The 57671-nt window shown below is 67.1% G+C and carries 44 protein-coding genes and 3 pseudogenes (2 of these 47 cut by a window edge); 21 read left to right on the top strand and 26 right to left on the bottom strand.

Annotated elements, in window-relative coordinates; translation table 11 throughout:
- The 4 genes from cbiE to I2456_RS15060 form a co-directional block, all read left to right on the top strand.
- A protein-coding gene (gene cbiE, locus I2456_RS15075; protein ID WP_085072897.1) for a precorrin-6y C5,15-methyltransferase (decarboxylating) subunit CbiE crosses the window boundary here: on the top strand, nucleotides 1-1137 show its 3' portion. The gene continues 39 nt to the left of window position 1, outside the view; the window shows 1137 of its 1176 coding nt (coding positions 40-1176); the start codon falls outside the window, past its left edge; the stop codon is at nucleotides 1135-1137.
- Nucleotides 1134-1889, top strand: a complete 756-nt coding sequence (cobM, locus tag I2456_RS15070) for a precorrin-4 C(11)-methyltransferase (protein ID WP_085072898.1) — start codon at nucleotides 1134-1136, stop codon at nucleotides 1887-1889. The genes cbiE and cobM overlap by 4 nt, the downstream gene beginning before the upstream one ends.
- Nucleotides 1889-2614 (top strand): cobalt-precorrin-6A reductase, encoded by a 726-nt coding sequence (locus I2456_RS15065; protein ID WP_085072899.1) that lies wholly within the window; start codon nucleotides 1889-1891, stop codon nucleotides 2612-2614. The genes cobM and I2456_RS15065 overlap by 1 nt, the downstream gene beginning before the upstream one ends.
- Nucleotides 2615-2730: 116 nt before the next feature.
- Nucleotides 2731-3813 (top strand): IS110 family RNA-guided transposase, encoded by a 1083-nt coding sequence (locus I2456_RS15060; RefSeq protein ID WP_170291478.1) that lies wholly within the window; start codon nucleotides 2731-2733, stop codon nucleotides 3811-3813.
- 305 nt (nucleotides 3814-4118) lie between these two features.
- Here I2456_RS15060 and I2456_RS15055 read toward each other — a convergent pair whose 3' ends face one another.
- From I2456_RS15055 to I2456_RS28510, 4 genes and pseudogenes are all read right to left on the bottom strand, one after another.
- Entirely contained in the window at nucleotides 4119-5111 is a 993-nt protein-coding gene (locus I2456_RS15055; protein ID WP_186246634.1) for an IS481 family transposase, read from the bottom strand.
- Nucleotides 5112-5543: 432 nt separating this feature from the next.
- A complete protein-coding gene (locus I2456_RS15050; RefSeq protein ID WP_170291478.1) occupies nucleotides 5544-6626 on the bottom strand; it encodes an IS110 family RNA-guided transposase in 1083 nt (360 codons plus the stop codon).
- Nucleotides 6627-6742: 116 nt separating this feature from the next.
- Complete coding sequence (gene sigC / locus I2456_RS28515) at nucleotides 6743-7297, bottom strand: RNA polymerase sigma factor SigC (RefSeq protein WP_241007995.1); 555 nt, start codon at nucleotides 7295-7297, stop codon at nucleotides 6743-6745.
- Between the two features lie 207 nt (nucleotides 7298-7504).
- Nucleotides 7505-8083 (bottom strand): annotated as a pseudogene (locus tag I2456_RS28510) (DUF2275 domain-containing protein); the annotation flags it as partial.
- Between the two features lie 110 nt (nucleotides 8084-8193).
- Here I2456_RS28510 and I2456_RS15040 point away from each other — a divergent pair.
- On the top strand, nucleotides 8194-9726 hold the full coding sequence (locus tag I2456_RS15040) for a PPE family protein (protein WP_085074038.1): 1533 nt from the start codon (nucleotides 8194-8196) through the stop codon (nucleotides 9724-9726).
- Here the strand turns inward: I2456_RS15040 and I2456_RS15035 are convergent.
- The 3 genes from I2456_RS15035 to cobG are packed head-to-tail and all read right to left on the bottom strand — an operon-like array spanning nucleotide 9714 to nucleotide 12911.
- Complete coding sequence (locus tag I2456_RS15035) at nucleotides 9714-11186, bottom strand: precorrin-2 C(20)-methyltransferase (RefSeq protein ID WP_085074039.1); 1473 nt, start codon at nucleotides 11184-11186, stop codon at nucleotides 9714-9716. The genes I2456_RS15040 and I2456_RS15035 overlap by 13 nt on opposite strands.
- Nucleotides 11183-11809, bottom strand: coding sequence for a precorrin-8X methylmutase (locus I2456_RS15030; RefSeq protein WP_085074040.1), 627 nt, complete (start codon nucleotides 11807-11809; stop codon nucleotides 11183-11185). The genes I2456_RS15035 and I2456_RS15030 overlap by 4 nt, the downstream gene beginning before the upstream one ends.
- 4 nt (nucleotides 11810-11813) lie before the next feature.
- Entirely contained in the window at nucleotides 11814-12911 is a 1098-nt protein-coding gene (gene cobG, locus I2456_RS15025; RefSeq protein ID WP_085074041.1) for a precorrin-3B synthase, read from the bottom strand.
- A 29-nt stretch (nucleotides 12912-12940) separates the two neighbouring features.
- On the opposite strand from cobG, the gene I2456_RS15020 reads away from it, so the two are divergent.
- The 6 genes from I2456_RS15020 (at nucleotide 12941) to I2456_RS14995 (ending at nucleotide 18867) form a co-directional block, all read left to right on the top strand.
- Nucleotides 12941-13615, top strand: a complete 675-nt coding sequence (locus I2456_RS15020; protein ID WP_085074043.1) for an alpha/beta hydrolase — start codon at nucleotides 12941-12943, stop codon at nucleotides 13613-13615.
- Nucleotides 13616-13667: 52 nt separating this feature from the next.
- Complete coding sequence (locus I2456_RS15015) at nucleotides 13668-15125, top strand: flavin-containing monooxygenase (protein WP_085074042.1); 1458 nt, start codon at nucleotides 13668-13670, stop codon at nucleotides 15123-15125.
- A 67-nt stretch (nucleotides 15126-15192) separates the two neighbouring features.
- Nucleotides 15193-15987 (top strand): ABC transporter permease, encoded by a 795-nt coding sequence (locus I2456_RS15010; RefSeq protein WP_174814200.1) that lies wholly within the window; start codon nucleotides 15193-15195, stop codon nucleotides 15985-15987.
- A gap of 10 nt (nucleotides 15988-15997) precedes the next feature.
- Nucleotides 15998-16753 carry an ABC transporter ATP-binding protein gene (locus I2456_RS15005; RefSeq protein ID WP_068032973.1) on the top strand — a complete coding sequence of 252 codons (756 nt, stop codon included), beginning with the start codon at nucleotides 15998-16000 and terminating at the stop codon, nucleotides 16751-16753.
- 2 nt (nucleotides 16754-16755) lie between these two features.
- Nucleotides 16756-17766, top strand: coding sequence for an ABC transporter substrate-binding protein (locus I2456_RS15000; protein ID WP_068165511.1), 1011 nt, complete (start codon nucleotides 16756-16758; stop codon nucleotides 17764-17766).
- A 6-nt stretch (nucleotides 17767-17772) separates the two neighbouring features.
- Entirely contained in the window at nucleotides 17773-18867 is a 1095-nt protein-coding gene (locus I2456_RS14995; RefSeq protein ID WP_068032977.1) for an LLM class flavin-dependent oxidoreductase, read from the top strand.
- Nucleotides 18868-19196: 329 nt separating this feature from the next.
- Here the strand turns inward: I2456_RS14995 and I2456_RS14990 are convergent, their stop codons facing one another.
- The 15 genes and pseudogenes from I2456_RS14990 to I2456_RS14925 all read right to left on the bottom strand — a co-directional run bounded on the left by I2456_RS14990 (nucleotide 19197) and on the right by I2456_RS14925 (nucleotide 31836).
- The gene (locus tag I2456_RS14990) at nucleotides 19197-19373 is read right to left on the bottom strand and encodes a hypothetical protein (protein ID WP_163703845.1); all 177 of its coding nucleotides are present in this window, start codon (nucleotides 19371-19373) and stop codon (nucleotides 19197-19199) included.
- Nucleotides 19374-19392: 19 nt separating this feature from the next.
- A complete protein-coding gene (locus tag I2456_RS14985) occupies nucleotides 19393-20529 on the bottom strand; it encodes a hypothetical protein (protein WP_139823051.1) in 1137 nt (378 codons plus the stop codon).
- Nucleotides 20530-21081: 552 nt separating this feature from the next.
- Complete coding sequence (locus I2456_RS14980) at nucleotides 21082-21555, bottom strand: phage protease (RefSeq protein WP_085073153.1); 474 nt, start codon at nucleotides 21553-21555, stop codon at nucleotides 21082-21084.
- 21 nt (nucleotides 21556-21576) lie between these two features.
- Complete coding sequence (locus I2456_RS14975) at nucleotides 21577-22461, bottom strand: major capsid protein (RefSeq protein WP_085073154.1); 885 nt, start codon at nucleotides 22459-22461, stop codon at nucleotides 21577-21579.
- A 20-nt stretch (nucleotides 22462-22481) separates the two neighbouring features.
- Complete coding sequence (locus I2456_RS14970) at nucleotides 22482-22862, bottom strand: capsid cement protein (protein WP_085073155.1); 381 nt, start codon at nucleotides 22860-22862, stop codon at nucleotides 22482-22484.
- A gap of 17 nt (nucleotides 22863-22879) precedes the next feature.
- Nucleotides 22880-23461 (bottom strand): hypothetical protein, encoded by a 582-nt coding sequence (locus I2456_RS14965; protein WP_241007717.1) that lies wholly within the window; start codon nucleotides 23459-23461, stop codon nucleotides 22880-22882.
- Nucleotides 23458-23916 (bottom strand): helix-turn-helix domain-containing protein, encoded by a 459-nt coding sequence (locus tag I2456_RS14960; protein WP_085073156.1) that lies wholly within the window; start codon nucleotides 23914-23916, stop codon nucleotides 23458-23460. Before I2456_RS14960 ends, I2456_RS14965 begins: the two co-directional genes overlap by 4 nt.
- Nucleotides 23913-24695: a hypothetical protein gene (locus I2456_RS14955; protein ID WP_085073157.1), complete on the bottom strand. Its 783-nt coding sequence runs from the start codon at nucleotides 24693-24695 to the stop codon at nucleotides 23913-23915. The genes I2456_RS14960 and I2456_RS14955 overlap by 4 nt, the downstream gene beginning before the upstream one ends.
- A gap of 187 nt (nucleotides 24696-24882) precedes the next feature.
- Nucleotides 24883-25215, bottom strand: a complete 333-nt coding sequence (locus I2456_RS14950; protein ID WP_139823052.1) for a hypothetical protein — start codon at nucleotides 25213-25215, stop codon at nucleotides 24883-24885.
- Nucleotides 25216-25344: 129 nt separating this feature from the next.
- On the bottom strand, nucleotides 25345-26646 hold the full coding sequence (locus I2456_RS28500) for a DNA primase family protein (RefSeq protein ID WP_169717183.1): 1302 nt from the start codon (nucleotides 26644-26646) through the stop codon (nucleotides 25345-25347).
- Nucleotides 26647-26832: 186 nt separating this feature from the next.
- Nucleotides 26833-27420, bottom strand: a pseudogene (locus tag I2456_RS28495) (AAA family ATPase); the annotation flags it as partial.
- A 473-nt stretch (nucleotides 27421-27893) separates the two neighbouring features.
- Nucleotides 27894-28250, bottom strand: coding sequence for a hypothetical protein (locus I2456_RS14940; protein ID WP_085073162.1), 357 nt, complete (start codon nucleotides 28248-28250; stop codon nucleotides 27894-27896).
- Nucleotides 28247-29614, bottom strand: a complete 1368-nt coding sequence (locus I2456_RS14935) for a recombinase family protein (RefSeq protein WP_241007848.1) — start codon at nucleotides 29612-29614, stop codon at nucleotides 28247-28249. Before I2456_RS14935 ends, I2456_RS14940 begins: the two co-directional genes overlap by 4 nt.
- Nucleotides 29520-30911, bottom strand: coding sequence for an HNH endonuclease signature motif containing protein (locus I2456_RS14930; RefSeq protein WP_241007716.1), 1392 nt, complete (start codon nucleotides 30909-30911; stop codon nucleotides 29520-29522). The genes I2456_RS14935 and I2456_RS14930 overlap by 95 nt, the downstream gene beginning before the upstream one ends.
- A 79-nt stretch (nucleotides 30912-30990) precedes the next feature.
- Complete coding sequence (locus I2456_RS14925) at nucleotides 30991-31836, bottom strand: helix-turn-helix transcriptional regulator (RefSeq protein ID WP_085072958.1); 846 nt, start codon at nucleotides 31834-31836, stop codon at nucleotides 30991-30993.
- A 120-nt stretch (nucleotides 31837-31956) separates the two neighbouring features.
- On the opposite strand from I2456_RS14925, the gene I2456_RS14920 reads away from it, so the two are divergent.
- A complete protein-coding gene (locus I2456_RS14920; RefSeq protein WP_085072959.1) occupies nucleotides 31957-32874 on the top strand; it encodes an SDR family NAD(P)-dependent oxidoreductase in 918 nt (305 codons plus the stop codon).
- A gap of 5 nt (nucleotides 32875-32879) precedes the next feature.
- On the opposite strand, the gene I2456_RS14915 is transcribed toward I2456_RS14920, so the two are convergent.
- Nucleotides 32880-33701 (bottom strand): SDR family oxidoreductase, encoded by an 822-nt coding sequence (locus tag I2456_RS14915; protein WP_371869928.1) that lies wholly within the window; start codon nucleotides 33699-33701, stop codon nucleotides 32880-32882.
- Between the two features lie 46 nt (nucleotides 33702-33747).
- Here I2456_RS14915 and cobN point away from each other — a divergent pair, with 46 nt between their 5' ends.
- Nucleotides 33748-37320, top strand: coding sequence for a cobaltochelatase subunit CobN (gene cobN / locus I2456_RS14910; protein WP_085072960.1), 3573 nt, complete (start codon nucleotides 33748-33750; stop codon nucleotides 37318-37320).
- 10 nt (nucleotides 37321-37330) lie between these two features.
- Nucleotides 37331-37726 carry a PPOX class F420-dependent oxidoreductase gene (locus I2456_RS14905; RefSeq protein WP_085072961.1) on the top strand — a complete coding sequence of 132 codons (396 nt, stop codon included), beginning with the start codon at nucleotides 37331-37333 and terminating at the stop codon, nucleotides 37724-37726.
- A 14-nt stretch (nucleotides 37727-37740) separates the two neighbouring features.
- Here the strand turns inward: I2456_RS14905 and I2456_RS14900 are convergent, their stop codons facing one another.
- Nucleotides 37741-38436, bottom strand: coding sequence for a dienelactone hydrolase family protein (locus I2456_RS14900; RefSeq protein ID WP_085072962.1), 696 nt, complete (start codon nucleotides 38434-38436; stop codon nucleotides 37741-37743).
- Nucleotides 38437-38508: 72 nt separating this feature from the next.
- On the opposite strand from I2456_RS14900, the gene I2456_RS14895 reads away from it, so the two are divergent.
- Nucleotides 38509-38991 (top strand): FxsA family protein, encoded by a 483-nt coding sequence (locus I2456_RS14895; RefSeq protein WP_085072963.1) that lies wholly within the window; start codon nucleotides 38509-38511, stop codon nucleotides 38989-38991.
- On the opposite strand, the gene I2456_RS28910 is transcribed toward I2456_RS14895, so the two are convergent.
- Entirely contained in the window at nucleotides 38988-39122 is a 135-nt protein-coding gene (locus I2456_RS28910) for a hypothetical protein (RefSeq protein WP_255322646.1), read from the bottom strand. The two genes, I2456_RS14895 and I2456_RS28910, sit on opposite strands and share 4 nt — an antisense overlap.
- Before the next feature lie 131 nt (nucleotides 39123-39253).
- On the opposite strand from I2456_RS28910, the gene I2456_RS14890 reads away from it, so the two are divergent.
- The 4 genes and pseudogenes from I2456_RS14890 (at nucleotide 39254) to lnt (ending at nucleotide 44563) form a co-directional block, all read left to right on the top strand.
- Nucleotides 39254-39967 (top strand): GAF and ANTAR domain-containing protein, encoded by a 714-nt coding sequence (locus I2456_RS14890; RefSeq protein ID WP_085072964.1) that lies wholly within the window; start codon nucleotides 39254-39256, stop codon nucleotides 39965-39967.
- A gap of 7 nt (nucleotides 39968-39974) precedes the next feature.
- Nucleotides 39975-40262 carry a hypothetical protein gene (locus I2456_RS14885; RefSeq protein ID WP_085072965.1) on the top strand — a complete coding sequence of 96 codons (288 nt, stop codon included), beginning with the start codon at nucleotides 39975-39977 and terminating at the stop codon, nucleotides 40260-40262.
- A 116-nt stretch (nucleotides 40263-40378) separates the two neighbouring features.
- On the top strand, nucleotides 40379-41911 hold the full coding sequence (locus tag I2456_RS14880) for an amidohydrolase (protein ID WP_085072969.1): 1533 nt from the start codon (nucleotides 40379-40381) through the stop codon (nucleotides 41909-41911).
- Nucleotides 41904-44563, top strand: a pseudogene (gene lnt / locus I2456_RS14875) (apolipoprotein N-acyltransferase). Before I2456_RS14880 ends, lnt begins: the two are co-directional and overlap by 8 nt.
- Here lnt and rbpA read toward each other — a convergent pair.
- The gene (rbpA, locus tag I2456_RS14870) at nucleotides 44520-44855 is read right to left on the bottom strand and encodes an RNA polymerase-binding protein RbpA (protein WP_068033001.1); all 336 of its coding nucleotides are present in this window, start codon (nucleotides 44853-44855) and stop codon (nucleotides 44520-44522) included. The pseudogene lnt and the gene rbpA overlap by 44 nt on opposite strands.
- A gap of 132 nt (nucleotides 44856-44987) precedes the next feature.
- Between rbpA and I2456_RS14865 the strand changes: the two genes are divergently transcribed.
- Together I2456_RS14865 and I2456_RS14860 are read left to right on the top strand one after the other, a co-directional pair.
- On the top strand, nucleotides 44988-45338 hold the full coding sequence (locus tag I2456_RS14865) for a hypothetical protein (RefSeq protein ID WP_082952312.1): 351 nt from the start codon (nucleotides 44988-44990) through the stop codon (nucleotides 45336-45338).
- Between the two features lie 251 nt (nucleotides 45339-45589).
- Nucleotides 45590-57671, top strand: partial view of a type I polyketide synthase gene (locus I2456_RS14860; RefSeq protein ID WP_186246548.1) — the 5' portion only. 338 nt of this gene lie beyond the right edge of the window; the window shows 12082 of its 12420 coding nt (coding positions 1-12082); the start codon lies at nucleotides 45590-45592; the stop codon falls past the right edge of the window.

Raw genomic sequence — 57671 nt, 5'->3', positions numbered from 1 at the left:
GGCATTTCCCCACCAGCCGCAGCCGAACTCCGCAGAGCCACAACTATTTTCGGATCCCGCAGGCAACTCGACCTGCTGGACGAATCGATTACCGCCCAACGTCGAACCTGGCCATCGCCACTGCTGCCCGCCCTCACAGATCTCCTGGGTGACACCGCCCACGACATTCATGTCGTAGCCAGCGGCGACCCGCTCCTGCACGGCATCGGCGGGACGCTGATCCGACTGTTCGGCGCCGACAAGGTCACCGTGTTACCGCACGTCTCATCGGTGGCCCTGGCGTGTGCCCGGATGGGCTGGAACGTGCAGGACACCGAAGTGATCAGCCTGGTGACCGCCCTACCGCGCACCGCAGTCCGACGGGGCGGCCAGGCCATCGTCTTATCCGGCGACCGGACCACACCCAAGGCGCTCGCGGTGATGCTCAACGCCCATGGCCGCGGCGATTCGGAGTTCACCGTCTGCGAACAACTCGGCGGCCCCGCCGAACGCTGTCGGCGCGGCACCGCGCATCAGTGGGCCACCGACGCTTACCTCGATATCGATGACCTCAACGTCATCGCCGTCCGCTACCTGCCTGACGAACGCATCTCGTCCCTGCCCGATGATGCATTCGTCCACGACGGGCAGATCACCAAACACGGCATCCGGGCCGTCACCATGGCCGCGCTCGGCCCTCGCCCAGGGCAGCGGCTATGGGATATCGGTGCGGGTTCGGGCAGCATCTCCGTCGAGTGGTGCCGCAGTTGGCGAGGGTGCACCGCGGTGGCGTTCGAACGTGACGAGCAACGTCGTCTCAACATCGGTCTCAACACCGCGGCCTTCGGCGTCAGCATCGAGTCCCGCGGGGCAGCGCCGGAAGCCTTCGACGGCGCGCTGCAGCCGTCCGCGATCTTCATCGGCGGTGGACTGACCCAGCCCGGGCTGCTCGACACCTGCCTTGACCACTTGCCCACCGACGGACGACTGGTCGCCAATGCGGTCACCGCTGAGTCCGAAGCGGTTGTGACGCAAGCATTCTCCCGATACGGCGGTGAACTGCGACGCTTTCAGCACTATCACGGCGAGCCGTTGGGCGGGTTCACCGGCTGGCGTCCGCAGTACCCGGTCACCCAATGGGCGGTGACCAAGCAATGACGGTGTACTTCATCGGCGCGGGCCCTGGCGCCGTCGATTTGATCACCGTCCGGGGCCAGCGGCTGCTCGAACGGTGCCCGGTGTGCTTGTATGCCGGCTCCATCATGCCCGAGGATCTGCTGGCCCATTGCCCACCCGACGCCAAAATCGTTGACACCGGCCCGCTTACACTCGAGCAGATCATCGAACACCTGGCCGACGCCGCCGCCGCCGGCCACGATGTCGCTCGCCTGCACTCGGGTGACCCGTCCCTGTACAGCGCGCTGGCCGAGCAGTGCCGCCGCCTGGACGCGCTGGGTATCGACTACGAAATCGTGCCGGGCGTACCTGCTTTCGCCGCGGCCGCGGCGTGCCTCAAACGCGAACTCACCGTGCCCGGGGTCGCCCAGACGGTCACGCTGACCAGGGTGGCGACCCTATCGACGGCCATGCCTGCCGGTGAGGACCTCACCACGCTTGCCCAGTCCGGAGGCACCCTGGTCCTGCACTTGTCCGCCGCGCAAATCGATACCATCGTCGCGCAACTGCAAGCGGCCGGCTATCACTCCGAAACACCCTGTGCCGTAGTCGCATTCGCTAGCTGGCCGCAGCAGACGGTGCTGCGCGGCGTCTTGTCCGGCATTGCCGAACAGATGCACCAGGCCAATATCACCAAAACCGCCGTCATCATCATCGGTGAGGTGCTGGCGGCCGAGGGCTTCACCGACAGCTACCTGTACTCGCAGGCGCGACGTGACCAGGGCCCACATTGATGCGGGTGCTGCTGCTCGGCGGCACCGCCGAAGGTCGCGCACTGGCAAGTGCTTTACAGCCACGCGTCGAGGTGATCAGCTCGCTGGCCGGACGCGTTCCCGACCCGGCGTTGCCGCCCGGGGCGGTGAGAGTAGGCGGATTCGGTGGTGTCGACGGCCTGCAGAACTGGCTGCGCGAGCACCGCATCGACGCCGTCGTCGACGCCACCCATCCCTTCGCGGCGACCATGACCGCGCACGCCGCCGAAGCCTGCGCCGAGTTGCAGCTGCCGCACCTGGTGCTGGCGCGCCCGGCCTGGGACCCCGGTGCCGCCATCGTGGTGTCTTCGGACACCGATGCGGCTGAACGCGTTGCACACCAAGGCTATTCGCGAGTATTCCTCACCACGGGCCGCTCGGCCGTCGCAGCCTACGCCGCAAGCGACGCGTGGTATCTGATCCGCGTGGTCACCGCGCTCGACACCGCCGCACTCCCGCGCCGCCACCAGGTGCTGCTCTCCCGCGGGCCGTACCACTACGACGACGAACTGCGCCTGCTCGAAAGCCACCGCATCGATGCCCTGATCACCAAGAACAGCGGTGGCGACATGACCCGCGCCAAACTCGACGCGGCCGCAGCGCTCGACATCCCGGTGCTGATGGTGGCGCGGCCGCCGTTGCGCGACGGGGTGACGACGGTCGGCACGGTCGAGGAGGCGCTCGCCTGGGTGACCGCGCTGGGCTAGACGGTATGGAGGCTGACTCGAGGCCGAAGGCCTCGGGCTGCAATCGGACGTGGGTTGCCGGTGTCGGGTGAACACTCGCACGGGTAGAGCCACAGTTGCAGATCAGGAGGCCTCCGGTGAGTTTCAACGGTACGAGTGTCGGGTTGGACGTGCACGCGCTTTCGGTGGTTGCTCATGCCGTCGATGAACAGACGGGTCGAGTCGAACGGGCGCGGTTGTGTCCTGATCACGGTGAGATCTTGGATTGGTTGCACCGGTTGCGAGGCCCGGTGCGAGTGGCCTATGAGGCCGGGCCAACGGGGTTTGGTCTGGCACGAGCTCTAGCGGATGCCCAGATCGACTGCGTGGTCGCCGCGCCATCGAAGCTGATCCGCCCGGCCGGGGATCGGGTCAAGACCGATGCTCGTGATGCTGCGCATCTGACCAGGTTGCTGCGGTTGGATGAGATCACTGCGGTTACGGTGCCCGACGTTGAGGTCGAGGCGGTGCGAGATTTGGTTCGTGCTCGCGAGGACGCCCGTGCGGATCTGATGCGTGTTCGGCACCGGTTGTCGAAGCTGTTGCTGCGCCAAGGCCGGGTCTACTCAGGTGGTCAGGCCTGGACCGGAGTGCACGAAACGTGGCTTAGGCGCCAACGATTCGACGATGTCCACACCGCGGCGGCGTTTGATCATCACTTTGACGCGGTGCTCACCGCTACCGCGGCCAGGAACCGTCTCGACGAGCAGATCGTCATGGTCGCGGCCTCACCGCGCTGGGCCGATCCGGTCAACCGGCTGGGCTGCCTACGCGGGATCTCGGCGTTGACTGGTCTGGCCTTAGCCGTAGAAATCGGGGACTGGACCCGATTCACCGGTGCCTCGATCGGCGCCTACGTCGGTCTGGTGCCCACCGAGTACTCCTCGGGGACTTCACGGGTCCAGGGTTCGATCACCAAGGCTGGCAACGCCCACGTCCGCAGACTGCTGATCGAATCGGCCTGGCACCACCGCGCCGGCTACCGCACCCCCGGTCCGACGATGCGGGCCCGATGGGCCAAGGTCGACCCAGCGCTCAAGGACCGCGGGCACGCCGGAAACCGCCGTTTACATCAGCAGTGGTGCCGGTTCAATGAGCGCAAGAAGCCCCACGTCGTGGCCAACGTCGCGGTCGCTCGTCAACTGGCCGGTTGGTGTTGGTCGCTGGCCACGCTGACATAAGCGCAGCCGCCCGAAGCTTGATCGGAGTCAGCCGGTCGGCGGTGAGGTAGGCGAACTGGACCTGCGTTACAGCTATGAGCAACAACAGCATTCGACCAATGCTGATGTGACGCCCGCCCCTAGAAAGCAGCCACCGTTCGCGCCGAACCATCGTCTTGCGGTACCCAACCCGCGTATATCAGTCTGACACCACCGTCGTTGACCAACGACCGCCGCGACGCCCGACTGACCCCGATCAAACGAAAGCCGCCCCGGCCCATACCGGGGCGGCTTTCACCTGCCTATTGACAAACAGTGCCTACATATCAGCTGTAGTGCTCAGGCAGGTTGGTCAACCGTGTGATGGGTGGGGTCTTGCCGATCGCGGAGTGTTGCCGGTGGTGATTGTAGGTGTGTAGCCACGCCGGTAGAGCTGAGCGGCGGGTGCGTTCGTTGGGGTAGTGACGGGCGAAGGCCCATTCGGCGGTCATGGTGCGGTGAAAGCGCTCGATTTTGCCGTTGGTCTGAGGCCGGTAGGGGCGGGTCCGTTTAGGCACGATGTGCAGCTCAGCACAGGCGTGGCGCCAGGCATGGGAGCGGTAGCACGAGCCATTGTCGGAGAGCACACGTTGCACCGTCACTCCGCGCACGGCGAACCAGCCCACAGCGCGGCGCAACACCGCGATCGCGGTGGCCGCAGTTTCGTCGTCGTGGATTTCGGCGTAGGCCACCCGCGAGTGGTCATCGATTACGGTGTGCACGAAGCCATGCCCCATCAATTCGTTGCGGTAACGACTGCGTTTGGTGTCGGGCATCGAACGTCGGTTCTGCCATCCTTGCGCTCGTCCCACAAATCGCCAGCCGCCGCCGTCGGGGATGTTGCCCAATTTCTTCACATCGACGTGGAGGAGCGCACCGGGGCGATCGTGTTCATAGCGACGAATGACCTCTCCAGTGCGAAGATCGATGTACGACAGGCGATTCAGTCGGCACCGCACCAGAACGGCGTGCACTGTGGAGGCCGGCATCGACAACCGCGACGCGATCGCCAGCGGTGAGAGGCGATGTCGCCACCGCAGCTCCACGATGCGGCGCACGACCGGCGGCGGTGTGCGGTTAGGGCTGTGATGGGGTCGGCTAGAGCGATCGGTCATCCCGGCCTCGCCCATCGCCGCATACCGCACCGCCCAACGTTTAGCGGTCGGCCACGACACATGGAAATGTTCAGCGGCCCGCACGATCGGCCATCCCTCATCAACGACACGACGAGCCAGCATCAACCGACCCCGAGGCGTCAAAACAGCGTTAGCGTGGACCACGAAGGTCTCCTGTTCGTTGTGGGTGCAGTGGTAGCAGCTCCACTCCACGACAGGAGACCTTCACCCATCAACGACCGCTACAGCGTGTCGTCACATCTCAACCAACGACCCTGGGCACTACAGCTGATATGTAGGCACTGTTTGTCAATAGGCAGGTGAAAGCCGCCCCGGTATGGGCCGGGGCGGCTTTCGTTTGATCGGGGTCAGTCGGGCGTCGCGGCGGTCGTTGGTCAACGACGGTGGTGTCAGACTGATATACGCGGGTTGGGTACCGCAAGACGATGGTTCGGCGCGAACGGTGGCTGCTTTCTAGGGGCGGGCGTCACATCAGCATTGGTCGAATGCTGTTGTTGCTCATAGCTGTAACGCAGGTCCAGTTCGCCTACCTCACCGCCGACCGGCTGACTCCGATCAAGCTTCGGGCGGCTGCGCTTATGTCAGCGTGGCCAGCGACCAACACCAACCGGCCAGTTGACGAGCGACCGCGACGTTGGCCACGACGTGGGGCTTCTTGCGCTCATTGAACCGGCACCACTGCTGATGTAAACGGCGGTTTCCGGCGTGCCCGCGGTCCTTGAGCGCTGGGTCGACCTTGGCCCATCGGGCCCGCATCGTCGGACCGGGGGTGCGGTAGCCGGCGCGGTGGTGCCAGGCCGATTCGATCAGCAGTCTGCGGACGTGGGCGTTGCCAGCCTTGGTGATCGAACCCTGGACCCGTGAAGTCCCCGAGGAGTACTCGGTGGGCACCAGACCGACGTAGGCGCCGATCGAGGCACCGGTGAATCGGGTCCAGTCCCCGATTTCTACGGCTAAGGCCAGACCAGTCAACGCCGAGATCCCGCGTAGGCAGCCCAGCCGGTTGACCGGATCGGCCCAGCGCGGTGAGGCCGCGACCATGACGATCTGCTCGTCGAGACGGTTCCTGGCCGCGGTAGCGGTGAGCACCGCGTCAAAGTGATGATCAAACGCCGCCGCGGTGTGGACATCGTCGAATCGTTGGCGCCTAAGCCACGTTTCGTGCACTCCGGTCCAGGCCTGACCACCTGAGTAGACCCGGCCTTGGCGCAGCAACAGCTTCGACAACCGGTGCCGAACACGCATCAGATCCGCACGGGCGTCCTCGCGAGCACGAACCAAATCTCGCACCGCCTCGACCTCAACGTCGGGCACCGTAACCGCAGTGATCTCATCCAACCGCAGCAACCTGGTCAGATGCGCAGCATCACGAGCATCGGTCTTGACCCGATCCCCGGCCGGGCGGATCAGCTTCGATGGCGCGGCGACCACGCAGTCGATCTGGGCATCCGCTAGAGCTCGTGCCAGACCAAACCCCGTTGGCCCGGCCTCATAGGCCACTCGCACCGGGCCTCGCAACCGGTGCAACCAATCCAAGATCTCACCGTGATCAGGACACAACCGCGCCCGTTCGACTCGACCCGTCTGTTCATCGACGGCATGAGCAACCACCGAAAGCGCGTGCACGTCCAACCCGACACTCGTACCGTTGAAACTCACCGGAGGCCTCCTGATCTGCAACTGTGGCTCTACCCGTGCGAGTGTTCACCCGACACCGGCAACCCACGTCCGATTGCAGCCCGAGGCCTTCGGCCTCGAGTCAGCCTCCATACCGTCTAGCCGGTCAGGTCGTCGCGGTCGGCGTCGGCCAGCAAGGCGTCGCGGGCGCGGGCGACGCGGGACCGAATGGTGCCCACCGGGCATCCGCACACCGCGGCCGCATCGGCGTAGGAGAGTCCGAGCAGCTGGGTGAGTAACAACGCTTCGCGCTGGTCGGCGGTGAGTTGCGCGATCATGGTGGTCACTTCGACAAGGTCTTCAAACCCACGTGAGTGCCGATCTCCGCCGAGCAACTGTTCGGGGTCGGCGCCATGCGCGGTCAGCGGCCGCGACTGGGCGTGGCGGAAGTGGTCGGCGACGACACAGCGGGCAATGGACAACAACCAGGTTCGGGCGGTGGAGCGGCCGGCGAACCGCGGTATGGCGCCGATCGCCCGCAGGAACGTCTCCTGAGTCAGGTCGTCGGCGCTGCCGGCGTCCGACAGGTACGTGACAAAGCGCCACACGTCTTGCTGAGTGGCCTTGATGAACGCCTCGAGCGCCTGAGCGTTCCCCTCTGCCGCCGCCAGGGCCAGCGCGGTAACGGCCTCGTCGTCGCTTGACGCGGTCATGGGCATCCACCTTAAACGGGCGGCCGCACCGGGGGTACGACGGGCCGTCGTAGAACGGTTGATGGGCCATAGATGCCCGCGGCGCCGCTCCGGCAAACTAGCCGCCGGCTCGCCGGGCGCGTCCGCTTCGGATTGCTCGGAACGCGACCGGCCCCGGCCGCGGTCTCGCGCTACCAGCAAAGCGAATACCATCCCGGCCAGCACCGGCACATGACTGGCGATGCGGGCGGCCGTCACCTCGCCGTTCCACGCGTCGTACGCCACATAAGCCACCAGCGCGAGCGAGTAGGCGCCGGCGATGGCGGCTACACCCGCCGCAGCGCCGGTCCAGATGCCGGCGGCAATCATGGCCAGCCCCAACGCCAACAGCCATGCGGTGGACTCGTGCAGCAAATGCGCGCCGGTCATCATTTCACCGTGCATGCCATGCATATGGTGCGGCATGATGCCGAAGTCGATGCCACTGATTTGGGCGGCGGCGATGGCGACCTGGAAGACGCCTACGGCGATCAGGCACCACCGCCAGCAACTGTTGCCCAGCCGGCGCACCCAGCGGCGATACGGCGTCGCCGGAACGCTGGCCGAAGCCATGATCTTGTCGACCAGGTCGGGGCCGCGGCCCGCGTCCACGGTGGCCAACCGCCGAGTTTGCGCGGCCGCACTGATCAGCCAACTGCGGCATCGTCGACAGGACTCGAGGTGGGCGTCGACCTGCTGCGCCAGCAGCTGTGGACGCTCGCCGTCCAGCCGCGCCGACAGCTCCTCACGCGCAACCTCACACCGCATCCCTGCATCGTCGCGCACCGCGGGGCTGCATGCAAAGACCACCTACGCGATGCACACGCCGTTCACAGAACCCATGGAACTAACTGCCGCCCGCACGCGACCACTGAGGTATGACGGTCTGGTTCGCCTTGCCGCCCGAGGTCCATTCAGCGCTGCTGAGCAGTGGGCCGGGGCCCGAGTCGCTCTTGGCGGCCGTCGAGGCATGGTCGGCGCTGAGCACGGAATTCGCCGACGCGGCAGACGAGCTGATGGCCGTACTCGGCGCCGTCCAGGCGGGCGCGTGGGCCGGTCCGACCGCTGAGCAGTACGTCGCGGCCCACGGCCCCTATCTCGGTTGGTTGCTCGACAGTGCCGCCAAGAGCACTGCGGCGGCGGCTCTGCATCAAACGGCCGCCGCCGCGTATACCGCCGCGCTGGCCAGCATGCCCACGCTGGCCGAGCTCGCCGCCAACCACGCGATTCATGCGGTGTTGGTGGCGACGAACTTCTTCGGAATCAACACCATCCCGATCGCGCTGAACGAAGCCGATTACGTGCGCATGTGGGTGCAAGCCGCCGAGACGATGACCGGCTATCAGGCGGCCACCGAGTCGGCCGTGGCGGCCGTGCCCGCGACTCAACCCGCACCGCCGATAGCCAAATCAGCGGATGCGTCGCCTACCCAACAGTTGAGCAACCTCTCCACGTCGTGGCAGGACCAGCTCACCGCGTGGCTGAAGAGTTACACGTCGAACTTCGCCTGGCCGGTGTCGAAGGACCTGAACCCCGGCGGTTGGCCCATCCCTGCGGTGCCGTTCGTCAACGGGATCACGTCCGCCCTTTCGAATATTCCTGGCCTGTCACCGGCGCTTGCCACCGCGATCGGCTGGGCCATCTTCCACACGCTGATGATTTTCTGGCCCTTCGGCCAACAGGCGATCGCGTTGGCTCAATTGGCAATAGTGCCGGCGATCGCGGTCCTGTCGGCCGCGGGAGGCACGGCCGTGGTAGCAGGTGCGGCGACGACGGTCGGCATCGCGGTTCCGCTGTCGGTCGCGACGCCGTTGGCAACGGCCGCCGCTGCACCGGCCGGCGCGTTGCCGGTCCCCGGCACGGCCGGGGTCGTTCCCACCGTCAGCCACGCCCCGATGGCCCACGGTCCCACGGCGACCACCGTGGCGAATCCCGTTGGTGGGGGACCGGCCGGGGGTGGCCCGGGCGTCGGCTTCGGTCCGACGGCCACCGACTCGACGGGTTTGACGGCGGGCATCGGTGACTCCCTGTACGCCGTGGGCCTGTCCGGGTTGTCGGCCAAGGGCAACGCCAGCAGCAAAGCGCGGGACAAGGCTCCCGAGCCGAACCCCGACGACGTCGACGCCCCAGCGGCTGCGGCTGCGGCAGCCGCCGGTCGGGCCCGGCGCCGCCGGCGCATGGGCGGTGATGCCAAAGTGCATGGCAACCGCTACGAATACCTGGATCCCGAACCCATCACGGCATCCGATGCCGGAGCGGGCCCGGTCGGATTCGCCGGGGCCGCGCCCACCTTCGGTGCGCAATCCGAGCAGGCGGCCGGGCTGATCACGTTGTCCGCCAACGAATTCGACGACGCGCCGGGCGTGCCGATGCTGCCCAGCAGCTGGGGCGACGGCGGTCAGCCCGGGTAACGCCTGGGCGTGAACACCCGATCCCCGTAATCGGTGGTGTGCCATTGGGTTTGGGACGAACCGATGAGCAATAGGCAGCGCATGTCGACTTCTGCGGGATCCAGATCGGCCAATCGCACCACTCGGACTTCTTCGTCGGGTCCCGACACGTTACGTCCGATGACCACCGGCGTGCCCGGCTCGCGGTGCTCGAGCAGCAGGTCGCGCATCGCACCCACTTGCCAGGTCCGCGACTTGGACGCCGGGTTGTAGATGGCCAGCACCAAGTCGGCGGCCGCGGCGGCGGTGAGCCGTGCGGCGATCACCTCCCAGGGCTTGAGCCGGTCGGAAAGTGAGATGACGGCGTAGTCGTGCCCAAGGGGTGCGCCCACTCGGCTGGCGACGGCTTGGGCGGCGGTCATTGCCGGGATGACCCGAACCTGTACGCCGGGCCACTGTTTGGCTTCTTCGAGCACCGCCGTCGCCATGGCGAATACCCCCGGGTCACCCGAGGACACCACGGCCACCGCGTGCCCTTGCTCGGCCAAGGTGCAGGCCAGTCGGGCGCGGGCAGGTTCGTCGGTGTTGTCGCTGGCGTGACGGCGCTGCCCATCGCGCGCCGGAACTCGATCAAGATAAGTGCTGTACCCGATAAGGTCTGTGGCACAGGCTAATTCGCGGCGGCTCTGGGGTGTCATCCAGTCCAGATCGCCGGGGCCGAGTCCCACTACCGCGACGCTGCCGGCGGGCTGTCCGCGCCGCCGCCCACCCGGCAGCATCGCCAGGGAGAAGTACGGCACGCTGCTGTCGTCGACGTCGGCGGCGGGCAACACGCGCTGTCCCGGCGTGCTCGCCCGCTCCACGTAGTATGCATGGTCGAGTTGTCCCGATGCCGAAAGTGCTTCGCGGACATTGTGATACGACCGGCCTAGCTTGAGGATGACGGCGGCGTCAGCGTCGGCGAGTCGGCGGGTCAGCTCGGCCACCGGCAACGTGCCCGGCAGGACCGACAGCACCTCGTCACCGGCCACCAGCGGAGTCGCGATGGCCGCGGAGGCGGCGCTGACCGACGTCACGCCCGGCACGATGACGGCGTTGAAGCGCTCGGTGAGTCGGGTGTGCAGGTGCATATACGAGCTGTAGAACAGCGGGTCGCCTTCGGCGAGCAGCGCCACATTGCGTCCGGCATCCAGGTGCCGCGCAATGCGCTGGGTGGCCTCCACGTAGAAGTCTGCGAGCGCGCCGGCGTAGCCGCCGGGATGATCGGTGGTCTCTGTGGTCACCGGATAGACCAGATGTTCTTCGATTTGACCGGGCCGCAAGTACCGTTCGGCGATTCCGCGCGCGATGCTGCGTCCGTGGCGGGCGCTGTGATAGGCCACCACGTCGGCATCACCGATCACCCGCGCTGCCTTCACGGTCACCAATTCCGGATCACCGGGTCCTAACCCGACACCCCACAGCGTGCCCCGCTCGGTCATTCCCGCTCGTTCGCGATCGCGTTGACGGCCGCGGCGGCCATGGCACTGCCGCCGCGGCGGCCTTGCACCACCAGATACGACATGCCGCGGGGTCGCTCGATGAGCTCCTGCTTGGATTGCGCCGACCCCACGAACCCGACCGGCCCGCCCAGCACCGCGGCCGGCGGATCGACTCCCTCGTCGATCAGTTCCAGAAGCCGGAACAACGCGGTCGGCGCATTGCCGATGGCCACGACCGCGCCGGGCAGCCGGTTGGCCCACAGGTCCACACCGGCAGCAGAGCGGGTGGTGTGCGTGCGGGCGGCTCGCTCGGCCGCGCGGGGATCGGCGACCAGCGACACGACTTCGTTGTCAGCGGGCAGCCGCGCCGCGGTGATTCCGGCGGCCACCATCGACGAATCACAGAGCACGGGCGCACCGGCGCGCAGGGCGGCGTGGGCGCGGGCCACGACGTCGTCGGTATAGGCAACGTGGTCGGCGACGTCGACCTGTCCGCACGTGTGAATCAGCCGCACCACCACGCGCGCGACGTCGGCGGGGAACCGGGCCAGGTCGGCTTCGGCGCGGATGGCCGCAAACGACTGGCGATAGATCTCCGCCGCGTCGCGGATGTAGTCGAGCACTCGCTCACCCTAGATGCTTGAGCAACCGGTAACCGTCGCCGGTGGCGACCAGCACCTCACCAACAAGTGGGCTGCCGCAAGCGCGTTCGCAGCCGACGAAGTGTCGGTGCACTTCCGCGTCGTCGTCGAGCATGCGCGTCGCGTCCGCCCGCACATCGGCGGCCGAGTGGGCACAGCCGGGGCTGCCGGTGCAGGCGCTGACGGTCAACCACGGGGAGTTCTCGTCGAACACCAAGCCCAGCGGCGCCAGCACCCGTAACGCGACGTCGGCCACGGCTTCGTCGAGATCACACACCAGCACCGATCGCCACGGGGTGATGACCATCGGGGCCTCGATGGCGGCCAAGAATTCCGCTACGCGTGCCGGCAACACGCCCAGCGGCACCGCAGCACCCAGTGTCACCCGGCCGTCATCTTGTGACAGCCAGCCGACCGGTCCCTTGGTCACCGGCGGGAACGCGGTACCCAGCCGCACACCTGGCAGTAGGTCGTTGACATTGTCCAATTCCGCTACCCGCCAGGCCGTTCCGCGGATATCGCTGAATCGACGCGCCAGTTCGACCAACGTGGTGACGGGATCCTCGACCCGCATTCCGGTGTCGCGCCCGCCGATCAACAAGCCGATCCCGTCACCGAACACGTGGATACCGATATCGGCGGCCAGACCGGATACATCGCCACGGCCGTCGTCGAGACTGAACCAGAACCGTCCGCCCAACCCGGCCAGGGCGGGCTCGGCGCAGACAGCCGCGTCTAGGTCGCTCACCCACGGGCGGATGTCGGTCCTGCCGCCGACTCGGCCCGACAGCGGTGACGCGACGATGTTGCGGACCCGCTCGTGGCTGACGGACGGCAGCAGTCCGGCGCCGGCAATCGCTTCGGCGGCCGCCGCCACGTCAGTGATCCCGCGCACCTGGATGTTGCCGCGGGCGGTCAGCTCCAGCGTCCCGGCGCCCAGTTCCGTCGACACTTTGGCCAGCGTGGCCAACTGGGCGGCCGTGATCATGCCGCCGGGAACCCGAACCCGCACCAGCGCGCCGTCGGCCGCCTGGTGAACTTGCAGCGCGCCCGGGCAGGCGTCGGTGTGCCGCACTCTGACCATCCATCCACGGTACGGGCAGACTGATGGACATGGAGACGGTGGAATATGCCCCGGGGCGCAGCGCAGATGTCTTCGGTGACCCCACAAATCCTCCGGTGCTGCTGTGGCATGGCATGCAGACCGATGCCCGCGCGGCCGTGCGGCCCCTGGCCGAGTTGATCGCTGGTCACGGCGCCGCGGTGGTGGCGCCGGACTGGAATTCGCACAGCGACGACGGCGGCCGCAGCGACCTGTTGGGATCGCTCGACTTCGTGCGGAACCACGCCCGTGGCGGCCACGGCATTGTGCTGGTTGGCTGGTCGATGGGCGGTGCGGCCGCGGCCGGACTGACCTTCGATGCGGCCCGCCACGACGTCACCCTGGCGCATACCGTCTGCCTGGCCGGAGCGTTCATGGCGCCCGACCCCATCTCGGGGCGCGCGCTGACCCACGGGCTCTCTGGTAACCAGGCCGGGTCGCCATTCACCTTGCTGCATGGTCGGGCAGACGACGTCGTGCCGGTGTCGGCTAGCCGGGACTTCGCCGCGTACCTCGAGCGGGTCGGCTGGCCGGTGGACTTGGTCGAGTTGGACGCCGACCACGGATCCATCGCTGGGGCGGATTACGACACGGTCGCCGATCGGTACGAGCCGGGGCGAAGCGACGAGGCGCGCAGGGCGGCAAAGGACGTCGCCGTGCGCATAGCGGCAATTCTGCCCTCCTAAACAACCAGGTTCGGGCGTAACGTGCAGGCCAACGGAAGGACCGGTGGTCGGTATGGCAAACAAGCGTCCGGTACAGGTTGCGATCATCGGCGCCGGGATGTCCGGCATCTGCATGGCGGCCAAGTTGCAGGACGCCGGCATGGATTCGTTCACCATTTTCGAGAAGGCAGAAGACGTCGGCGGCACGTGGCGCGACAACACCTATCCGGGTCTGACCTGTGACGTCCCGTCGCGCTATTACTCGTACTCGTTTCGGCCCAACCCCGAATGGTCGCGCTTTCTGCCGCCCGGCCCCGAGATCCAGGCCTACTTCCAGCAGGTCGCCCGCGAGCGCGGATTGCACCGGCACATCCGGTTCGGCACCAACGTGACCGCGGCCCGATACGAGAACGGGACATGGCGGCTGACAACGCCCGAGGGCGAGGAAACGTTCGACGTGCTCGTCACCGCGACCGGAGTGCTGCGGATACCCCGCTATCCCGACATTGCGGGACGAGAAACGTTCGCCGGACCGGCCTTTCATTCCGCGCGCTGGGACCATTCCGTGGAGTTGCCCGACAAGCGCATCGGGCTCATCGGCACCGGCTCAACCGGTGTGCAGATTGTGGCCGAACTCGGCGGTAAAGTGCGGGGGCTCAAGGTCTTCCAACGCACCGCGCAGTGGGTCTACCCGATGCCCAACCCGCGGTACTCCCGGCTGACCCGAGCGGCGCAAGCCCGATGGCCCGCGTTGAGCAGGCTCGCCTACCTGTTCTGGGGCTGGTTCTTCAGATCGATATTCGGCCGGGCGCCGATCCGTGCGGGCTGGCAACGACGGCTGGTCCAGGCCGAATGCCGGTGGAACTTGCGGCTATCGGTGCGCGACCCGCAGTTGCGGGCCAAGCTGACGCCAAAGGACCAGCCGATGTGCAAGCGGCAGGTGTTGGCCGGGCACTTCTACCGAGCGGTGCGACAACCCGGCGTCGAGGTGATCACCGATCGGATCGACCATATCGAGCCTCGCGGCGTTGTCACCGCGGACGGCGCCCTGCACGAACTCGATGTCCTGGTGTATGCCACCGGCTTCGATGCCCGGGCATATGTGCGGCCGCTGGAGATCGTCGGCGACGGCGGGGTCACCTTGGACGAGGTGTGGGCCGACGGCCCCATGGCGTACCGGTCTGTCGCGGTGCCCGGATTTCCCAACTTGTTCATGATGATGGGCCCGCACTCACCGATCGGTAACCAGTCCCTGATACCGATCGCCGAAGACCAAGCCGATTACGTGATGTGGTGGATCGAGCGGCTGCGCGAAGGTGCGGTGCGCGCGGCCGCTCCCAGCGAGGCGGCGACCAAGGACTACAACGAGAGCATGAAAGCCGCCATGCCCGACACCATCTGGGTGACCGGCTGCAGCAGCTGGTACCTCGGTAAAGACGGGCTGCCCGAGCTGTTTCCGTGGACACCGGAAACCCATCGCGAACTTCTGCGCCGACCCGAGGTGGCAGACTTCGACGTGCGCACCGCCTAGCCCGGGTTGCCGTCAGGCAGAACAAAACCCTTACCCGAACCACTGAGGTCGCCATAGCGTCGATCCGGTGAGCATTGCCACGGCGCTTCCCCCTGCGCCGACCAAATCCAGGGCGCGGCGCAGACTGGAATATCTGCGCGTCGCTTCGCCTTTGGTGCTGCTCGCCGTGTGGCAGCTGGGCAGCGCGACGGGACTCATCCCGCAAGACGTCCTGCCCGCACCGTCGCTGATCGTCGAAGCCGGCCTTGAGCTGGTGCGGAACGGTCAGCTTGCCGATGCGCTGCAGGTCAGCGGCGCCCGGGTGGTCGAGGGACTGGTGCTGGGCGGGGTTATCGGCATCGTCCTCGGGTCAGCGGTCGGTCTTTCCCACTGGTTCGAAGCCGCCGCGGACCCGCCGATGCAAATGATCCGAGCACTTCCGCATCTGGGCCTGATCCCGTTGTTCATCGTGTGGTTTGGGATCGGCGAGCTGCCCAAGGTGTTGCTGGTCGCGCTCGGAGTGGTCTTTCCCTTGTACCTGAACACCTTCTCGGCGATCCGTCAGGTCGATCCGAAGCTGCTGGAAACCGCGCAAGTGCTGGGCTTTTCGTTCCGGCAGCGGTTCGGTCGCATCATGGTGCCCAGCGCGGCGCCGCAAGTTCTGGTCGGGTTCCGGCAGTCGTTGGCGATCGCGTGGCTGACGCTGATCGTCGCCGAGCAGATCAACGCGGACAAGGGAATCGGTTACCTGATCAACAATGCCCGTGACTTCTTGCGCATCGACATCATCATCTTCGGCCTGACCGTGTACGCACTGCTGGGCATCAGCACCGATGCGGTGGTCAGGCTCATCGAGCGCCGCGCGCTGCGGTACCGACAATGAAAGGGCCTCGGTGACAGTCACTGTAGAAGCAACCGCGGTGAAGGCGGCGCGGTCTGGGATCGCCGGAGAGCTGCGCCACGTCGACATGTGGTATGGCAGCAATCACGTGTTAGTCGATGTCTCGCTGCAGATCCGAGTCGGTGAAATCGTCGCTCTGGTGGGTCGCAGCGGGTCGGGCAAGTCGACGGTATTGCGGGTACTAGCGGGGCTTTCCCGCGATCACACGGGTGAGCGTGTCGTGGCCGGTGCGCCCGCGCTGGCCTTTCAAGAACCGCGGCTGCTGCCCTGGCGGGACGTGCGGACCAATGTCGGCTACGGCCTGACCCGTAGCCGGTTACCGAGGGATGAGGTTCGGCAACGCGCCGATCGCGCGCTGGCCGATGTCGGGCTGGCCGACCGGGCCGACGCATGGCCGCTGACCTTGTCGGGTGGTCAGGCGCAACGGGTTTCGCTGGCTAGGGCGCTGGTCGCCGAGCCCGAGCTACTCCTGCTCGACGAACCGTTCGGGGCGCTGGACGCGTTGACCAGGCTCACCATGCACACGTTGTTGCTGGACCTGTGGCGTCGACATGGATTTGGTGTGCTGCTGATCACTCACGACGTCGACGAGGCGGTCGCGCTGGCCGACCGTGTGCTCGTCCTCGAGGACGGTCGTGTCGCCCACGCCGTGACCATCGACGAACCTCGACGGGCACCCGGTGACCCCGGCGCGCACACCGAGCAGCACCGCGCGGAGTTGCTCGACCATTTGGGGGTGCGGTTCTAACGATGCGGCGCGGAGTCGTGGCGGCGATTGCTGTCGTCTTACTGCTGCTGACCGGATGCGTCTCGCGCGCCGGCAGTACCGGCCCGCAGGCGGCTCCGGCGCCCGTGCCGTTGTCCGACTTGGCCGGTCTGACGCTGCAGGTGGGGGACCAGAAAGGCGGCACCGAGTCACTGCTGCGCGCGGCCGGCCAACTGGACAGCCTGCCGTATCGAATTGCGTTCTCCACCTTCACGTCTGGGCCGCCACAGGTCGAGGCGCTGACCGCGGGCAAGATCGACTTCGCGATCATGGGCAACACGCCGCCGATCTTCGGTGCCGCCAGCAATGCCAAGATCAAGGTGGTTGCCGCCTATGGCGGCGGAGGAGCCGGTAATCGGATTCTGGTGCATGCCGACTCGCCAATAACGTCCGTGGCCGATTTGCGAGGCAAAGCGGTGGCGGTCGGCAAGGGCAGTTCGTCGCACGCCAATCTGCTGGCCCAGCTGGACAAGTCGGGACTCAAGCCGTCCGACGTGAAGTTGGTCTTCTTGCAGCCCGCCGACGCACTGTCGGCCTTCAACCAGCATCAGGCGGACGCGTGGGCCATCTGGGATCCCTATACCGCCCAAGCCGAACAACAGATTGCGGTGCGCAGCATCGCCGAAGCGACGGGCGTCACCAACGGCGACTGGCTCGGCGTCGCGGCCGACCCGGCGCTCGCCGACCCGAAACGCAACACCGCGCTGTCTGACCTGTTGGTGCGCTACGAGAAGGCTGTCCAGTGGGCTAGAGCCCATCCTCAAGAATGGGCCCAAAGTTACTCGGCTGCCGTCGGATTGGACCCGCAAGTCGCGGCGGTGGCAGCGAACCGGAGTCTGCGGTTACCGACCGAACTCAGCGACGACCTGGTCGCCTCGGAACAGAAGCTGGCCGACCTGTTCGCAGCGTCGGGACAGATCCAGTCGTCACCGCGCTTCACCAATTGGGTCGATCGACGGTTCAACGAAGTGCTACGGCCCAACCTCATCAGTTAGGAAGTCATGTCGGCGAAGTTCTTCTGGTTTCTTCCCACCACCGGTGACAGCCGATCCATTGTGGGCGGCTCGCATGCGTCGTCGCACCATGCGGTGCCGGCCAGTCACCGCAAGCCCAGCCGTCGGTACTTGGCCGAGGTGGCGCGGGCCGCCGACCGGCTGGGTTTCGAGGGTGTGCTGACACCGACCGGAACATGGTGCGAGGACGCCTGGTTGACCGCCGCCGCACTGGTTCCCGAGACCGAGCGGTTGAAGTTCCTGGTCGCGTTCCGGCCCGGCCTGGTGCCGCCGACGTTGGCGGCTCAGCAGGCCGCGACACTGCAACGGTTCTCCGAGGGGCGGGTGCTGCTGAACGTGGTCAGCGGCAGCGATGACCGGGAGCAGCGCCGCTTCGGCGACTGGCTGGACCACGACGAGCGCTATTCCCGCACCGGGGAGTTCCTGCACATCGTCAATTCTGTATGGCGCCAAGAGTCGGTCGACTTCACCGGCAAGCATTACCGGGTCGAGGACGCGCGGGTATCCGAGCCGCCAGATCCTTTGCCGCAGATCTATTTCGGCGGCTCCTCGCCACCAGCGCTGGAGATCGCCGCCGAGTACACCGACGTGTATCTGACCTGGGGCGAACCACCGCAGTTGGCGGCGGACAAGATCGCCAAGGTGCAGCAGTTGGCCCAGGCGCGGGGCCGCACGGTGCGGTTCGGAATCCGGCTGCACACCATCAGCCGCGCCACATCGGAGGCGGCCTGGGCAGTGGCCGATGAACTTCTCAGCGAGCTCACACCCGAGCAGATCGCGAGCGCCACGGCTTTGCATTCCCGTTCGGAATCGGAAGGTCAGCGCCGGATGACCGCCCTGCATGGCGGCCGCCTGGACCAACTCGAGATCTACCCCAACTTGTGGGCCGGTGTCGGTCTGGTACGCGGCGGCGCGGGCACCGCTTTAGTGGGAAGCCATGAGGAAGTCGCCAACCTGATCGTCGAATACCACTCACTCGGCTTCGACGAGTTCATCCTGTCGGGTTACCCGCATCTGGAAGAGGCGTACTGGTTCGCTGAGGGCGTGCTGCCGCTGTTACGGCACAAGGGCGTTGCGGCCTAGCGGCATTGAGGACACGTTCGGCGTCGATGCGGTGCAGCCGATCCTGTTCGCGGGTGCGGCGGCGAGTCGGCATCTGAAGTCCGCGACCCGGTGTGACGGGTTGCCTTGCGGCACTGCGCAGCTGGCCGGTGGGCACGCACAAGCTCGGGAACAGTAAGCGACTGCCTGGCCGAGTGGTGTACGTGTGGCCGGTAGGGGAGGTCCACACAACGGTGCCGTCGGGGTATTGCTCGTCGCGCCAAGCCGTCCAAAAGGTCTTGAGCAGATGATGGCACTAGCGGCGCGAAGTACATTTCACGCATACAAACGCGGCGCCGCCCACCTCACTATCAGGAGTCATCATCCCTGGTCGCGGCAATCACCCGACGCAGCACGTCAAGCATGGGTTCCTTCTCGACGGGCAGAGCAATTTGCTCGCCTTCAAACACGTCGCCGTAGCTATGGGCGGTGGCCGTGTATGTGACTGCTATCTCGTCGGCCTCGAGACCGGGGTCCACAACAACCACTATGTCGTCTCCGTACTCGTCACTTCGCCACTCTGGATGCGGCCTTAGCTGCGGCAACGTGACCGTCACTTCGAGGTCCCCGTCGTCGTTGTGCCGCCATTCGATTGGGTAGTCCGACGGCGGGGCCAGCCGGGGCATAGCCGGCAGTGCGGTATAGAACAGCGGGTCCACCGGACGCTGCCAACTCGGGTCCGGAACCTTGTCGAATTCGAAAGCCTTCGAGATCCTCGAAGTTGACACCCCGTGCCCCGTGGAAGGTCAGGATGACCTGTACATCGTTGAGGAAACTTCTTGCCTCGTTCTTGATCCGAAACCGCAGGCCCGGCCACGCGACACCAGCGAGGTAGTCCCGGCACGCGGGCCAGCGCGCTTCTAGGCCTGCCCGGTATGCGGCTACCCTTTCCGTGATCTGCGCCTCGTCCAGCGGCTGTGGCGGCGTCGGCGGATTGATCCCCAGCGTCTTGTACAGCAGTTCCTCCCGTTTGGCGTCGTCCATCAGAGAGTCACGGCCTTGAACCTGACCAAGGTTGTAATACGGACGTTGACCGAGCATGTCGGTCATCCGTGGGATGGGGGTACCAGCTAGATCCCACGGCCTCTTTGGCCCGAGTTCCCGCAGCCTTTCCTGCTGCGCCTCCTCCGCCGCCTCGCGCGCCGCGGCCGCGGCCGCGCGCTCTCGTCTTTCGCGTTCGGCGCGTTCCTTCGCTTCGCGTTCGGCGCGAACGCGCGCATGCCCCTTATCGGACCGTTTTCGAATCCGCTGCTCATACATCTTCACGAAGGTTTCGAGTACAACCCTGTCATCAGTGAATGCATGAGCAGGCCCAAGTATGGACGCCTTGATTAGCATCGGCGGGGGGCCGGCGACGATATCGAGAAACTCCTCGCGGGTCCGGGCGTACTGAGGTTCGTTGAGGATTTGGGTGACCTTCAACAGATGGAACAGGTGGACCTTGAGGTCAGGGTCCAATTGCTCCCATTGCTCGCGCTCCGCCAGGGTGATCTCCTGATTGGTGACGAACGCGATGCCCACCCCGCCCTTGGCTTTCGCGCCCTTCATGTCTTGCAACAGCTTCTTCTTGATCGTGGCCGGCGTCTTCTGACCTAACGGGAAATAGGCCGCCATCACCCACGTCTCGCCATCCCGCTCACACATGGCGTCCCCACCACCGTCAGGGCCTCCGTGTGTATGTGCCGGGTCAATACGGGTGTAGCCCTCAGCCCCAATCACCTGCCACGCCAGCATCTCGGACTTGGATTGGCCACCTGTCCAATCGCGTAGCCGATGCCAGGTCTCGTCAAATCGGTTTCTCGGGACAGTCACGGTGCTCCACTTCGCCCCCGAATCGGGGATTCGTCACATCACAGCCCAAACGCTACATCCGCCATCAGACGGCACTCGTTGCGCTTCGAGCCCGATCTTTTTCGAGCCGCGCAAAAAATCCATGGCTACCCCGTGGGAGCCACCCCGAGGGGGGAGCCGAAGATTTTCGGGGGTGGGTGGCATCGGTGTGCCGCCGAGCCGAGGGCTGGCCGCGGCCCGCTGGCTGCTGGCTGTCTGGGCGCCCACCGCGGGCCTGGGCCGCCGTCTCGGGGGTCGTGGGCGGCGCCCCGGCAGCCAAGGACGAGTCGGAACCGGGGCGCCTGCCCACGCCGCGCCGGGGTGTGTGCGGGCTGTTGCACCCACCCGGCAGCGCGGTCTAGGTGGTCAGTAGAACCACTGGCCGGATGGGTTGGGGTCGGGCGTTGCGTCGGCGCTGTGCCCGACTTCGCTGAGTGGGACGGCGGTGCCGGGTGCGATGGAGGCCAGGTGCGGCAGCATCGTTTCGTCGTTTTCGCACAGGGTGATCCAGTGTTTCTTGCTGCTGGCCATGATGCGGCCGGTGTCGATGGCGTGGTCAACGGCGGCCTCGACTTTGGCCTTGGCTGCCGCGGCGATGACCCGTCTGCCTTCTTGGGCGTCGCGGCGCAGTGCGTCGGCGGTGGGCTTGTCGATGACCTCCATGCCGTGCCGTGCGGCTGCGGCGACGACGGCGCTGGCCTTGGCGGTGTCGAGGCCCTGGACCTGGGTGGCGAGGTCCTTGGCGGTGTCCACCACCAGGTTGGCGTCGTCGGTGTCGGCTGGTAGGCCCAGTGCGTCGAGTAGCGCCGCGGTCTGGGTGTCGTCAAGCGTGAGTGCCATGGTGTGCGTTTCCCTTCTGGGCTAGCTGAGGCCGGTGATTTTCTTGGCGGCGTAGGGCCGGTCGACGGCCATGGCGGGCACGGCGTAGACCTGCAGCACCCACGACCGGGTGCCCTTCTCTTCCCAGATGTCCACGGTGAGCGGCAGTTCGAAGCCGACCGTGCCCACTGCGCCCTGTTCGAGGACGAAAGCTTGCCCGATGGGGATGCGGGGGTTGGCGAACATGCCGTTGGTGAAGCCCGCGGATTCCAGTGCGGCGTCCAGGTTCTCGGCGTAGGCGACGCGTAGCTGCTTGGCCTGCTCTGGGTGCACAATGAGCAAATCGTGTTGCACACCAAGCTCTTCCAAATCGGCCATCTCTTGCGCCTCGGCCCAGTGGGCACTTGGCCGGTCTGCCGATGGGGTGATGGCATCCAGCGGCCCCACCATGACCAGGTCATCCCATCCGGCCGCGGGTGCCAGGCTGCCGATGCTGGCGGCCTGGAGGGCGGCCACCGCACGGGTATCCAACTTACGAGCAAGGGTATTCGAGAGCTGAGTTACAGTGTTGTCCAACAGGTTTGCGTCATTCCGCAAGATCGCCTCGGCAGGCAGGATGGCCTTGGCGCCCCAGTCCTCCACGGGTGCTAGCCGCGGCTCGGGTGCCACGCCTTCGATGACGGCGTACTCCGCGCCCGGTGTGCGCTTCTCCATGCCACCTGCGGCGTAGTAGTCGGCGGCGGTGATGGTGCTGTAGAGCAGCGCGCCGCCCTGCACCTGCGTTCCCAATTGGCGGAAGAACTTGCCGAGCAGCAGTTGCTTGTCGGCCAGCTTGGCGATGCGGGTCTGGATGATTGACGGATGCTTGAGCGCGGCATCGACGGTCAACTGCTGCCCGGACAGGGTGGGGATGAGCGGTGAAGTCATGGCGGTTCGGTTCCTTTCGGTTAGGCGTAGAACGCCACTTCGGCGACGGCGCCGTCGGCGGCCCCGGTGACGGCGAACCCGACCACGACGCCCGCCGCGGCGGTTGAGGCTGCACCCCCTGCGCCGACCTGGACGGCGGCACCGGCGGCGATGGCCCCGGAGGCAAGGACTTTGACGACGCCGCCGCGGGCCACGTGCACCAACTGACCGGTCGCGGCGTCGTGGGCGGCCACTCCGAACGCGCGGTCCCCTGCTGCGGCTGGCGCTACCGCGAGGTTGCCTGCGGCGGTGCGGTTGCCGCTGATCTTGACGAACTTGCGGGCGCTGATGGTGGCGGTGGCTTCGCCGGTGATGTTCGCGCCGGGGGCATACGAGTAGGGGTTGATGCGGGTAGTCGACATGCGGGTGTCCTTCCGGGTTAGACGGCCAGGGTTCGGGTGCTGCGGGTGCGTCGGGCACGTGCCACCGCGACAGCGCGGGCACGCTGGCTGGTCGCCTCGCCGCGCGGTGGTGCGGCCAGCACTAGGCGGCGCGCTGATGCTGCTGCGACGCCGTACAAGTCGGTGATGTCGGCCAGCGTCTCGATACCCGGCGCGGTGGCACCGAGTAGCGCCACCGCGGTCAGCACCAGCGGCCACACAGTGCCATCGGGTGCGGTGTAATCCACCAACGCCTCCACCGACCGCGAGGGATAGCTGTGCGGCAGCAGCGCGGCGATGGCGGCTGGCACGTCCACAAAGTCGCCGACCAACGTCGCACCGGCATCGGCCAGGCGCAGGTTATCGACGCGGCCAAGTGCGGGACCGCCGTCGAAACGGGGGTCGCTGTGCCCGATTTTGAGCCGAGCCCGCGGCAGCACACCCGCGGCGTGCGCGGCGACGACGGCGGCCAGATCGTCGGCCGTCACCGTCCAGCCATCGGGGTGGCTTGCGGTCTGCCACGTTCCGACCCGCATCAACTCCACGCCGCGGATGGTGCGCAGGTTAGGCACAACGCTCACCTGCCCTGCGCCGCGGCCCTCCGCTGGCTAAAAGCGGTGACGGCTGCGGCGTCGAACTGCCAGCGGGTGCCGGTGCGGCTGGCCGGTAGGCGGCCGCGGCGGGCAAGGTCGCGGACCCCGTTGGCTGAGATGCCGAGGAGGCGTGCGGCCTGGCCGGTGCCCATGGTGCCGGTGACATGCGGACCAGCGTGCACCGAATCACGTTGCAGTGCACGCACACTGGCGGTTGTTTCTGGCGGTTGCGCCGAATGCTGCTGCTCAGCAACCGAATCGGGCACTGGTGGTTGTGCTGGCGGTTCGGCCGAGTGGCGCACAGCGCGGCGCAGCTTCGCCGTCACCGACTCCAGGCGCGCCGGGGTCGGCCCAGCCGTCAACTGCGCCAAGCGGTCCAGCGCTTCCACAACAAACGCGCCGTCATAGGCATCGAGGTACACACCGGCCAGCCGCTGAATCACCGCGCACCCACATCGGCATCGGGGTAAACCATCAGCGAATCGAGGCGCACCAACTCCGCCTGCAACAACGCCACTAGGGCATCGGGTGCAAGGTCGGAGGCCATGCGCGCTACCGCAGGAGCGGCCACGCACCAGACGCCGCGGGGCGTCAGACCGCCGAACGGCTGTTCGCGGCACTCGCGCACGGTCAGGTCATGGGCAGCCGATGCCATGTCGTCAGCGTCGGTGATCTGTGCAATTGCTAGCACGTAACCCGCACGCAGACAACGTAACTCAAAGTCGTCATCGCCGCCTGTGCACCGCACCCGCAGGTCTTCGCGCTGGTGGTCGGTCAGCAGGTCGCGCAGCCGGTTGATGATGCGCCACACTAGCAACTCGACCTGCGGGCGGTCACGGGCACAGCACGTCGGCAGCACCACAGCGGCGCCGCGAATGACGGCATCGTCCAGCACCCGGCGGGCGTCACCGACCAAACGCACATCCGCGGCGCGGAACACTTCGTACGGCATTGACGCCAGGCCAACATCGTCCGGGCAGCACTCGCACGGCGTGCTGGCATGGTCCACAGCTGCCGCGAAGCCCACATCAAGGCCAGCCAGCCCAAACCACAGGGCCATGGCAGCCGTGGCATCGGCGCGCACCTGCCGCCGCACATCGGCGGGGTCGGCGTCGGTGACCGGGTTGACGGGCTTCCGCGGCCGGTTCCGCATCCGGGCAGCCACCCGCGCCACCACAGCCTCGTCATCGTCGGCCGGTTCGCCGCTACTTACCTCGCTCATTTTCCCTCCTGTGTTGTGCCGTGAACGGTTGTGCTGCGGAGTGTTTCGGCTGCCTCGACTAGTGCATCGGCCAATGCGAACGCTTCGGCCGGTGACACCGTCAGGATCACCGGCCCCGCGCGGATGCTCACGCGGCGTGTGCGGAGCTTGGGCACCACCGCAACCGCGTAGTCGCCGCCGTGGACGGTCAACCGCATGCCGCACCGGCATTGGGGTGCTCGTGTAGCGGCTCGCTGGGATCGCGCGCGACGGGCGGGTCGGCGGCGTTGTGGCCGCAGCGCACGGCCGGGTCCAACGGCACTCCATCCGCGCCCAGACGCCACCCTGACGGGTCGCAGCCGCGGCAAGCACGAATGGCTGCCGCGCGCGCCGCCCGCGCCGCCTGCGCCGCACCACGGCCAGTACGGCCCTCCAGGGCGGCGGCCACCTCGCGGGGCTCCGCTCCCGCGGCCAAGCCCGCAACGGCAACGATGCGAGCCCAGTCCTGCGTGCTGACCCAGCGGCCACCGGGCATGCTCACCGCACACGCTCGCCGCTGCGCTGGCCGCCCTCGGGCCTTTGACCTGCGGCAGTACGCAAAGCACGCAATTTCTGTATGACGACATAGGCGCGCGCGTACTGGTGAACCCCCAATTGCGTACTTTGCGTGCTATTCGCCTTCATCGTCGCTCACCTTCACCGCAATTCCGGTGCGCCATCGTTTGCCGTTGGTAGGACGCCCGGCCTGGTAGCCAAGGCGGTCTAGCGCTGAACCGAACGCCCGCTGCGACATCGCCTCGGCGCCATCACGCACCCGCCACCGCTCGAAGGCCTCGTGAAGCTGCGCGGTGGTTGCCTTGAGCGCCGGACTCGTCGTCACGCACTCTTCCGCTATGAAGCGGCGCGCCGCATCGCTCTCGGACTGGTAGTCGTCGGTTGCCGTGCGCACCTGTTCGGGTTCGTCAAGGCCCCAGGCAAGGTAGTCGGCAAGGCCCGCGACAGCCCAGGACAGAATGCCGTCAGCTTCGCAGTGCAGCTTTGTGTCCAGTTCGGTGTCCTGGTCGTGGCTGGGGATGCAGACGGCGAACGGCACCACGCGGATACGCGCCCAGACGGCCGGGTCGTCACCGGACACCTTCGGCAGGTGGTTGGTGACCAGGATCGGCAGGTGCGACGGGGTAAAGGTGACGAAGTTGCGGCGCATGTGGCGGGCGGTGACGGGGTCGCCCCCGGTCAGCCGCTTCATGGTGGCCTCGGCCAGTCGGCGGTCGCGGTCAGACTCCGACACCACTATCAGGCGCCGCCCCAAAAGGTCCATCTGGCCGGTGGGATGCGCCCCTTCGCGGTGCATGAACAGATCCGGTTCAGCCACGTGACCGTAATCGTCCAGCGCGTACAACAGCGCCTTGTACAGGGTGCCTTTCCCGTTGCGGCCGGTGCCGGTGAAGATGGGCAGGATGTGTTCACGCACCTCGCCCAGCAGCGCAAGCCCGGCCAGGCGCTGCACGAATCCGCGTACAGCCCCATCGGGTAGCACCCGCGCCAGGAACGCCTCCCACACTGCTGGTTGTGCCGCCTCGGGGTGGTACGCGCCGCGGCACACCTTTGTGATGCGGTCGGCCGGGTTGTGCGGCCGAAGCTCCTGCGTGCGTAGATCAAGTGTGCCGTTGGCGGTGTTCAGCAGATATGGGTCGGCGTCCAAGTCGCGCACGGTGGCCGCGAAAACCGTTAGCGCAGCGGCGATCTCCAGCACACCTGCAAGCCCGGCAGCGGATTCGCACTTGCGCACGTCCGCCCGCAACTCCCTATCGCCCAGCGACTCTGCCAAGGCTCGCCGCAGCACATCGAGAACGGCGCGGTGGGCGGCCCCGGTGTCGTCGGCTGCCCACCGTCGCCCGTCCCACTGATGCCAGCCGATGCCGTGGACGTGTAGCAGCTTGTTCTCGTAGGCCGCGGCCAACAGGTACGCCATGCGCACCTGCCCGGAATGTTTGGCCTGCTCGGCGTCCCGGATGCCGTGCGCTTGCCCGCTGTCGCCGACCGGCAAACCATTGCGGGCCTCTTCGACTGCCACGAGGTCGTCTAATCCCAACCCGGCGGCGATGTGGTCCGCCAAATCCTTGCCAGCCCTGGCTTCCACGATGCGCACCGATGCGGCGATGCCTTGAAGTTGCTCGGCTACCTGGTAGGCATGCCGGCGGCCGGGCTCGTCGCGGTCGGCGACGATCACGACCGGATGGTCGCGCAGTGGCGTCCAGTCGAACTTGTGGGCTTTACCGGCGCCCATTGCGCCGCACACCGCGACTGCACCTACCGCCCTTGCGGCCTCGACGTCCTTCTCGCCCTCGACGGCGTACACGGTGCCGTGCGCACCGATGTTGTCCACGCCGTATAACGCGCGGCCGCTGGTGTTACCGGATTGCGCGAATTTCTTGCCGGGCTTTCGGTGCACCTTCCGTCCATCGGTGTAGGTGTAGGTGCGGCTTGGGTTGTACGCCGCACGGATACGCGGCTCGTCGAAAAGGTCGCGGTCCGTCAGCCCGATGGCGCCCAAAATGTCCCGGTGGTCGCAACCGGCGTGGCAGTACACCACCACACCTGTGCCGTCACGGCGTTGCTTGATCGACAGCGACGGGTTGCTGTCGTCGTGAGCAGGGCACTGCGCGGCAAGCTGATCACCGCGCTCAACGACGTGTTTTCCGTTGCTGCGCAACGCCTCTGCAATCGCTATCAGCGCCGCACTCATTGCCGACCTCGCTGCGCTGTTCCGGCGCTGCGGCCTAACAGCGTCCCGGCGGTACGCTCAGTGTGCAGTTGTTGTGATGAAGCCTCCCCGAATGCCCGTTCTGGGAGGCTTTTTCGTTCATTCACGCCTGCGCACCACCCAACGCGGCGGTGCGGGCTGGCTTCAGCAACTGGGCAAGTTTCGTCCGCTGGGCATCTGTGAGCGGCGGCGCCTTCGCAAGGGTGTCGCGTATGTAGTCATCGAGGCGAGCTGCGGCGAAGTCGCGCCGCGCCTCAGTCGTCTCGGCCGAATCTCGCCCAGTGGCGTGGGCAGACTGCGCCAACCTGGCGCGAGCGGACCGCGATTGCGGCGAAGTGGGCACAGGCATCGGAGGGAACTCCCAAGGGGCACAAGAAGTGGCCCCTCCGATGAGAGGGATTTCAACGCGTCAGCGGCTGATCGGCAATTGCTTCCGACCGGCGGCGTTACCCGCGCTAACGGGAAACGATACCAGCTATCGCATGTAGAGGAAGTTCCGTCTGACCTGTAGCCGCCCAGGCATCGAGCGCCTCCACCATGCGGGCGTGCGCGCGGGTCTCGCGGGTTTCGTCGAAGACGACCTGGGCGCTGAGGCGGCAACCGCCATTACCGCACCTCAAATCAATCCGGTCACGTCCTTGGCCGCTCTGGTCGGCTCCGTGTCCACGACCGCCGTCGCGTGCAACAGCCCACCCGCGCGCGTCGTCCATGCGAAGTGTTCGCACCATCCGCGCCACGTACAGCCGTGTGTGGGGCGCACCCGGCGCGCCGTCGCAATGAACCTCGATAAGGTGTACGTCATCGTCGCTCATTTCCAGTTCACCTTCACTCTCTCGGGATTGAACACCTTGCCGCCCTTGCCAACTGGGGCAACTTCGAACTCCACCAACACGTCGATGACCGCGCGCAGGCGGTCCGCGGACAGCGCCCGGACCCGCTCGGCGACTTCTGGTGTCCCGAGCGGCAATCCGTCGAATACGCGCAACCGTTCCTGATCGTGCTGGCGGCGCTCGATGCCGGCCAACTGCTCGTTAATGCGATCGGTCATGGCGCGGTAACCCTTGCCGTCGATCAGGCCGTCGGCCCGTTCGATGGCGATGTCGTCCAGGCGCGCCAGCAGCGTCGCCCGCTCACCGCGTAGCCGCTCCGCTTCGGTGGTGTCGTGCAGTTCGGCTTTCAACAGGTCCACCGCGTCCGGCTGCGCCAACCGCCCCGCTACGACGCCGTAGACCAGCGGCTCAACGTGCTCAGCGCGCACCGACACCCCGCGGCACGTCTTGCACGCGTAGGTGATTCGTTTGTCGAGGGTCTGCATCCCGGACAGGTAGCCGCCGCAACCGTCCTTGCCGCATTGCAGCACGCCGGTTAACAGGTGGCGGCGCACCGTCTTGCGGCCCGGTGCCCGTCCGGGCGCTTCCAGCACGCCTTGGACGGCGCGCCACGTGTCCTCGTCCACCAGCGCTGGCCACGTGCCTTTGCCGACGACGACACCGTTGTGGTCCCGCAAACCGGCATTGCGGGGCTTGCGCAGAAAGTTCGAGACCTGCGGCTGCGTCCACTTGCGCCGTTCCACTACGGGCTGCGCGTCGCGGATCGTTTGGCCGTCGGCGTTCTTGGGCTTCACCCAGCGCTGCGTCAGCGCGCCCGCGTCGTTCCACATCCGGCACACGTCGCCGAGAGAGGCCCCGGCAAGGACCGCCGCGTACGCCTCACGCACCAGCGGCGCCACCGCAGGATCGGGTTGGTAGGTGTCACCGATGTAGCCGAAGGCGCGCCGCCACTTCGGTGCGCCGCTCGCGGCTAACTGCTTGGCCGCGGCCCGCTGCCGCTCACCCTTGTGCTCGGACTCCTGCGTCGACACGCTGCCGATGATGGTGGCCAGCATGCGCCCGGTGGCGTTGGAGAGGTCCATGTCGCCGCCGTTGACGGTGCGAATCTCCACCCCGGCGGCCACGTCCAGCAACCGCACCAGGTCAGCAAGACGCCGGTAGAGGCGGTCGGGGTGCCAACAGATCAGCGAGTCGATCTCGCCGCGCTTCATCGCATCCAGCAGCGCCTCGAACTGCGGCCGCGTCTTGCCGTTATAGGCGGATAGGTCGTTGTCGTCGAAGCGGGCCACCACGTTCCAGCCGAGGCGTTCGGCCAGTGCGGTGCAGTCCTCGAGTTGCCTGGTCACGCCGTGGCGTTGGCCGGAACGGTCCAGGCTGATACGGGTGTAGATGGCGGTAGCTTGGCGCATCCTTAAAATGTACTACGGATATCAGGTGATGTTTTCGGCACAAACATTTGAGATTCGACGGATGCGTCGGGCCTAGCGGATACGGAATCGTATGGTCGACGTCGCAGAATTCGGCTGGGCGATCACAGTTAGGGAAGCGGCAAGTCAGGTCACGGCAACGCACGAAGTCTTCCAGCGCCCTCGAGGGCCGGTATTGGGATTGGGCCACGACCTCGCTGCCAGGATGTTGAACCGGCCGAAGTCGTGCCCCTCGGCGGACCAACTCGGCCAACTGCGGCGCCGGTACCGTGCCGCCACTGGTGATCAAAGCGGTGGTCCAATTCTTCGCAGCCCCAGCCGGAAGTGGCGGCTCCGGCTCGGGTGTCTGGGACTTGATCTCACCCGACAGGTGCGCATCGGTCTTGGCTTCCACTGCGGAGGCCTCGGCGACGACGTGGATGACGACACCGGTTGGTTGATCGTCGCAGTCGGTTCGGGCGGGGCAGTCGGGGGTGTCGCACGCGCAGGTGAGGCGTAAAGCGCCGGCAGCCAAGACGCCCAGCGCGTCGGCGCGACGTTGAGCGATGGTGCGTGGGTCGTCGTCGCAGACCTCGTGAGCCATCTGGTGCAGGCGCCGATCCAGTGTCGCGGCGTCGGTGCAATACAACCGCCCCCACAGTGTGGTGGTGCCCGATTCGTCGTGGGCAGAGTCGATCACCAAGTCGCGACTACGCGCTGCGGCGCGGGTGCGTCGAAGCGCCTGCGGGTCATAGCGATCGACCACCGCATCAATGGCCTGGGCGGTCTTGTTGGCGGATAACGGGCCGTACCGTCTCGCATCCTCGGCCAGCGTCTTGTCCACCAGCTGCAAGGTTTCCGGGTCTTTGATGAGATCGGTGTGCCACACGATCGCTGAGGCAAGTCGAGCGCTGATCGTGCCGTCCGCCAAGAGCGCTGCCACGTTCGGCAGTCGAGTCCGTAGTGCCGAGCCGAGGTACATCTGACCGGACGCCATTGCATGGCTGATACCTTGTGCCGCAGCCACTTCGGCGGCCATCGCGTCCCAATTGTCGCAGGACCACCGTGCGAGATCGGTAGGGCCGTCAGCGTGGCGATGCACCAGTTCGGCGATGGCCGCCAGCCGGCGCGCCGACGCGGCGGCCTCCACCCGAGCCCAGCCGGCGATGGCCGCAACCAGGGTCGCATCGTCGGCGCCCGCCAGCGCAGCCAGATCAGGCAGGTCTCCATCGAACATATGTGCGATTCTAGTCGCCCGCGCCGAAACGAAGAACCCCACGACGACCGCCTGTGCACAGACGCCCAACTGTGGACAACTACGAGATCGTCACCCCGCGGGTCACCCGCAGCAGCTCGAGCTTGCCGGCGTCACTGCTGTCTGCGGCTGCGGTGTAGGTCACCAGGTGCAAGTCAGCACCCGGAATGTCGAGGACATCGCAGTCAACCCTGATCTCGCCGACCTCCGGATGCCGAATCGTCTTGCATTGAGTGGTGTGCACAGCCGGCGAAGCCGCTCGCCACCGTTCGTCGAAATCCGTTGACACAGTCCTCAATTCACGTACCAACTCCGACAAACCCGGATCCAGCGGGTAGCGCGCCGACGCCGCCTTCAAGTCCGCCAGAATCGCGTTCTCGAACGTTCCGTCACTCACCGCAGCGGGGGAGTGCGATGACGTCAACAAGGCCCGCGCCGGGCCGTCACCGAAGATGGCGCGGGCGACATTGCGCTCCCGGGGAGGTAATTGCGCCGGATCACCGGCCAGGGCGACCCACATGTCGTTCCACCACTGCAAGGTCCAGTCGGCGGAGAACACCGCACAGGGGATGTCCGACAAGCGGCGCACCAGGCGTTGAATGCCCGGCGGCAGATAGGTGTCGATGGTGCCGTCCCGCGGCGGCAACAGCCCCGCGCTCGCGAAAAGTTGATCGCGTTCGCTGCGCGACAACTGCAACGCCCGGGCCAGCGACGCCACCACCGAGGGCGACGGGTGGCTGGACCTGCCTTGTTCCAGCCGCAGCAGGTAATCGACGGAGATACCTGCGAGCGTGGCGAGTTCTTCGCGGCGCAGCCCCGGCGCGCGCCGCCGCAGCGCGACGGTCAAGCCGACCTCCTGCGGAGACAGCCGGTCCCGCCACAGCCGCAGTAGTTCGCCGAATGTCACACAGCAATTATCGGCGCAACGGCGCCTTGCAGCATAGGTACTCTCAGTCCCCCTCTCGGCAACACCTGGCAGGACCACCGCCCGCACCGCATGCTCGAGTGAAATGGAAAGGAGCACACCATGAATCACACCATCGTCATGACCGGAGCGACTCGCGGCATCGGGCGCGTCGCGGCCGAACGCATTCTCGCCGAAGACAAGGACGCTCACCTGCTGGTACTGGCCCGCGGTGAAAGTGGAGCCGAGCTGGTCCGCGATCTGCAACGCCGCGGACATACCGTCGCACACATCGAAGCCGACTTATCGTCACTGGCGAGCACCCGCACGGCAGCGGCAACGCTGCGCGACAATCTCACGCACGGTCAATTGCCCCCTGTGAAAGGCTTCGTCGGCAACGCGGGAATCCAATACCCCAACGACACCACCGAGGGGCCCGAAGGGTTCGAAGCCACCTTCGCCCTCAACGTAATGGCCAATCATGTGCTCATCTCGGCGCTGACCGACCTCTTCGAGCCGCCCGCCCGCATCGTCATCACCTCCAGTGACACCCACTTCGGGGACTTCAAACACAACCTCGGTCTGGTGCCGGCACCGAACTGGCAAGCGCCGGAGACCCTGGCGCGTATCAACGCGTTCCCCAGCCCGGCGAGCGTTGCTGCCGGACGCACGGCGTACTCGACCAGCAAGCTCGCGGTCATCTACCTCGTGCACGAGTACGCGCGCCGGTTGCCCGCCGGCGTCGACATCGTCTCGTACAACCCAGGTTTCGTGCCGAACACCGGGCTCGCACGCAACGCCGATCCGTTGTCGCGGTTCGTGGTGCGCCGGATCCTGCCGGCACTGGCTGTGACCCCGGTCGCCACGAGCCGGCGGGCGGCCGGCCAGTACCTGGCAGACGTCGTGCTGGGCAAAATCGACGCTGCGTCCGGGTCATACGTGGACCGCGGGAAAGTAATCCGGTCTTCGGACGAGTCATATGATCCCGCACGGGAGGCGCAGCTGTGGCAGGCGCTCGAGCGATTGACCGCGGCCGTGTGAACAGATCAGGACGTACCGGTCCGCCGGGCATACCCGGTGCGCTTTTCGACTTGAACGTCGCTGGTGAATACCCGGCCGGTGCCCAACGCTCGTCCCATCGCCTCTCGTAGCCCGCGGGGCAACAGCTGTTGCGCCGACACCGTGAAACCGATTGTGCGCGGCACGATTACACGAGGACGGGGTTTGGCGATCACCTCCACCACCGCTCGGGCGACGTCTTCGGGCTCGGCGTTCTTGAAGCCCTTGGCGTGTCCGATGCCGGCAGTCATCTCGGTGTTGGTCAACGTGGGCATGATCGAGGAGAAGTGCACGCCAGATCCGCGGTTCTCCAGCCGCACGGTGTCGGTGTAGCCGAGCACGGCATGCTTGGTGGCGCAATAGGTTGCGATACCCTCGGTCGGCAGCACGCCGCCAAGTGAGGCGATGTTGATGACGTGCCCCTGACGGCGGGGCAGCATGCGTTGCGCAGCCAGTTTGGTGCCCAGGATGACGCCGAAGACGTTGACCTTCAGCAAGCGTTCGGTGACGGCGTCGGGCTCTTCGGCCGCGTCGCCCACCGCAATGACGCCCGCATTGTTGACCAGGACGTCTAATTGACCCAGCTGGTTTTCCACGTCATCCAGAAACTCGGTGAAGGATCCGCGATTGGTCACGTCCAGGCTTCGGCTGACCGGCAGTCCCAGCCGGCTACCGCTCTCGACGACGGCGGCTTCATCGATATCACCGATCGCCACCTTGGCGCCTTGACCGTGCAGGGCGGCGGCTATGGCCAAACCGATCCCGCGCGCTCCACCCGTGACGGCAACCACCTTCTCGGCAACAGACACAGCCCTCATCATTACCCATGCGGAGCGGTTGCGGTAGGAATGGTAGGTGGCTGAGCCGTCCGTCTTGCTGTTGTCGACCTCCGATACCGACCTGATCAGCGCCCGGTCCAGCGGAAAGAACTATCGGTGGGCCAACCCGGCACGGCTTTCGGAGGTCGAGCTGCCAGATCTGCTGGCGGGCGCATCGATCGTGGTGGTGCGCATTCTCGGTGGTTATCGGGCCTGGGAAAGCGGCATCGACTCGGTCTTGGCCAGCGGCGTACCCGCCGTCCTGGTCAGCGGTGAACAAGCCGCCGACGCCGAGCTGACCGAAATGTCCACGGTCGCCGCCGGCATCGCCGTTCAGTCTCACATCTATCTGGCTCACGGCGGTGTGGACAACCTGCGCCAACTGCACGCCTTCCTCACCGACACCGTGTTGATGACCGGTTTCGGCTTCACCGGGCCGACCGTCACGCCGACCTGGGGAGAACTCGAGCGGCCCCAACCACAGACCACCGGCCCAACCATCGCCGTGCTTTACTACCGCGCCCAGCATCTGGCCGGGAACACCGCCTACATCGAAGCGCTGTGCCGGGCCATCGAAGACGCGGGCGGACGGCCGATGCCCGTCTATTGCGCGTCGCTGCGCACCGCCGAACCCGAACTGCTGCACCGGCTCGGTGCGGCCGACGCCATGGTGGTCACCGTGCTGGCCGCCGGGGGAGTCAAACCCGCAACGGCGTCCGCCGGCGGTGATGACGACAGCTGGAACGTGGAACACCTTGCCGCTCTTGACATTCCGATCTTGCAAGGTCTGTGTCTCACCAGCTCGCGGGCCCAGTGGTGCGACAACGACGACGGTCTGAGCCCGCTTGATGTCGCCAGCCAGGTCGCCGTGCCCGAGTTCGACGGACGCATCATCACTGTGCCGTTCTCTTTCAAAGAGATTGACGGTGACGGGCTGATCTCCTATGTCGCTGACGCCGAGCGTTGCGCACGCGTTGCCGGGTTGGCGGTGCGGCATGCCCGACTGCGGCACATTCCGGTCCAAGACAAGCGGGTGGCCGTGGTGTTCTCCGCCTACCCGACCAAGCATGCCCGCATCGGCAACGCAGTGGGCCTGGACACCCCGGCCAGCGCGGTGGCGCTGCTGCGGGCCATGCGTGAGCGCGGGTATCAGGTCGCAGAGCTGCCGGGTATCGAAGCCAACGACGGTGACGCGCTCATTCACGCGCTGATCGAACGAGGCGGTCAGGACCCCGACTGGCTTACCGAGGGGCAGCTGGCTGGAAACCCGATCCGATTGTCGGCCAAAGACTATGGCCAGTGGTTCGCCACCCTGCCGGCCGAGCTCACCGACGCGGTCAGCGCGCATTGGGGCCCGGCGCCGGGCGAGCTGTTCGTCGACCGCAGCAACGACCCCGACGGCGAAATCGTCATCGCCGCAATGCAAGCGGGCAACCTGGTGCTGATCGTGCAGCCGCCCCGCGGCTTCGGCGAGAATCCGGTCGCCATCTACCACGACCCGGATCTGCCGCCCAGCCACCACTATTTGGCCGCCTACCACTGGTTGGATGCCGGATTCGGTGCCCACGCGGTGGTGCATCTGGGCAAGCACGGAAACCTGGAATGGTTGCCGGGCAAGACGCTCGGCATGTCGGCGGCCTGCGGATCCGACGCCGCTCTGGGCAACCTGCCGCTGATCTATCCCTTCCTGGTCAACGACCCCGGCGAGGGCACCCAAGCCAAGAGACGCGCCCACGCGGTACTGGTCGACCACCTGATCCCGCCGATGGCCCGCGCCGAAACCTACGGCGACATCGCGCGTTTGGAACAACTGCTCGACGAACACGCCAACGTCGCCGCGCTGGACCCGACCAAGCTGCCCGCCGTCCGTCAGCAGATTTGGACGCTGATCCGGGCCGCCAAGATGGACCACGATCTCGGACTGACCGAGCGTCCCGCCGAAGACACCTTCGACGACATGCTGTTGCACGTCGACGGCTGGTTGTGCGAGATCAAGGACGTTCAGATCCGCGATGGGCTGCACATCCTCGGGCAGAAACCGCAGGGCGAGCAAGAACTCGACCTGGTGCTGGCTATCTTGCGGGCGCGGCAACTGTTCGCCGGCGAACACGCGTTGCCGGGTCTGCGGCAGGCACTGGGCCTATGCGAAGACGGCACCGACGAGCGGACGTTGGTCGATCAGATCGAGGCGGCAGCGCGGGGACTGGTCGGGCAACTGCAAGCCAGCGGCTGGGATCCCGATGCCGTGGAACGCATCACCGCCAACCCGGAAGTCGCGGCCGTGTTGCGGTTCGCCGCCACCGAGGTGGTGCCGCGACTCGCCGGCACCGCCGCGGAGATCGACCAAGTGCTGCGGGCGCTCGACGGTCACTTCATTCCGGCCGGACCGTCGGGGTCACCGCTGCGCGGCCTGGTCAACGTGCTGCCCACCGGACGCAACTTCTACTCGGTCGACCCGAAAGCCGTCCCATCCCGCTTGGCGTGGGAAGCCGGTGTGGCACTGGCTGATTCGCTGTTAACCCGCTACCGCGAGGACCACGGGCAGTGGCCGCAGTCCGTCGGGCTTTCGGTGTGGGGCACCTCGGCGATGCGCACCGCGGGCGACGACATCGCCGAAGTCCTTGCGCTGCTCGGTGTCCGGCCCGTGTGGGACGACGCGTCCCGGCGAGTTGTCGACCTCACCCCCATTCCGCTGCCCGAACTGGGCCGCCCGCGTGTCGACGTGACCGTGCGCATCTCCGGCTTCTTCCGCGACGCCTTCCCGCACGTGGTCACCATGCTCGACGACGCGGTGCGGTTGGTCGCGGCCCTGGATGAGCCGGCGGAAGACAATTACGTGCGCGCCCACGCCCAAGCCGACCTGGCCCAGCACGGCGACGACAGGCGTTCCACCACAAGGATCTTCGGCTCCAAGCCGGGCACCTATGGCGCTGGATTGTTGCAGCTGATCGACAGCCGCAACTGGCGCGACGACGCCGACCTGGCGCAGGTGTACACCGCCTGGGGCGGATTCGCCTACGGCCGCGACCTGGACGGCCGGGAAGCGGTCGACGACATGAACCGCCAATACCGGCGTATCGCGGTGGCCGCCAAGAACACCGACACCCGCGAACACGACATCGCCGACTCCGACGACTACTTCCAGTACCACGGCGGCATGGTGGCCACGGTGCGCGCGCTGACCGGGCAAGCACCCGCGGCTTACATCGGTGACAACACCCGACCCGACGCCATCCGCACCCGCACCCTTTCTGAGGAAACCACCCGTGTGTTCCGCGCCCGCGTGGTCAATCCGCGCTGGATGGCGGCGATGCGCCGGCACGGCTACAAAGGCGCGTTCGAGATGGCAGCGACCGTCGACTACTTGTTCGGGTACGACGCCACCGCCGGCGTGATGGCCGACTGGATGTACGAACAACTCACCGATCGTTATGTGCTCGACCCGGAGAATCGCAAGTTCATGGCCGAATCGAATCCGTGGGCGTTGCACGGGATGGCTGAGCGATTGCTGGAAGCGGCCGGTCGTGGCATGTGGGCCGAACCGCAACCCGACACTCTCGACGGACTGCGTCAGGCGCTGCTGGAAACCGAAGGTGACCTGGAGGGCTAGGTTTGGCACCGTGACACCCACCTTCGCCGACCTCGCCAACGCCCAATACATCTTGCTGACCACCTTCACCAAAGACGGGCGGCCCAAGCCGACCGCGATCTGGGCGGCGTTGGACAAGGAGCGCGGGGATCGGCTGCTGGTCATCACGCAAGCCAAGTCCTGGAAGGTCAAGCGCATCCGCAATACCCCACGCGTGACGCTGGCGACGTGCACCATGAACGGCCGCCCGACCAGCGAGGCCGTCGAGGCCACCGCGACCGTGTTGGACAAGTCCCAGACCGCCGCCGTCTACGACGCAATCGGCAAGCGCTACGGCATCGTCGGCAAGGTCTTCAACTTCCTCAGCAAGCTACGCGGCGGCATGGAGAACAACGTCGGCCTGGAACTCAAACTGGCCCAGAACTAGTCGTCCCAGCCGCTTCAGTCCGCGAGGTGCTCGCCGAAGAACGCGAACACCCGTCGCCACGCGTCTTCGGTGGCGGCTTCGTTGTAACCGAAGCCGGTGATGCGAATCAACGGCTGGCCGGGCAGCTTGTTGGCAAAGCTGTGGCCGGCGCCCGGGTACGCCTTGATGTCGGCGGTGATGTTCTTGGCGGCCGTCACCGCGCGCAACCGCTTGGTCGCCCCGATACCCAGCGGGTCGCGGGTGCCGAAGCTCGCCACGATCGGACACGCCCCATCCAGTGTCTCGCTCAGGTGCCGCGGCAGGGGAGTGCCGTAGAACGGCGCGGACGCGCCGAAACCGTTGGGCGACAACACCAATGCGAACTGGCCACCCATGCAGAACCCGGCGATGCCGACGCGCCCGGTGCATTCGGGCATCCCCAGCAGGTGGTCCCGGGCGGCCATGATGTCGTCGAGCGCTCGACCCCGCTGGGTCATCAGCTCCCGCATGACCCGGGGGATGCACCGTGCCCGGCCGCCTCGGGCATACATGTTGGGCGTCAGCGCCACATAACCGGCCTGGGCGATACGCCGCGAGATCGCTGCATTGTCCGGCGCGTAACCCACGGCATCGTGAACCACCACCACGCCGGGCCACGGGCCCTGCCCGGAGGGCACGTCCAGCAGCGCGTCGATCGGGCCGGCCGGAGCTTGAATATCGATCGTCGTCATAGCGTCATCTAACTGCAGCCGTGCCGCGATCGTGCGCGGAACTCCGACGAGGCCCGCAGACGTTGGGCTGACATGGTAGGTCGGCTACTTCTTGTTTATGCCGTCGTCGAGCTGATGGCGCTCGTCGGGCTGGCGGCGACGATCGGTGTGGGCTGGACCCTGGTGGTGCTCCTGGGCGCATTCGTCTTCGGGTTGGTCCTTTGGGCCCCGATGGGTGGCTGGCAGCTCAGTCGCCAGGTCATGCAGTTGCGCTCGGGTGTCAAGGATCCGCGCAGTGCGCTAGGCGACGGCGCCATGGTCGCGGTTGCGACCGGGTTGGTGCTCTTACCGGGTGTGGTGACCACCGCGCTGGGCTTGCTGTTGCTGATGCCGCCGATCCGGGCCGCCGCCCGGCCGGGATTGACCGCCGTCCTGGGGCGGACCTTCCGCCGCCGCGTCCCATTGCCGGCCGACGCGCCGACTGGCCGTGCGGGCCGGGACTACATCGACGGTGAGGTCATCGACGTCGTCGACGTGGAATCGCCCGGATTGCCCCGCGGCAGTGAGCGTCGCTAGTCGTCGCGCTCGGGATCGGTGAGTTCGGGCGCTTGCTCACGGGTCGCCATCCCGCCTTCGCGACCGTGATCGGCTGGACCGGGGCGACCGCCTTTCGGCTCGTCGGCCGAAGTCTCTGACTCTTTGGGCATCACAACCTCCTTTGTCGATCGAAGGACTACCCCCAATACGACCAGCGAACGCGGCAACGTTTGGGCAGGTGCAGGAGTGGTAGTCCTTGCTGCGGCTTGTCGACGGCGCACTGTGACGGAGGTGACATTCAATGACGGCAGATTCCGGCCTCGGGGAGGAGCTGGTGGGAGTTTTCGCTCGCGTATCGGGGATGTTGCTCACCGAAGCGACCGTCGCGACCGCACTGTCGACCGTCACGTCGCTGGCAGCGGACGCCCTCGCGGGTACCGCCGGGTCCGGCATAAGCCTGTTGGACGCCGACGGACGGCGGATCACCTCCGCCGCGACAGATCCGCTGGTGGAGCAGCTCGACGATCTGCAGTATGAGCTCGACGAGGGGCCCTGCCTGACTGCGTGGCGCGAGCGCACCGTGCTGCATTCCGACGGGCGCGACGAGCAACGCTGGCCGGCCTGGACACCCCGCGCGCATCAATTCGGCATGCGCTCGTTTCTGAGCGCTCCGCTCATCAACCGCGACAGTGCACTGGGTGCGATCAAGGTCTATTCGACTGCCGTCAACGCATTCGACGAACGCGATGCCGACCTGCTGCGGCGCTTCGCCGAACAGGCCGCCATATTCGTCGGCAACGTCCAAACCGTTCGGGCCGCCGAACACATCAGTGACCAATTGAAGAAGACGCTGCGATCCCGCGACCTCGTCGCGATGGCTCGCGGCATCGTCATGGCACGCCGAGGGATTGACCCCGACGAGGCCTTTCGCGAGCTGGCGGCGGAGTCGCACCGTACCGGGCAGCTCGTGAGCGAGGTCGCGGCACGAATCGTCGCCTCGCCGGCGGATGCGTAATTGGCTCATGGACGAATACAGCGATCTGAATCAGCAATTCCGGGACTCGTTCGAGGCGGCCGACGTCACCGTCGACGAGCTGTGGCTGCGGTATTTCAGCCTGGGTGGAGAAATCGGTCGCTTCGAACTAGACGCGTATCTCAACGGGGCCATCGCTCTGCCGCCCATCCAGCACGACATGCTGGCGCAGGCCATCAACGAGCGCCTCGACGAGATCGCGCCGCCCCGCGCCCCCTACAGTGACGACTTCCATCGCGCCGCCGGCAGCAACGGCAGCTGCGAAGAAAACTTCTGACGCCGGTCGCCCGCTGGGCAGCAAGATCCGCGTAGTTTTGCCCTGTGACGGCGACTGCTACCAAGCTGCTGGTCAACGGGCGCGTGTACAGCCCAACTCACCCGGATGCGACTGCGATGGCGGTGCGCGGCGACGTCATCGCGTGGCTGGGCAGCGACGACGTCGGCCGCCATCAATTCCCCGACGCGGAAATACAGGATCTCGACGGCGCATTCGTGGCGCCCGGGTTCGTAGACAGTCACATTCACCTCAGCGCTACCGGTCTGACGCTTAGTGGGCTCGATCTGCGGCCCGCCACCTCGCGGGCGCACTGCCTGCAGTTGGTCGCCGACTATGCCGCCGCCCACCCCGGCCGGCCGCTGTGGGGTCACGGGTGGGACGAGTCGGCGTGGGCCGACCGCAGCGCACCCAGCACCGCGGACCTCGACGCCGTCCTCGGTGATCGTCCCGCCTACCTGGCTCGTGTCGACGTGCACTCGGCGCTGGCCTCCACAGCGCTGCGGCGGCTGGCCCGCGAGCTGCCGACCACGGCCGGCTTCGCCGCCGAGCATCCACTGACCGGCGCGGCACACCACCTCGTCCGCGCGGCGGCCCGCAACCTGTTGACCGGCGCGCAGCTCGCCGAAGCCCGCACCGCGGCGTTGCAGGCGCTCGCCGCGGCCGGAATCGTGGCGGTGCACGAATGCGCCGGACCGGAGATCGGCGGCCTGGACGACTGGCTGCAGCTGCGTGCCGTCGACCGCGGCGTGCAGGTCATCGGTTACTGGGGTGAGGCGGTCACCACCGCCGCGCAGGCCCGCACGCTGATCGCCGAGACGGGCGCCCACGGGCTGGCTGGGGACTTGTTCATCGACGGGGCCCTGGGCTCGCGCACCGCCTGGCTGCAGGAGCCCTACGCCGACGCCCCCGGCTGCTTCGGCACGCGGCATATCGAACCCGACGCCATCGAGGCGCATGTGCGAGCGTGCACGGAGGCCGACGTGACCGCCGGCTTCCACGTGATCGGCGATGCCGCGGTATCGGCGGTAGTCGCCGCCATAGAGCGGGTGGTGGCAGACCTGGGGGTGGTGGCCGTTGCGGGTCGCGGACACCGGCTCGAGCACGTGGAAATGGTCACCGCCGATCAGGCGGCGAAGCTGGGAACCTGGGGCGTCATCGCCAGCGTGCAGCCCAACTTCGATGCGCTGTGGGGCGGTGACGACGGTATGTACGCCGAACGCCTCGGCCGGGATCGAGGTCAGCGGCTAAATCCACTGGCGCTGTTAGCATCCCAAGGCGTGCCCCTCGCCCTCGGTTCCGACGCGCCGGTCACCGGCTTCGAGCCGTGGGCGAGCGTGCGCGCGGCGGTCCACCACCGCACCCCGGGCAGCGGCCTGTCGGCGCGGGCTGCATTCGCTGCCGCAACGCGCGGCGGGTGGCGGGCCTGCGGCGTCCGCGACGGCAACGCCGGCACCCTGGCGCCGGGAGCACCGGCCAGCTATGCGGTATGGGATGCCGAAGCCTTCGACGTCAGCGCACCGCGCGACGCCGTGCAGCGCTGGTCGACCGACCCGCGGTCCCGCGTCCCCGCCCTCCCGCGGCTCGGCCCGACCGACGCTTTGCCGCGGTGCCGCCAGACCGTGCACCGGGGTGCGGTCATCTATGGCTAAGCGCCGGCTCGATCGCAGAGCGCAACGCGCGGCTGCCGCCGAACCCGAGCCCGAAGCGCAAGCACCCGCGCCTGCACCCGAACCCGAGCAAACCGGCGCGGCTGCGCCTGAGGACGACGCTTCCGGTTCGCCGAAGGCGCCGGCGCGACTGGCCCGCGCGGCACGAGGCGGGCTGCCGGTCCTGTGGGCCGCGCTGCGACCCCGCCTGACCCGGCTGGCTGTCAGCGCCCTAGCCGGCTGGCTCATGTATGCCAGCTTCCCGAGAATGAGCTGGTGGTGGGCCGCCATCGTCTCCATCGCGCTGTTGAGCTGGGTGCTGACCCACCGCGCCACCAGACCGCTGGGCGGACTGGGCTACGGCTTCGTCTTCGGTCTGGCGTTCTATGTGCCGCTGTTGCCGTGGATCAGCATTCTGGTGGGCGCCACGCCCTGGTTGGTGTTGGCGACGGCGTGCGCGCTGTTCCCCGGGTTATTCGGCTTGGGCGCCGTTGTGGTACGCCGACTGCCAGGCTGGCCGATCTGGTTCGCGCTGTTGTGGGCCGCCCAGGAATGGCTGAAGTCGGTCTTCCCGTTCGGCGGGTTCCCTTGGGGCTCGGTGGCATTCGGCCAGGCCGAGGGCCCGTTGTTGCCGCTGGTGCAGCTCGGCGGTGTCGCGCTGCTGTCGGCATCCATCGTGTTGCTCGGCGCCAGTGTGACCGCGATCGCCCTGGAAATCGAGAAGTGGTTGCGCACCGGCCCGAACAAGGAAGCCGAAGCCGCAGAAAAACCGCCGGCAGTCGTGCTGCCGGCCATCTGCATCTGCCTGGTGTTCTTCGGCGCGGTGATCGTCTGGCCACAGGTCCGCCACGCCGGAGCCGGATCCGGTGGTGAACCGCCGGTCACTGTCGCCGTCGTCCAAGGCAACGTGCCGCGCCTGGGGCTGGACTTCAATGCGCAGCGCCGGGCGGTCCTGGACAACCACGTACGGGAGACCATTCGGCTGGCCGAAGACGTCCGCGCCGGATCCGCCCCCCAACCGCAATTCGTCATCTGGCCCGAAGATTCCTCCGACATCGATCCGCTGATCAACCCCGACGCGGGGCAGCAGATCTCGTTGGCGGCCGCGGCCGTGGGAGTGCCGATTCTGGTCGGCACCGTCCTCGACGTACCCGGGCGCCCCGACGATGCGCCGGAGTTCACCAACACGGTGATCGTCTGGAATCCCGTCACTGGGCCGGCCGGCCGGCACGACAAGGCCATCGTGCAGCCCTTCGGAGAGTACCTGCCCATGCCGTGGCTGTTCCGGCACCTCTCCGGGTACGCCAACCGCGCCGGCCACATCGTGGCGCGTCCGGGAGATGGCGTCGTGCGCATCACGGGCGTGCCCGTGGGAGTCGCGACCTGCTGGGAGGTGATCTTCGACCGCGCGCCGCGCACGTCGGTGCTCAACGGTGCGCAACTGCTGACGGTGCCCAGCAACAACGCCACATTCAACCGGACGATGAGCGAACAACAGCTGGCCTTCGCCAAGGTGAGAGCCGTCGAACACGACCGGTACGTCATCGTCGCCGGCACCACCGGCATCAGCGCGGTCATCGCCCCAGACGGCGCCGAACTCGTCCGCACCGACTTCTTCGTGCCCGCCTACCTCGACATCCAGGTGCGCCTCAAGACGCGCCTCACCCCCGCCACCAGGTGGGCGCCGGTGCTGCAATGGATCCTGGCCGGGGCAGCTGGAGCGGTCATCCTCGTCGCGATACGGCAGAATGGGTGGTTCCCGCGTCCGTCTCGCCGCCGGTCCAAGCGGGCGACATAAAGGAGCTACATGACCACCGGCCAGCCTGCGCCCCAGGTCCCGGGCAACCGTCCCAGCGAGCGCGTCCTGGTGATCATCCCGACCTACAACGAACGGGAAAACCTGCCCCTGATCTACCGGCGCATCAAAGACGCCAGTCCCGACGTGCATGTGCTCGTCGTCGACGACAACAGCCCTGATGGCACCGGCCAACTGGCCGACGAGCTGGCCGCTGCCGACCCCACATGCACCCACGTGCTGCACCGCACGGCCAAGAACGGCCTGGGCGCGGCGTATCTGGAAGGTTTCGGCTGGGGTCTGAGCCGCGACTACTCGGTTCTTGTGGAAATGGACGCCGACGGCAGTCACGCACCCGAACAGCTGTACCGCCTGCTCGACGCCGTCGACGCCGGAGCAGACCTGGCCATCGGTTCGCGATACGTCTACGGCGGAACGGTACGCAACTGGCCATGGCGGCGCCTCGCCTTGTCCAAGACGGCCAACACCTACTCGCGGCTCGCGCTGGGCATCGGTGTCCACGACATCACCGCCGGTTACCGCGCCTACCGCCGGGAAGTGCTCGAAACGATCGACCTGACCGGCGTCGACTCCAAGGGCTACTGCTTCCAGATCGAGATGACCTGGCGCACGGTCAATGGCGGCTTCACCGTGGTAGAAGTGCCCATCACCTTCACCGAACGCGAGATCGGCGTATCCAAGATGAGCGGCTCCAACATTCGCGAGGCGCTGGTCAAGGTGACCCGGTGGGGCATCGAAGGCCGGCGATCCGGCAAAAGCAATCGGACCGGAGCCGCCCGCACCGGATAGCGCGGCTCAGCTGCGGCGGCGGGACCGAATCAGTTCGAGGCGCTCTTTGAGCAGCTCTTCGAGTTCTTCGACCGAACGACGCTCCAGCAGCATGTCCCAGTGGGTCCGCGGCGGCTTGATCTTCTTCGGCTCGGGTAGGTCACCCTCGATCAAGGTGCCTTCCATGCCGTTGCGGCACAGCCAGGTGCCGGGGATCTCCGCATCGTCGGCGAAGGGCACCTCGAACTCTTCGCCGTTCTCGGTGCGGTACCGCGCAATCTGACGCGGTGCAAGGTCGTGGTTACGGTCGGTCTCATAGCTCACAGCTCCGAGGCGACTGCCTCGCAGGACACGATCAGCCATATCCGCTACTCCTTTTGACTCTTCGCATAAGCAAACGCTAAGAGACGTCGCATAGTTCCCGGCCGCGCACTGCACGACGCGACTATCAATGATACCGGGATCGCGAGCGGCGACGGACTAAAGTCGGCAGGCGTGACTCGTCGAGCCCGTCCCCAGCCGTGCCGCTGGTGCGGCCGCGACGTGAGTGACGTCGGGATGGGCCGACGCCGCCAGTACTGCCGCCAGTCGTGCCGGCAGCGCGCATACGAGCAGCGGGCCCTCGTGGCGCGCGGTGAAGTGTCCGCGTTGCCCGCCGACGCGGTGGTCTTGTCCTCCGACGAGGCGGCCGACCTGGCCGATCGCGTCTATCAAGTCCGATGCGCGGCCGAAGACGTCGCCACCGCGCTGGACGAAGGAGCCGCGGCGCCGGAGCTGCGTTCGCTGTGCGAGGAGCTCATCCGGGCGGCCAGGGCCGCCGACGGGTGGCGGCGGGTCGGCGTCTAGCCAGGGTAAAGTCGCGCCATGGACGGCAGGCAGTGCACGGGCGCATCAGCCGCCAGCCGTTATGCCTGTAACTGGGAGTATCAGACGCTTTGAAATACGGCCAGAGTTGGCGATACTCACCAGCGACATTCTTGGCTCGAAGCGCAGCACGACGCAGGTCGAAGCTGCGACGCTTCGCGCAGCACCTTCCGTGACGCGGCAGAAGCAGATTGCCGCAGTCCGAGACGACCAGTAATAGGCGAGGGGTAGTGATGGGTGACCAACTCCAGCATGCGACCGAAGCGCTGCGAAAAGCCCTGGTCCAGGTGGAGCGCCTGAAGCGCACCAACCGCGCGCTGCTGGAGCGGTCCAGCGAGCCGATCGCCATCGTCGGAATGTCTTGTCGCCTGCCCGGCGGAGTCGACTCCCCGGAGAGCCTGTGGCAAATGGTCGCCGACGGCCGCGACGTGATGTCGGATTTCCCCACCGACCGAGGCTGGGATCTGGCCAGCCTGTTCGACCCCGATCCCGACGCCCCGCACAAGTGCTATGCCAGCACCGGTGGCTTCGTGGAAGGTGTCGCCGACTTCGACCCCGCTTTCTTCGGCATCGCACCCAGCGAAGCGTTGGCGATGGATCCCCAGCACCGCATGCTGCTGGAGCTGTCCTGGGAGGCGCTGGAGCGGGCCGGCATCAATCCCACCGGCCTGCGCGGCAGCGCGACGGGCGTGTTCGCCGGGATCATCGCCCAGGGCTACGGCATGTTCGCCGAAGAGATCGAGGGCTACCGACTGACCGGCATGACCTCAAGTGTGGCGTCGGGTCGGGTGTCGTATGTGTTGGGTTTGGAGGGCCCGGCGGTGTCGGTGGATACGGCGTGTTCGTCGTCGTTGGTGGCGTTGCATATGGCGGTGCAGTCGTTGCGCTCGGGTGAGTGCGACTTGGCGCTGGCCGGCGGTGCGACCGTCAACGCCACACCCACGGTCTTCGTCGAGTTCAGCAGGCACCGGGGCCTCGCGCCCGACGGGCGCTGCAAGGCCTACGCCGGGGCCGCTGACGGAGTCGGCTGGTCCGAGGGCGGCGCCATGCTTGTGGTGGAGCGGTTGTCGGATGCGCAGCGGTTGGGGCATTCGGTGTTGGCGGTGGTGCGGGGTTCGGCGGTGAATCAGGATGGGGCGTCGAATGGGTTGACCGCGCCTAATGGTCCTTCGCAGCAGCGGGTGGTGCGGGCGGCGTTGGCTAATGCGGGGTTGGGTCCTGCGGATGTGGATGTGGTGGAGGGTCACGGCACGGGGACGACGTTGGGTGATCCGATCGAGGCGCAGGCGTTGTTGGCGACCTACGGGCAAGACCGTAGTGAGCCGCTGTGGTTGGGGTCGATTAAGTCGAATATGGGTCATACGCAGGCTGCTGCGGGTGTGGCGGGTGTGATCAAGATGGTGCAGGCGATGCGCCATGAGGTGTTGCCGGCGAGTTTGCATGTGGATGTGCCGAGTCCGCATGTGGATTGGTCGGCGGGTGCGGTGGAGTTGTTGACTTCGGCGCAGCCGTGGCCGGCGCAGGGTCGGGTGCGGCGGGCGGGGGTGTCGTCGTTTGGGATTAGTGGCACTAATGCGCATGTGATTATCGAGGCGGTGGCGGCGGCGCCGCGTCAGCAGGGGGCGCCGCGGGCGGTGGTGCCGTGGGTGGTGTCGGCGAAGTCGGGTGCGGCGTTGGCGGCGCAGGCGGGGCGGTTGGCGTCGTATGTGGGGGCGCATGCGGAGTTGGATGTTGCCGATGTGGGGTGGTCGTTGGCGGGCCGCTCGGCTTTTGAGCATCGGGCGGTGGTTGTTGGCGGTAATCGTGAGCAGTTGTTGGCGGGGTTGGAGGAGTTAGCTGCCGACGAGGTCACCTCGGTGATCCGCGGTAGTGCGACACCGGCAGGCAAAACCGTCTTCGTCTTCCCCGGCCAAGGCTCCCAATGGATCGGCATGGGCGTCGAATTGCTCGACACTGCACCGGTTTTCGCGCGACAAATGGACGCGTGCGCCGAGGCGTTCGCCGAATTCGTGGATTGGTCACTGATCGACGTGTTGCGGGGCGCCCCGGGGGCGCCCGCCCTTGACCGCGTCGACGTGGTGCAGCCCGTGCTGTTCGCGGTGATGGTCTCGCTGGCCGAACTGTGGAAGTCGATGGGTGTGCGTCCCGATGCCGTCATCGGGCATTCACAAGGGGAAATCGCCGCCGCCTACGTCGCCGGCGCCTTGTCCTTGCACGACGCCGCCAAGGTCGTCACCCTGCGCAGCAAGCTGCTCACCGGACTGGCCGGCCCCGGCAGCATGGTGTCGATCGCCTGCGGCGTCGAACAAGCCCAGGAGTTATTGGCAGCCTTCGGAGATCGGCTCAGCATCGCGGCCGTGAACGGCCGCTCAGCCGTGGTCGTCTCCGGTGAAGTGACAGCGCTCGAACAGCTCATCCAGCGCTGCGCCGACCGCGAACTGCGCACTCGCCGCATCGACGTGGACTACGCGTCGCACTCGGTCGAGGTCGAGGCCATCCGCGACCAGCTCGCCCAAGCCTTAGCCGGCATCGAGCCGCGCTCCACCCGCACCGCCTTCTTCTCCACGGTCACCGGAAGCCGTTTGGACACAGCCGAACTCGACGCCGACTACTGGTACCGCAACATCCGGCAGACGGTAGAACTCGACCAGGCCGTGCGCACCGCGTGCAAGCACGGATACCGCACGTTCATCGAATCCAGTCCGCACCCCGCACTCATCGCCGGTATCGAAGACACGGCGAACGACTGCCTGGACGGCGGCGCGGAAGCCATCGTCGTGCCCACCCTGGGTCGCGAAGAGGGCGGCCTGGAACGCTTCCTGTTGTCGGCTGCCACCGCCTTCGTGGCCGGTGTCGCGGTGGACTGGCGCGCCACGCTGGACGGCGCCAATCATGTCGAGCTGCCCACGTACGCCTTTGAGCGACGGCGGTTCTGGCTTTCCGGTGACAGCGTCGGGGCCGACGCCAGCGGCTTGGGCCTGGCAGCCAGCGACCACGCCATTCTCGGCGCGGTCGTCGAGTTGCCCGCTTCCGGCGGAGTGGTGTTGACCGGTCGGTTGTCGACCAGCGCCCACGGCTGGCTGACCGACCACGCCGTCTCCGGCATGGCGGTGCTCCCGGGCACCGGCTTCGTCGAGTTGGCGGTGCGCGCCGGCGACGAGGTCGGCTGTTCGGTCCTGGACGAGCTGACCCTGCGCTCGCCGTTACTGATCCCGGCGGCGGGATCCGTTGCCGTGCAAGTGGTTGTCGGCGCCGCCGAAGAAGGCGGACAGCGCAGCGTCTCGGTCTACTCCCGCGCGGACTCCGACGGGGCTGCGGTGTGGACGCGCCACGCTGACGGCATACTGCGCGACGGAACCATAAAGCCCACAGCCGATTTGGCCGTGTGGCCGCCCGCGGGCGCGGTCGCGGTCGATGTCGCCGGCGGTTACGACCGGTTGGCGGACCAGGGTTACGGATACGGCCCGGCATTTCGCGGCTTGACCGCGGTGTGGGCGCGCGGCGATGAACTGTTCGCCGAGGTGCGACTGCCCGAAGCCGCGGGCGGGGTGTCCGGTTATGGGGTGCACCCAGCGCTGCTGGACGCGGCCCTGCATGCCGTGGTCATCGCCAATCCCGACGCCGAACTGGTGCTTCCCTTTGCCTGGCAGGGCGTTTCATTGCACGCCGCGGGCGCCGCGGTGGCCCGCGCACGCATCACGCCCGTAGGCCCGTCGGCCGTCTCGGTTGAGCTCGCCGACGGTCTGGGCTTGCCGGTGCTGTCGGTCGCCGCGATGGTGGTCAGGCCGGTGAGCGAACGACAGCTGCGCGCGGCCGTGTCGAGTTCCGGTGCCGACCGCCTGTTCGAACTGGTGTGGGCACCGGCGCAGTCGCCGAGCGGCGCCACCACACCGCCCTATCAGGTCTTCGAATCCGTTGCTTCGCAAGACGATCCGGTCACCCAGACCTATACGCGCACGCACGAAGCGCTGTCCGCCGTTCAGGCGTGGCTCACCGAACACGAATCCGAAGTGCTGCTGGTCGCGACCCGCGGCGCAATGGCCCTGCCGGGTGAGGACATTCGCGACCTGGCCGGCGCAGCGGTCTGGGGACTGGTGCGATCGGCGCAGACCGAAAACCCGCAGCGGATCGTGTTGGTTGATTCCGATCTGCCGCTGGACGAGGAAGCCGTCGCCGCGGCACTGGCCGTCGGCGAGCCGCAGGTGTTGCTGCGCGGGGGAGAGGTCTACACGCCGCGGGTACACGGCAGTCGCGCGGTCGAGGGCATTCTGGTGCCACCAGGTGAGGGGCCGTGGCGGCTCGGCCTCAGCAGCGCAGGGACTTTCGAGAACCTGCAACTGGAGCCGGTACCCAACGCCGGTGCACCGTTGGAGCCCGGCCAGGTGCGGGTGGCGCTGCACGCCATCGCGGCCAACTTCCGCGACATCATGATCACCCTGGGCATGTTCACCCATGAGGCGCTGCTCGGCGGCGAGGGCGCGGGCGTGGTAGTCGAAGTCGGCCCCGGCGTCACCGAATTCGCCGTCGGGGACTCGGTATACGGCTTCTTCCCGGACGGCAGCGGCACGCTGGTCCCCGGAGACACCCGGTTATTGCTGCCGATGCCCGCCGACTGGTCCTACCCCGAAGCCGCCGCCATCTCGGCCGTCTTCACCACCGCATGGTTTGCCTTCGTGCACCTGGCCGACGTCAAGCCAGGGCAACGGGTACTCATCCATGCTGCCGCGGGCGGCGTCGGAATGGCGGCGACCCAGCTGGCCCGCCATCTGGGGCTGGAAGTGTTCGCCACCGCCAGCAAGGGCAAATGGGATGTCCTGCGCGCGTTGGGATTTGACGACGACCACATCTCCGACTCACGCAGCTTGGAGTTCGAGGACAAGTTCCGCACCATCACCGGCGGACGCGGCATGGACGTGGTGCTCGACTCGCTGGCCGGCGAATTCGTGGACGCTTCGCTGCGCCTGGTCGCCCCCGGCGGGGTCTTCCTGGAAATGGGCAAGACGGACATCCGCGACCCCGGCGTCATCGCAGAGCAATACCCCGGTGTGCGCTACCGCGCCTTCGATCTGTTCGAACCAGGCCGCCCCCGCATGCACCAGTACATGCTCGACTTGGCCGAACTCTTCGACGCCGGTGTGCTGCGCCCGCTGCCGGTGACGACGTTCGATGTGCGCCGCGCACCGGCGGCGCTGCGCTACTTGAGCCAGGCCCGCCACATCGGCAAGGTCGTGATGACCCTGCCCGACGCGTGGACGGCGGGCACCGTGCTGATCACCGGCGGCACCGGTATGGCCGGGTCGGCGCTGGCGCGCCATGTCGTCACCAACCACGGAGTGCGTGATCTGGTGCTGCTCAGCCGCAGCGGCCCCGACGCGCCCGGTGCCTCCGACTTGATCACCGAATTGACCGGCGCCGGCGCCCAAGTACAGGTGGTGGCCTGCGACGCCGCCGATCGCGCCGCCCTGGCCAAGGTCATCGCCGACATTCCCGTGCAGCGGCCGTTGTCGGGCGTCATCCATGCCGCCGGCGTGCTCGACGACGCGGTGCTGACGTCGCTGACTTCCGAGCGGGTCGACTCGGTGTTGCGCGCCAAGGTGGACGCGGCGTGGAACCTGCATGAGCTGACCCGCGACCTGAATGTGTCTGCCTTCGTGATGTTTTCGTCGATGGCGGGACTGGTCGGGTCGTCCGGGCAAGCCAACTACGCGGCGGCCAACTGCTTCCTGGATGCATTGGCTACCCACCGGCGCGCGCAGGGCCTGCCCGCCATGTCGTTGGGCTGGGGTTTGTGGGACCAGGCCAGCGCCATGACCGGCGGCCTCGACGCCGCCGACCTGGCCCGCCTGGGCCGCGAAGGGGTTCTGGCGTTGTCCTCTGCTGAGGCGCTGGCCTTGTTCGACACCGCTTTGATCGTCGATCAACCGTTTCTGGCTCCGGCCCGCATCGACCTGGCCGCGCTGCGCGCCCACGCCGTCGCGGTGCCGCCGATGTTCCGGGACCTGGTCAACGCACCCACCCGCCGACAGGTGGACGAATCGTTGGCCGCGGCGAAGTCGAAATCCGCACTGGCCCAACGCCTGCACGGACTGCCCGAAGCCGAGCAGCAGGCCGTCGTCCTGGACCTCCTGCGCTCCCACATCGCCACCGTGCTGGGCACCGTCGCGCCCGAGGCCATCGATGCCGACAAAGCCTTCCAGGAGTTGGGCTTCGACTCGCTGACCGCGGTCGAGATGCGCAACCGGCTCAAAGCCGCCACCGGCCTGTCGTTGTCGCCGACCCTCATCTTCGACTACCCGACGCCCAACGGCCTGGCCTCCTACATCCGGGCCGAACTGGCCGGGGTACCCCAGGAGATCAAGCAGGCGCACGCCGTTCGTGCGACCGACGACGACCCGATCGTCATCGTCGGCATGTCCTGCCGTTATCCCGGCGGGGTGGAATCACCGGAAGACATGTGGGACATGCTGGTTGAGCGCCGCGACGTGCTCTCCGAATTCCCCAGTGACCGGGGCTGGAATCTGGCGGGCCTGTACAACCCGGACCCGGACGTGCCGGGCACCTGCTACACCCGTACCGGCGGCTTTGTGGAAGGTGTCGCTGACTTCGACCCCGGTTTCTTCGGCGTGGCGCCCAGCGAAGCGTTGGCGATGGATCCGCAGCAACGGCTGCTCCTGGAGCTGGCGTGGGAAGCGTTGGAGCGCAGCGGAATCGACCCCGGACGGTTGCGCGGCAGCGCCACCGGCGTGTTCGCCGGCGTGTACACCCAGGGCTACGGCCTCGGAGCCGCGCAAGCGGCCGAGGGCTTCCGCCTGACCGGCCAGTCCACCAGTGTGGCGTCGGGTCGGGTGTCGTATGTGTTGGGTTTGGAGGGCCCGGCGGTGTCGGTGGATACGGCGTGTTCGTCGTCGTTGGTGGCGTTGCATATGGCGGTGCAGTCGTTGCGCTCGGGTGAGTGCGATCTGGCGCTGGCCGGCGGGGTCACCGTCAACGCCACACCTGACATCTTCGTCGAATTCAGCCGCATGCGCGGCTTGTCCGCGGACGGCCGCTGCAAACCGTTCGCCGGCGCGGCCGACGGCACGGGGTTCTCCGAGGGCGGCGGAATGCTTGTGGTTGAGCGGTTGTCGGATGCGCAGCGGTTGGGGCATTCGGTGTTGGCGGTGGTGCGGGGTTCGGCGGTGAATCAGGATGGGGCGTCGAATGGGTTGACCGCGCCTAATGGTCCTTCGCAGCAGCGGGTGGTGCGGGCGGCGTTGGCTAATGCGGGGTTGGGTCCTGCGGATGTGGATGTGGTGGAGGGTCACGGCACGGGGACGACGTTGGGTGATCCGATCGAGGCGCAGGCGTTGTTGGCGACTTATGGGCAGGACCGTAGTGAGCCGCTGTGGTTGGGGTCGATTAAGTCGAATATGGGTCATACGCAGGCTGCTGCGGGTGTGGCGGGTGTGATCAAGATGGTGCAGGCGATGCGCCATGAGGTGTTGCCGGCGAGTTTGCATGTGGATGTGCCGAGTCCGCATGTGGATTGGTCGGCGGGTGCGGTGGAGTTGTTGACTTCGGCGCAGCCGTGGCCGGCGCAGGGTCGGGTGCGGCGGGCGGGGGTGTCGTCGTTTGGGATTAGTGGCACTAATGCGCATGTGATTATCGAGGCGGTGGCGGCGGCGCCGCGGCAGCAGGGGGCGCCGCGGGCGGTGGTGCCGTGGGTGGTGTCGGCGAAGTCGGGTGCGGCGTTGGCGGCGCAGGCGGGGCGGTTGGCGTCGTATGTGGGGGCGCATGCGGAGTTGGATGTTGCCGATGTGGGGTGGTCGTTGGCGGGCCGCTCGGCTTTTGAGCATCGGGCGGTGGTTGTTGGCGGTGATCGTGAGCAGTTGTTGGCGGGGTTGGAGGAGTTAGCTGCCGACGAGGTCACCTCGGTGATCCGCGGTAGTGCCACACCGGCAGGCAAAACCGTCTTCGTCTTCCCCGGCCAAGGCTCCCAATTGCTGGGCATGGGAATGGGACTGCACGCCGCATACCCGGTGTTCGCCGAAGCGTTCAACACCGTGGTGGGTGAACTGGACCGCCACCTGCTGCGCCCGCTGCGCGAAGTCATGTGGGGTCACGACGAAAGTATCCTCAACACAACCGAATTCGCGCAGCCCGCGCTGTTCGCGGTGGAAGTCGCACTGTTCCGCCTGCTGGAATCCTGGTGTGTGCGACCCGATTTCGTCATGGGTCACTCGGTTGGGGAGCTGACCGCCGCGCACGTGGCCGGGGTGCTGTCACTGGAGAACGCGGCGGTGCTGGTGGCCGCCCGCGGCCGGTTCATGCAGTCACTGCCGGCCGGCGGCGCAATGGTCGCCGTGCAAGCAACCGAGGACGAGGTGCGGCCGCTGCTCGACGCCGAGGTCGGGATCGCGGCGATCAACGGCCCCTCCTCGGTGGTCGTTTCCGGTGCGGAGGATGCGGTGCTCGCGGTCGCGGAGAAGTTCCGCGCCGACGGTCGGCGAGTTCACCAACTGGCCGTATCACACGCCTTCCATTCGCCGCTGATGGAGCCGATGATCGACGAATTCGGCACGGTGGCCGCCGGTCTGAGCATCGGTAAGCCCACCATCCCGATCATCTCCAACGTGACCGGGCAATTCGCCGGAGACGATTTCGCGTCGGTCGCCTACTGGAAAAAGCACGTTCGCCAGGCCGTGCGCTTCGCCGACAGCATCCGGTTCGCGCAGTCCAACGGCGCTGCCCGATTCCTGGAAGTCGGCCCGAGCAGCGGGTTGACCGCATCGATCGAAGAGTCGCTGCCCGACGCCGCGGTAATCACCGTTTCCGCGATGCGCAAGGACCGTCTCGAGCCGGTGACGCTGGTCAACGGATTGGCTCAAGCGTATGTCGCGGGTGGGGGCGTGGACTGGCGCCAGGTGATCGGGCAGGCCAACTTCGTTGAGCTGCCGACGTATGCCTTTGAGCGGCGGCGGTTCTGGCTGTCCCACGACACGACCACCGTCGACGCGGCCGACCTGGGCCTGTCACCCGGCGAGCACCCGTTGCTGGGCGCGGTCGTCGATCTGCCCACCTCGGGCGGTGTGGTGCTGACCGGTCGGTTGTCCGCCGCGAACCAAGCTTGGTTGGCCGATCACGCGGTCGGCGGAGTGGTCATCTTCCCCGGTGCGGGCTTCGTCGAATTGGCCATCCGCGCCGGCGACGAGGTCGGCTGCTCGGTCGTCGACGAGCTCACTTTGGCGGCGCCGCTGATCCTGCCTGCGTCCAAACCCGTTGCGGTGCAAGTGGTTGTCGGCGCGGCCGACGAAGCCGGCGCCCGCAGCGTATCGGTGTTCTCCCGCCAGGACGCCGGTTCGCAATGGTTACTGCACGCCGAAGGGTCGGTCAGTTCGGCAGCCGTGCAACCCGGTGCCGATTTTGCGGTGTGGCCACCGGCCGGTGCCACGGCCGTCGAGGTGGCCGGGGTCTACGAGCGGTTAGAGGCACGCGGGTACGGCTATGGTCCGGCATTCCAGGGACTGAACGCGATGTGGCGCCGCGGCGATGACCTGTTCGCGGAGGTGGCGTTGCCCGAGACGGCAGGCCTGACACCGGCGGGATTCGGCGTGCACCCGGTGATCTTGGATGCGGCGTTGCACGCCATCATCGTTGCCGCCGACGAACGCGGTGACTTCGACCGCACTAGCGGCGTGCTGGTGCCCTTCGCCTGGCAAGGCGTATCCCTGCACGCGGCCGGGGCCGCGGCGGTGCGAGCACGCATATCGCCGGTCGGGCCGTCCTCGGTGTCGGTAGAACTGGCCGACGCATTGGGACTGCCGGTGTTGTCGGTGGCCTCGATGGTGGCCCGTCCGGTGACCGAGCAGCAGTTGAAAGCCGCGTTGTCCGGATCGAGCGGCGACCGACTCTACGAAGTCGTCTGGCTACCGGCGCCTTCGGGCGGCGGCGCTGTCCCGCCCTACCAGGTCTACCAGTCACCGCCGGTCGGCGAGGATGTGCTGGCCGGCGTCTACGCGGCCACCCACGAGGCGCTCGCGGCGGTCCAGGCGTACCTGACCGAACACGACTCCGGTGTCCTAGTAGTCGCGACCCAGGGCGCGGTCGCTCTGCCCGACGAAAACGTCACCGATCTGGCCGGTGCCGCCGTCTGGGGACTGGTGCGATCGGCGCAGACCGAACATCCCGGACGCATCGTGTTGGTCGATGCGGACGAACTCCTCACCGACGACGCGGCCGCGGCGGCCCTGGCGGTGGGCGAGCCGCAGGTGTTGCTGCGGGACGGCGCACTGCACATTCCCCGAGTGCACGGCAGCCGCGCGGTGTCCGGCCTGCTGATGCCGCCCACCGAGGGCCCGTGGCGGCTGGCCATGAGCAGTGCGGGAACTTTCGAAAACCTGCAAGTGGAGCCGATTCTCGACGCGGACACGCCGTTGGCGCCCGGCCAGGTGCGCATCGCGACCCGGGCGATGGCCGCCAACTTCCGCGACGTCATGATCGCCTTGGGCCTCTATCCCGACGAGAACGCGGCGATGGGTGTGGAAGCGTCGGGTGTGGTCATCGAAACCGCCCCAGGTAACCGCCTGCTGGCGGTCGGCGATCGGGTAACCGGCTTGTTCCCCGAGGGCACCGGCACCATCGCGACCACCGACGAACGGCTGCTGCTGAAGATCCCCGCGGGCTGGTCGGACATCGAAGCCGCTACCGCGCCGGTCGTTTTCGCGACCGCCTACTACGCCCTGTCCAGGCTGGCTCAGATCCAGCCCGGACAGCGGCTGCTGGTGCACGCCGCCGCCGGCGGGGTCGGCATGGCCGCGGTGCAGCTGGCCCGCCATTGGGGAGTGGAAGTGTTCGCCACTGCCAGCCGTGGCAAGTGGGACACGTTGCGCGCCTTGGGCTTCGACGACGACCACATCGGCGACTCGCGCAGTCTGGACTTCGAGGAGAAGTTCCGCGCCAGCACCGGCGGCCAAGGCGTCGATGTGGTGCTGGACTCGCTGGCCGGTGAATTCGTCGACGCGTCACTGCGGCTCGTCGCTCCCGGCGGTGTCTTCCTGGAAATGGGTAAGACCGACATCCGCCAACCGGATACGGTCGCCGACGAACACCCCGGTGTCCGCTACCGCGCCTTCGACCTGTTCGAAGCCGGACCCGACCACATTCAGCGCATGCTCGCCGAGTTGGCCGAACTGTTCGACGCCGGGGTGCTGCGGCCGTTGCCGGTCACGACGTTCGACGTGCGGCGGGCGCCCGCCGCACTGCGGTACCTGAGCCAAGCCCGGCACATCGGCAAGGTCGTGATGACGATGCCGTTCGGGCCCGGTGGCGCCTGGGGTTCGGGCACGGTGCTCATCACCGGCGGAACGGGCATGGCGGGCGCCGCGCTGGCCCGTCATGTCGTCAGCCACCATGGCGTGCGCCGACTGGTGTTGGTCAGTCGCAGCGGCCCCGAGGCACCCGGTGCCGCCGAATTGAGCGCGGAGTTGACCGAGACGGGCGCGCAAGTCCAGATCGTGGCCTGCGACGCGGCCGACCGCGAAGCCCTGGCCAAGGTCATCGCCGACATCCCGGTGCAGCATCCGCTGTCTGCGGTCGTACACGCCGCCGGGGCGCTGGACGACGCGGTGATCACGTCGCTGACCCCGGAGCGCGTCGATCCGGTGTTGCGCGCCAAGGTGGTTGCGGCCTGGAATCTGCACGAGCTGACCCGGGATCTGAATCTGGACGCGTTCGTCCTGTTCTCGTCGATGGCTGGACTGGTCGGTTCGTCGGGGCAGGCCAATTACGCGGCGGCCAACTCGTTCCTCGACGCGCTGGCCGTACACCGGCAGGCACAGGGTCTTCCGGCGCTCTCGCTGGGCTGGGGGCTGTGGGACCAGGCCAGCGCGATGACCGGCGGACTGGCAACGGTCGACTTCGCCCGGTTCGCCCGGGACGGCATCGTCGCGATGTCCTCGGACGAGGCGTTGGGATTGCTCGACACCGCAATGGTTTTGGGTGAACCGTTCACCCTGCCGGCCCACATCGATGTGGTGGCGCTGCGGGCCAAGTTCGACGGGGGAACGCTGCCGCCCATGTTCGTCGACCTGATCAACGCTCCCGCGCGACGTCACGTCGACGACAGCCTGGCGGCGGCGAAATCGAAATCCGCCCTGCTGCAACGGCTCGACGGGCTGCCCGAGGACGAACAGCTTGCCATCCTGTTGGATCTGGTGCGCTCGCACATCGCCACCGTGCTGGGCAGCGCCAGTCCGGAAGCCATCGACCCAGACCGTGCCTTCCAAGAGTTGGGCTTCGACTCGTTAACCGCGGTGGAGATGCGTAACCGGCTGAAAG

It is taken from the genome of Mycobacterium kubicae (genome assembly GCF_015689175.1).
Lineage (GTDB): Bacteria > Actinomycetota > Actinomycetes > Mycobacteriales > Mycobacteriaceae > Mycobacterium > Mycobacterium kubicae.
This window is presented reverse-complemented; position numbering and strand designations above follow the sequence as displayed.

What these genes read in the sequence shown, in the direction of transcription:
- I2456_RS28910 (WP_255322646.1), bottom strand. Translation starts at nt 39,122, where the DNA reads ATGCCCAAAGAGTCAGAGACTTCGGCCGACGAGCCGAAAGGCGGTCGC.
- I2456_RS28500 (WP_169717183.1), bottom strand. Translation starts at nt 26,646, where the DNA reads ATGGCGTACCTGTTGGCCGCGGCCTACGAGAACAAGCTGCTACACGTC.
- I2456_RS14975 (WP_085073154.1), bottom strand. Translation starts at nt 22,461, where the DNA reads ATGACTTCACCGCTCATCCCCACCCTGTCCGGGCAGCAGTTGACCGTC.
- I2456_RS15015 (WP_085074042.1), top strand. Translation starts at nt 13,668, where the DNA reads ATGGCAAACAAGCGTCCGGTACAGGTTGCGATCATCGGCGCCGGGATG.
- I2456_RS14985 (WP_139823051.1), bottom strand. Translation starts at nt 20,529, where the DNA reads ATGTGTGAGCGGGATGGCGAGACGTGGGTGATGGCGGCCTATTTCCCG.
- I2456_RS14900 (WP_085072962.1), bottom strand. Translation starts at nt 38,436, where the DNA reads ATGACGACGATCGATATTCAAGCTCCGGCCGGCCCGATCGACGCGCTG.
- I2456_RS14980 (WP_085073153.1), bottom strand. Translation starts at nt 21,555, where the DNA reads ATGGCACTCACGCTTGACGACACCCAGACCGCGGCGCTACTCGACGCA.
- I2456_RS14895 (WP_085072963.1), top strand. Translation starts at nt 38,509, where the DNA reads ATGGTAGGTCGGCTACTTCTTGTTTATGCCGTCGTCGAGCTGATGGCG.
- I2456_RS15000 (WP_068165511.1), top strand. Translation starts at nt 16,756, where the DNA reads ATGCGGCGCGGAGTCGTGGCGGCGATTGCTGTCGTCTTACTGCTGCTG.
- I2456_RS15065 (WP_085072899.1), top strand. Translation starts at nt 1,889, where the DNA reads ATGCGGGTGCTGCTGCTCGGCGGCACCGCCGAAGGTCGCGCACTGGCA.
- I2456_RS14890 (WP_085072964.1), top strand. Translation starts at nt 39,254, where the DNA reads ATGACGGCAGATTCCGGCCTCGGGGAGGAGCTGGTGGGAGTTTTCGCT.
- I2456_RS14940 (WP_085073162.1), bottom strand. Translation starts at nt 28,250, where the DNA reads ATGAGCGACGATGACGTACACCTTATCGAGGTTCATTGCGACGGCGCG.
- I2456_RS14970 (WP_085073155.1), bottom strand. Translation starts at nt 22,862, where the DNA reads ATGTCGACTACCCGCATCAACCCCTACTCGTATGCCCCCGGCGCGAAC.
- I2456_RS14930 (WP_241007716.1), bottom strand. Translation starts at nt 30,911, where the DNA reads ATGTTCGATGGAGACCTGCCTGATCTGGCTGCGCTGGCGGGCGCCGAC.
- cobG (WP_085074041.1), bottom strand. Translation starts at nt 12,911, where the DNA reads ATGGTCAGAGTGCGGCACACCGACGCCTGCCCGGGCGCGCTGCAAGTT.
- I2456_RS15035 (WP_085074039.1), bottom strand. Translation starts at nt 11,186, where the DNA reads ATGACCGAGCGGGGCACGCTGTGGGGTGTCGGGTTAGGACCCGGTGAT.
- I2456_RS14880 (WP_085072969.1), top strand. Translation starts at nt 40,379, where the DNA reads ATGGCGGTGCGCGGCGACGTCATCGCGTGGCTGGGCAGCGACGACGTC.
- cobM (WP_085072898.1), top strand. Translation starts at nt 1,134, where the DNA reads ATGACGGTGTACTTCATCGGCGCGGGCCCTGGCGCCGTCGATTTGATC.
- rbpA (WP_068033001.1), bottom strand. Translation starts at nt 44,855, where the DNA reads ATGGCTGATCGTGTCCTGCGAGGCAGTCGCCTCGGAGCTGTGAGCTAT.
- I2456_RS14920 (WP_085072959.1), top strand. Translation starts at nt 31,957, where the DNA reads ATGAATCACACCATCGTCATGACCGGAGCGACTCGCGGCATCGGGCGC.
- I2456_RS14885 (WP_085072965.1), top strand. Translation starts at nt 39,975, where the DNA reads ATGGACGAATACAGCGATCTGAATCAGCAATTCCGGGACTCGTTCGAG.
- I2456_RS14995 (WP_068032977.1), top strand. Translation starts at nt 17,773, where the DNA reads ATGTCGGCGAAGTTCTTCTGGTTTCTTCCCACCACCGGTGACAGCCGA.
- I2456_RS15020 (WP_085074043.1), top strand. Translation starts at nt 12,941, where the DNA reads ATGGAGACGGTGGAATATGCCCCGGGGCGCAGCGCAGATGTCTTCGGT.
- sigC (WP_241007995.1), bottom strand. Translation starts at nt 7,297, where the DNA reads ATGACCGCGTCAAGCGACGACGAGGCCGTTACCGCGCTGGCCCTGGCG.
- I2456_RS14955 (WP_085073157.1), bottom strand. Translation starts at nt 24,695, where the DNA reads ATGAGCGAGGTAAGTAGCGGCGAACCGGCCGACGATGACGAGGCTGTG.
- I2456_RS15040 (WP_085074038.1), top strand. Translation starts at nt 8,194, where the DNA reads ATGACGGTCTGGTTCGCCTTGCCGCCCGAGGTCCATTCAGCGCTGCTG.